Source organism: Paraburkholderia kirstenboschensis (assembly GCF_032806925.1).
In the GTDB taxonomy this organism is placed as follows: Bacteria; Pseudomonadota; Gammaproteobacteria; order Burkholderiales; family Burkholderiaceae; genus Paraburkholderia; species Paraburkholderia kirstenboschensis.
In genome coordinates this window covers 1,210,369-1,268,039 of sequence record NZ_CP136511.1, presented here as the reverse complement: position 1 = coordinate 1,268,039, position 57,671 = coordinate 1,210,369, and the positions used below count along the sequence as shown (strand labels likewise).

The 57,671-nt window shown below is 58.9% G+C and carries 45 protein-coding genes and 13 pseudogenes (1 of these 58 running past the window's edge); 30 read left to right on the top strand and 28 right to left on the bottom strand.

From position 1 onward, the window contains the following. Positions 1-527: pseudogene (locus RW095_RS06265) on the top strand (IS110 family transposase); its annotated part reaches 307 nt to the left of the window's first position; the annotation flags it as partial. A 33-nt stretch (positions 528-560) separates the two neighbouring features. Here RW095_RS06265 and RW095_RS06260 read toward each other — a convergent pair. The 3 genes and pseudogenes from RW095_RS06260 to RW095_RS06250 form a co-directional block, all read right to left on the bottom strand. After that, a pseudogene (locus RW095_RS06260) lies at positions 561-887 on the bottom strand (integrase core domain-containing protein); the annotation flags it as partial. A 79-nt stretch (positions 888-966) separates the two neighbouring features. Further along, on the bottom strand, positions 967-3,711 hold the full coding sequence (locus RW095_RS06255) for a PAS domain-containing protein (protein ID WP_317015175.1): 2,745 nt from the start codon (positions 3,709-3,711) through the stop codon (positions 967-969). Positions 3,712-4,329: 618 nt separating this feature from the next. Next, entirely contained in the window at positions 4,330-4,962 is a 633-nt protein-coding gene (locus tag RW095_RS06250) for a hypothetical protein (RefSeq protein ID WP_317015174.1), read from the bottom strand. Between the two features lie 195 nt (positions 4,963-5,157). On the opposite strand from RW095_RS06250, the gene RW095_RS06245 reads away from it, so the two are divergent. Further along, the gene (locus RW095_RS06245) at positions 5,158-5,706 is read left to right on the top strand and encodes a response regulator transcription factor (RefSeq protein WP_317015172.1); all 549 of its coding nucleotides are present in this window, start codon (positions 5,158-5,160) and stop codon (positions 5,704-5,706) included. Then, the gene (locus RW095_RS06240) at positions 5,646-5,777 is read left to right on the top strand and encodes a hypothetical protein (RefSeq protein WP_317015171.1); all 132 of its coding nucleotides are present in this window, start codon (positions 5,646-5,648) and stop codon (positions 5,775-5,777) included. Before RW095_RS06245 ends, RW095_RS06240 begins: the two co-directional genes overlap by 61 nt. Positions 5,778-5,894: 117 nt before the next feature. Here the strand turns inward: RW095_RS06240 and RW095_RS06235 are convergent, their stop codons facing one another. Then, positions 5,895-6,260, bottom strand: coding sequence for a response regulator transcription factor (locus RW095_RS06235; RefSeq protein WP_317015169.1), 366 nt, complete (start codon positions 6,258-6,260; stop codon positions 5,895-5,897). Positions 6,261-6,813: 553 nt separating this feature from the next. On the opposite strand from RW095_RS06235, the pseudogene RW095_RS06230 reads away from it, so the two are divergent. The 8 genes and pseudogenes from RW095_RS06230 to RW095_RS06190 all read left to right on the top strand — a co-directional run. Next, positions 6,814-7,097 (top strand): annotated as a pseudogene (locus RW095_RS06230) (IS3 family transposase); the annotation flags it as partial. A 67-nt stretch (positions 7,098-7,164) separates the two neighbouring features. Further along, complete coding sequence (locus RW095_RS06225) at positions 7,165-7,986, top strand: AfsR/SARP family transcriptional regulator (protein WP_394365003.1); 822 nt, start codon at positions 7,165-7,167, stop codon at positions 7,984-7,986. Between the two features lie 1,074 nt (positions 7,987-9,060). Next, complete coding sequence (locus RW095_RS06220) at positions 9,061-10,938, top strand: sensor histidine kinase (RefSeq protein WP_317015168.1); 1,878 nt, start codon at positions 9,061-9,063, stop codon at positions 10,936-10,938. Further along, entirely contained in the window at positions 10,922-11,047 is a 126-nt protein-coding gene (locus RW095_RS06215) for a hypothetical protein (RefSeq protein WP_317015166.1), read from the top strand. Before RW095_RS06220 ends, RW095_RS06215 begins: the two co-directional genes overlap by 17 nt. Continuing rightward, positions 11,044-11,969 (top strand): annotated as a pseudogene (locus RW095_RS41330) (transporter substrate-binding protein). Before RW095_RS06215 ends, RW095_RS41330 begins: the two are co-directional and overlap by 4 nt. Further along, a complete protein-coding gene (locus tag RW095_RS06200) occupies positions 11,852-12,265 on the top strand; it encodes a transporter substrate-binding protein (protein ID WP_317016770.1) in 414 nt (137 codons plus the stop codon). Before RW095_RS41330 ends, RW095_RS06200 begins: the two are co-directional and overlap by 118 nt. Continuing rightward, positions 12,262-12,801 (top strand): annotated as a pseudogene (locus tag RW095_RS06195) (ABC transporter permease subunit); the annotation flags it as partial. The gene RW095_RS06200 and the pseudogene RW095_RS06195, both read left to right, overlap by 4 nt. Then, positions 12,802-13,551: pseudogene (locus tag RW095_RS06190) on the top strand (ISL3 family transposase); the annotation flags it as partial. Between the two features lie 48 nt (positions 13,552-13,599). On the opposite strand, the pseudogene RW095_RS06185 reads toward RW095_RS06190, so the two are convergent. Beyond that, positions 13,600-13,824: pseudogene (locus RW095_RS06185) on the bottom strand (DDE-type integrase/transposase/recombinase); the annotation flags it as partial. Positions 13,825-13,985: 161 nt separating this feature from the next. Further along, a complete protein-coding gene (locus RW095_RS06180) occupies positions 13,986-14,801 on the bottom strand; it encodes an IclR family transcriptional regulator (RefSeq protein WP_317015162.1) in 816 nt (271 codons plus the stop codon). 228 nt (positions 14,802-15,029) lie between these two features. Here RW095_RS06180 and RW095_RS06175 point away from each other — a divergent pair, with 228 nt between their 5' ends. The 9 genes and pseudogenes from RW095_RS06175 to RW095_RS06135 all read left to right on the top strand — a co-directional run bounded on the left by RW095_RS06175 (position 15,030) and on the right by RW095_RS06135 (position 23,929). Then, positions 15,030-16,094 carry an ABC transporter ATP-binding protein gene (locus tag RW095_RS06175; protein ID WP_317015160.1) on the top strand — a complete coding sequence of 355 codons (1,065 nt, stop codon included), beginning with the start codon at positions 15,030-15,032 and terminating at the stop codon, positions 16,092-16,094. 98 nt (positions 16,095-16,192) lie between these two features. Further along, positions 16,193-17,512 (top strand): ABC transporter substrate-binding protein, encoded by a 1,320-nt coding sequence (locus tag RW095_RS06170; protein WP_317015158.1) that lies wholly within the window; start codon positions 16,193-16,195, stop codon positions 17,510-17,512. 138 nt (positions 17,513-17,650) lie between these two features. Further along, positions 17,651-18,529, top strand: a complete 879-nt coding sequence (locus RW095_RS06165; protein WP_317015157.1) for a carbohydrate ABC transporter permease — start codon at positions 17,651-17,653, stop codon at positions 18,527-18,529. A gap of 55 nt (positions 18,530-18,584) precedes the next feature. After that, on the top strand, positions 18,585-19,415 hold the full coding sequence (locus RW095_RS06160) for a carbohydrate ABC transporter permease (protein ID WP_317015155.1): 831 nt from the start codon (positions 18,585-18,587) through the stop codon (positions 19,413-19,415). A gap of 7 nt (positions 19,416-19,422) precedes the next feature. Beyond that, positions 19,423-20,559 carry a mandelate racemase/muconate lactonizing enzyme family protein gene (locus RW095_RS06155; RefSeq protein WP_317015153.1) on the top strand — a complete coding sequence of 379 codons (1,137 nt, stop codon included), beginning with the start codon at positions 19,423-19,425 and terminating at the stop codon, positions 20,557-20,559. After that, positions 20,559-21,683, top strand: coding sequence for an aldo/keto reductase (locus tag RW095_RS06150; RefSeq protein WP_394365080.1), 1,125 nt, complete (start codon positions 20,559-20,561; stop codon positions 21,681-21,683). Before RW095_RS06155 ends, RW095_RS06150 begins: the two co-directional genes overlap by 1 nt. Continuing rightward, positions 21,680-22,508, top strand: a pseudogene (locus RW095_RS06145) (amidohydrolase family protein). Before RW095_RS06150 ends, RW095_RS06145 begins: the two are co-directional and overlap by 4 nt. A gap of 114 nt (positions 22,509-22,622) precedes the next feature. After that, positions 22,623-23,364, top strand: a pseudogene (locus tag RW095_RS06140) (SDR family oxidoreductase). A 223-nt stretch (positions 23,365-23,587) separates the two neighbouring features. After that, positions 23,588-23,929, top strand: coding sequence for an L-rhamnose mutarotase (locus tag RW095_RS06135; protein ID WP_317015151.1), 342 nt, complete (start codon positions 23,588-23,590; stop codon positions 23,927-23,929). 20 nt (positions 23,930-23,949) lie between these two features. Here the strand turns inward: RW095_RS06135 and RW095_RS06130 are convergent. After that, positions 23,950-24,087, bottom strand: a pseudogene (locus RW095_RS06130) (acylphosphatase); the annotation flags it as partial. Positions 24,088-25,284: 1,197 nt separating this feature from the next. On the opposite strand from RW095_RS06130, the gene RW095_RS06125 reads away from it, so the two are divergent. Continuing rightward, on the top strand, positions 25,285-26,337 hold the full coding sequence (locus tag RW095_RS06125; RefSeq protein ID WP_317015150.1) for an alpha/beta fold hydrolase: 1,053 nt from the start codon (positions 25,285-25,287) through the stop codon (positions 26,335-26,337). A gap of 373 nt (positions 26,338-26,710) precedes the next feature. Further along, positions 26,711-27,184 (top strand): FAD-dependent oxidoreductase, encoded by a 474-nt coding sequence (locus tag RW095_RS41325; RefSeq protein WP_394365002.1) that lies wholly within the window; start codon positions 26,711-26,713, stop codon positions 27,182-27,184. An 866-nt stretch (positions 27,185-28,050) separates the two neighbouring features. Here RW095_RS41325 and RW095_RS06120 read toward each other — a convergent pair. The 6 genes from RW095_RS06120 to RW095_RS06095 all read right to left on the bottom strand — a co-directional run bounded on the left by RW095_RS06120 (position 28,051) and on the right by RW095_RS06095 (position 32,220). After that, positions 28,051-28,209 carry a DUF2513 domain-containing protein gene (locus RW095_RS06120; RefSeq protein ID WP_317015148.1) on the bottom strand — a complete coding sequence of 53 codons (159 nt, stop codon included), beginning with the start codon at positions 28,207-28,209 and terminating at the stop codon, positions 28,051-28,053. Continuing rightward, positions 28,184-28,438 carry a DUF2513 domain-containing protein gene (locus RW095_RS06115; protein ID WP_317015147.1) on the bottom strand — a complete coding sequence of 85 codons (255 nt, stop codon included), beginning with the start codon at positions 28,436-28,438 and terminating at the stop codon, positions 28,184-28,186. Before RW095_RS06115 ends, RW095_RS06120 begins: the two co-directional genes overlap by 26 nt. Further along, the gene (locus tag RW095_RS06110) at positions 28,435-28,587 is read right to left on the bottom strand and encodes a hypothetical protein (protein WP_317015145.1); all 153 of its coding nucleotides are present in this window, start codon (positions 28,585-28,587) and stop codon (positions 28,435-28,437) included. The genes RW095_RS06115 and RW095_RS06110 overlap by 4 nt, the downstream gene beginning before the upstream one ends. Before the next feature lie 16 nt (positions 28,588-28,603). Further along, positions 28,604-29,878 (bottom strand): efflux RND transporter periplasmic adaptor subunit, encoded by a 1,275-nt coding sequence (locus tag RW095_RS06105; RefSeq protein ID WP_317015144.1) that lies wholly within the window; start codon positions 29,876-29,878, stop codon positions 28,604-28,606. A 279-nt stretch (positions 29,879-30,157) separates the two neighbouring features. Further along, positions 30,158-31,552 carry a heavy metal sensor histidine kinase gene (locus tag RW095_RS06100; protein ID WP_317015142.1) on the bottom strand — a complete coding sequence of 465 codons (1,395 nt, stop codon included), beginning with the start codon at positions 31,550-31,552 and terminating at the stop codon, positions 30,158-30,160. Then, the gene (locus RW095_RS06095; protein ID WP_317015140.1) at positions 31,549-32,220 is read right to left on the bottom strand and encodes a heavy metal response regulator transcription factor; all 672 of its coding nucleotides are present in this window, start codon (positions 32,218-32,220) and stop codon (positions 31,549-31,551) included. The genes RW095_RS06100 and RW095_RS06095 overlap by 4 nt, the downstream gene beginning before the upstream one ends. 494 nt (positions 32,221-32,714) lie before the next feature. On the opposite strand from RW095_RS06095, the gene RW095_RS06090 reads away from it, so the two are divergent. After that, on the top strand, positions 32,715-33,026 hold the full coding sequence (locus RW095_RS06090) for a DUF4148 domain-containing protein (protein WP_317015139.1): 312 nt from the start codon (positions 32,715-32,717) through the stop codon (positions 33,024-33,026). A 1,105-nt stretch (positions 33,027-34,131) separates the two neighbouring features. Further along, complete coding sequence (locus RW095_RS41320; RefSeq protein ID WP_394365001.1) at positions 34,132-34,749, top strand: ANTAR domain-containing response regulator; 618 nt, start codon at positions 34,132-34,134, stop codon at positions 34,747-34,749. A gap of 81 nt (positions 34,750-34,830) precedes the next feature. On the opposite strand, the gene RW095_RS06080 is transcribed toward RW095_RS41320, so the two are convergent. The 10 genes and pseudogenes from RW095_RS06080 to RW095_RS06040 form a co-directional block, all read right to left on the bottom strand. After that, positions 34,831-35,592 (bottom strand): SDR family oxidoreductase, encoded by a 762-nt coding sequence (locus RW095_RS06080; protein ID WP_317015136.1) that lies wholly within the window; start codon positions 35,590-35,592, stop codon positions 34,831-34,833. A 171-nt stretch (positions 35,593-35,763) separates the two neighbouring features. Further along, positions 35,764-36,651 carry a 2-hydroxy-3-oxopropionate reductase gene (gene glxR, locus RW095_RS06075; RefSeq protein ID WP_317015134.1) on the bottom strand — a complete coding sequence of 296 codons (888 nt, stop codon included), beginning with the start codon at positions 36,649-36,651 and terminating at the stop codon, positions 35,764-35,766. A gap of 52 nt (positions 36,652-36,703) precedes the next feature. Further along, positions 36,704-37,690, bottom strand: coding sequence for a 2-hydroxyacid dehydrogenase (locus tag RW095_RS06070; RefSeq protein ID WP_317015133.1), 987 nt, complete (start codon positions 37,688-37,690; stop codon positions 36,704-36,706). Positions 37,691-37,748: 58 nt separating this feature from the next. Next, positions 37,749-38,180 (bottom strand): GlcG/HbpS family heme-binding protein, encoded by a 432-nt coding sequence (locus RW095_RS06065; protein ID WP_317015131.1) that lies wholly within the window; start codon positions 38,178-38,180, stop codon positions 37,749-37,751. Between the two features lie 146 nt (positions 38,181-38,326). Then, complete coding sequence (locus RW095_RS41315; RefSeq protein WP_394365079.1) at positions 38,327-38,590, bottom strand: FmdB family zinc ribbon protein; 264 nt, start codon at positions 38,588-38,590, stop codon at positions 38,327-38,329. Between the two features lie 188 nt (positions 38,591-38,778). Beyond that, positions 38,779-39,711, bottom strand: coding sequence for an acetamidase/formamidase family protein (locus RW095_RS06060; protein WP_317015130.1), 933 nt, complete (start codon positions 39,709-39,711; stop codon positions 38,779-38,781). Between the two features lie 70 nt (positions 39,712-39,781). Next, the gene (locus tag RW095_RS06055; RefSeq protein WP_317015128.1) at positions 39,782-40,612 is read right to left on the bottom strand and encodes an ABC transporter permease; all 831 of its coding nucleotides are present in this window, start codon (positions 40,610-40,612) and stop codon (positions 39,782-39,784) included. Between the two features lie 12 nt (positions 40,613-40,624). Then, positions 40,625-41,458, bottom strand: a complete 834-nt coding sequence (locus RW095_RS06050) for an ABC transporter ATP-binding protein (RefSeq protein WP_317015127.1) — start codon at positions 41,456-41,458, stop codon at positions 40,625-40,627. Next, positions 41,455-42,612: an ABC transporter substrate-binding protein gene (locus RW095_RS06045; protein WP_317015125.1), complete on the bottom strand. Its 1,158-nt coding sequence runs from the start codon at positions 42,610-42,612 to the stop codon at positions 41,455-41,457. The genes RW095_RS06050 and RW095_RS06045 overlap by 4 nt, the downstream gene beginning before the upstream one ends. A 278-nt stretch (positions 42,613-42,890) precedes the next feature. Then, positions 42,891-43,167, bottom strand: a pseudogene (locus tag RW095_RS06040) (integrase core domain-containing protein); the annotation flags it as partial. Between the two features lie 526 nt (positions 43,168-43,693). On the opposite strand from RW095_RS06040, the gene RW095_RS06035 reads away from it, so the two are divergent. Continuing rightward, positions 43,694-44,572 (top strand): class I SAM-dependent methyltransferase, encoded by an 879-nt coding sequence (locus tag RW095_RS06035; RefSeq protein ID WP_317015124.1) that lies wholly within the window; start codon positions 43,694-43,696, stop codon positions 44,570-44,572. A gap of 710 nt (positions 44,573-45,282) precedes the next feature. Here the strand turns inward: RW095_RS06035 and RW095_RS06030 are convergent. Together RW095_RS06030 and RW095_RS06025 are read right to left on the bottom strand one after the other, a co-directional pair. After that, on the bottom strand, positions 45,283-45,981 hold the full coding sequence (locus RW095_RS06030) for a response regulator (RefSeq protein ID WP_317015122.1): 699 nt from the start codon (positions 45,979-45,981) through the stop codon (positions 45,283-45,285). Positions 45,982-45,985: 4 nt separating this feature from the next. Then, positions 45,986-47,608: an ATP-binding protein gene (locus RW095_RS06025; protein ID WP_317015121.1), complete on the bottom strand. Its 1,623-nt coding sequence runs from the start codon at positions 47,606-47,608 to the stop codon at positions 45,986-45,988. 247 nt (positions 47,609-47,855) lie between these two features. On the opposite strand from RW095_RS06025, the gene RW095_RS06020 reads away from it, so the two are divergent. Beyond that, entirely contained in the window at positions 47,856-48,224 is a 369-nt protein-coding gene (locus RW095_RS06020) for a DUF2866 domain-containing protein (protein ID WP_317015119.1), read from the top strand. A gap of 20 nt (positions 48,225-48,244) precedes the next feature. On the opposite strand, the gene RW095_RS06015 is transcribed toward RW095_RS06020, so the two are convergent. Then, positions 48,245-49,036, bottom strand: a complete 792-nt coding sequence (locus tag RW095_RS06015) for a response regulator transcription factor (RefSeq protein WP_317015117.1) — start codon at positions 49,034-49,036, stop codon at positions 48,245-48,247. Further along, positions 49,011-49,319: a hypothetical protein gene (locus RW095_RS06010; protein ID WP_317015116.1), complete on the bottom strand. Its 309-nt coding sequence runs from the start codon at positions 49,317-49,319 to the stop codon at positions 49,011-49,013. The genes RW095_RS06015 and RW095_RS06010 overlap by 26 nt, the downstream gene beginning before the upstream one ends. A gap of 344 nt (positions 49,320-49,663) precedes the next feature. Between RW095_RS06010 and RW095_RS06005 the strand changes: the two genes are divergently transcribed. From RW095_RS06005 to RW095_RS05990, 4 genes and pseudogenes are all read left to right on the top strand, one after another. After that, positions 49,664-50,050 carry a hypothetical protein gene (locus tag RW095_RS06005; protein ID WP_317015114.1) on the top strand — a complete coding sequence of 129 codons (387 nt, stop codon included), beginning with the start codon at positions 49,664-49,666 and terminating at the stop codon, positions 50,048-50,050. A 706-nt stretch (positions 50,051-50,756) separates the two neighbouring features. Beyond that, positions 50,757-52,997, top strand: a pseudogene (gene bamA, locus RW095_RS06000) (outer membrane protein assembly factor BamA); the annotation flags it as partial. 164 nt (positions 52,998-53,161) lie between these two features. Next, positions 53,162-55,414, top strand: a complete 2,253-nt coding sequence (locus RW095_RS05995; protein ID WP_317015111.1) for an LPS-assembly protein LptD — start codon at positions 53,162-53,164, stop codon at positions 55,412-55,414. Between the two features lie 541 nt (positions 55,415-55,955). After that, positions 55,956-57,098, top strand: a complete 1,143-nt coding sequence (locus tag RW095_RS05990; RefSeq protein WP_317015109.1) for a porin — start codon at positions 55,956-55,958, stop codon at positions 57,096-57,098. A 147-nt stretch (positions 57,099-57,245) separates the two neighbouring features. On the opposite strand, the pseudogene RW095_RS41695 reads toward RW095_RS05990, so the two are convergent. Next, positions 57,246-57,573, bottom strand: a pseudogene (locus tag RW095_RS41695) (DDE-type integrase/transposase/recombinase); the annotation flags it as partial. Positions 57,574-57,671: the final 98 nt, after the last annotated feature.

The following is a 57,671-nucleotide window of genomic DNA, read 5'->3' as shown; positions in this document are numbered from 1 at the left end:
CAAAGCTGGCCGAGCGTCTACCGGCGATGTTGATCGACTCGTTACGCGAACTTTGGAATGAGCTTGATCGACTGGACAAACAGATCGCTGACATTGAGCGACGTTTGCAAATGTGGATGAAGGAGGACAAGGCTTGCAAGGCAATCGCCGCGATCCCCGGCGTTGGCCTGCTGACGGCGACGGCGACTGTTGCCACGATGGGTGATGCGAAGGCATTCAGGTCGGGACGGGAGTTTGCCGCGCGGCTCGGTCTCGTACCAAAGCAGATCGGCACCGGTGGGAAGCTCCAGCTACTCGGTATCAGCCGGGGCGGCGATACGTATGTGCGAACATTGCTCATCCACGGTGCGCGCAGCGTACTCTTCCTTGGCAAGCGCGCCGGATCTTGGGCCGAGCAGTTGCAGAAGCGGCGCCCATCCAATGTGGTGACCGTTGCGCTTGCCAACAAGATGGCCCGAACAATCTGGGCAATTCTCGCGCATGGCACGCCGTACAACCAGGCGCACTTTGTTGCACAACCGGCTTGATGACTAAAACCAGGTAGAAGATTGGTGTAGTGGTCAAGTTATTCCGGACAGGCGGATAGGTTCTTTCACTGTCGGTTTCGCCTCGTAGGCAGCGGGCGACAGATAGCCCAAAGTCGAATGCAAACGTACGGCGTTGTAGAAACCGACGATGTACTGATTGATGTCACGCCGTGCCTCATCATGGTATGCGTACCGGCGCTGCCACACGCGTTCCATCTTCAGGTTCAGGAAGAACCGCTCCATCACTGAATTGTCCCAGCAATTTCCCTTGCGGCTCATGCTGCAAACCACGTGATGCTGCTTCAGCAATGCCTGGTACTCGTCACTCGCATACTGAAAGCTGGAGGTGTGGGTGTGTATGTGTGGAAGGTGCAAAAAGCTGGAGGGAGCCGTTGTCAACGAGACGAGTCGGGCGACCTGCGAGGTCGCCTGATGTTGTCTAAGCTGGGTGGGCTACAGTTTGTGGGTCACCAGCAAGGGCAAAAATTGGCAGCGTTAGAGAAAACGTCGCACCCTGGTCGAGGTTGTTCCTGGCGGTCACCGTACCGTCATGTGCTTCGATAATTGAGCGTGAAACTGCCAGACCTATACCCATGCCTTTTGCCTTTGAGGTGACAAACGGCTCGAAAAGAGTATCGAGCTCAGCGATACCCTCTCCGTTGTCAGAAATTTCGACTGCCACGAATAGTTCATCGAGGACAGCGCCAGTGATGCCGACTTTTGGTGTGCGGCCGGTATTTTCTGTTGCTTCGATCGCGTTCGACATCAGGTTGATAAGGACCTGCTGAATCTGTATCCGGTCGACGTTCACGTCTGGAAGATTGTCGGGAAATTTCAGCGTTATGGCGGCGTCCCGCATACTGGGGTCTTCTTTCAACAATCTCACCGCGTACCGGACCATGTCAGGAATACTGCATTGAGATTTCTTGAAGGACTCTCGTTTGAACAGGGTACGGATGCTGTGCATCGTTTCGTCGGCAGCACGGCCATCCCGGAGTATGGCCTCCACGGAAGAGCGCGCCTCGTCGAGATTTGGCGGGTTGGCCGCAAGCCAGCGACGACAGGCGTGAGCATTCGCGATAACAGACGTAAGTGGTTGATTGAGCTCGTGCGCTATCGAGGCCGATATTTCAGCGACCGTTGCAATCCGGGTCGCCCGGGCGAGTTGGGTTTGTACTTCTCGCAAGGTATCTTCAGTACGTTTTTGTTCGTCGATGTCGATGTTCAGGCCGTACCATTGAACGATGTTGCCATCCGCATCGCGCATTGCTTCGGCGCGCACCTGATACCAGCGGTATTGCCCGTCCTTGCTGCGCATACGGCGGACGCCGGTGTAGGGTTCACCAGTCCGAACGGAGTGTTTCCATCTTTGAAAGATCCCTTCCCAGTCATCTGGGTGGATAGTCTTCCTGTATCCGAGGTCACGGGTTTCCGATATGTCCACACCGGCGTATTCTGCGAGTCTCCGGTTGAGGTAGGTCGGTTGCCCGCCAGCATCGGTGCACCAAATCATTCCTGGGATTGTTTCGGTAATCTCCCGCAACTGGTGCTCGCGCTGCTGGAGCGCGACTTCCGTTTCTTTCAGGTCGTCAATGTCCGTGCACACGCCATACCAATGAAGGATTTCACCCGTCTCATCGCGGAAGGGTTCACCGCGGACCAGATACCAATGTAGTTTCCCATCAGCTCCCGTAATCTGATAAGTGTCCTGGTAAGATGAGCCCTCAAGGACGCATTGCTGCCAATGTCTCTGGACACGCTCCCGCTCGTCAGGCGGAACGAGACTGAATAAGGGCTCTTCCCCAATTTCCTCCCAGGTCTTTCCGATGAACGAAAGCATGCGGCGATTCCACCGGTCGGTGTCCCCGCCTGGGGTGGCGCGCCAAATCATGGCAGGCATTGCGTCTATGAGCCTGCGAAGATGTAACTCCTTGCGTCTTAATCGTTCTTCTACAATTTTGCGCTCGTGGATATCGGTAAGCAGGCCGTACCAGTTAGTAATATCGCCTCGGGCATTACGCATCGCATTGGCCCGGCACTGGAACCATCGATAAGACCCGTCAGCAGCGCGAAGACGATGTACCGTATCGTACGTCGCCCCGCTTTTCATCGATCGGTCCCATGTTTCAGTAACTGTCGCGTAGTCGTCCGGATGAACAAGGTCAAACCAGCCGTTGCTGGTCAGTTCATGCAGGCTTCTGCTGGTGTAGGCTTCAGCTCGTTTGTTCACATACTCTATTGAACCGGCGGCGTCAGTGCTCCATAGGAAGCCTGGCACTGCGTCGGTGAGCCAGTTGAGCTGCGCTTCACGCTCGCGGATGACCTCTTTCGTTTTGTAAAGGTCGTCGATATCGAGGCTCATGACATACCATTTGTACACGCTTCCGTCCTCGTTGAAATAAGGAACGGAACGGGAATGATGCCAGCGATACTCGCCATCCGCATGTTTCCAGCGGTAAGTGTCCTCGTAAGCTGTCTTCAGTTCGACCGACCGGAGATAGCCTTGTCTGATTCGCTCCTTGTCGTCGGGGTGGATGAAATGCAGAAATCCGAGTTTTTGTAGCTCCTTCAGCGTAGTACCGGTTTCCTCGAGGATGTGGCGGTTAACGAAGTCGAAATCCGCTGTCGTTCTTGTGGCGAAGCGGCCCGGAAGGCGGTCGAGCAGTTCCCGAGCTTCCTTCTCGCTTTTCTTCAAGGCTTCCTGAGCCTTTACTGTGTCGTCGACCTCGATACCGACCAGGTACCAGTTGACCACGACCCCTTCGTCGTAAAACGGTTCAGCGACGAGGTGTTGCCATCTGTACACACCATCGTATTGCTGCATCCGGACGACGACATCGACGGGGCGACTTGCTTCAATACATTGCGCCCATTCGGTACGGACAGCTTCTACCTCGGTGGGGTGGATGTAGTTCATCCACAGGTCACCGACAACCTCTTGGCTTGGACGGCCCAATGCGGCAAGTACGACCTTGTTGACGTAAACGAGTTTGCCGGCGGGGTCCCCAACGCACACGCAAGCTGGCACGCGGTCAACCATTCGCCTGTAGTTCTGCCCTTCGTTCCGAAGACGCAACTCCGCAATCTTGCGGTCGTTCACGTATTCCAGTTGACCGTCAATGGTTCGCGACCAGAGCTGACCGGCCAGGTTCTCAATAGGCAAGTCAAACGGGGCATCTTTCATTCGGGGGGTAGACGCCGGCTTCCTTGAGCGACGGGAGACCAGCTCCACACATAGCCACGCTGCAGGAATCGTAATAATGGACCGGGCGATTGAGCTTGATGCGAGTACAGGACGGGGTAGGCCGACCAAGACCCAGACGATTCCTGTAGAGACGAAAGCGGCAGAAAGGCGGCCAATGTTTCGCCCCAACAAATGGGTGAAGAGAATTACAAGGACCAGACCCAAGCAGCCTGTATAGGCCTCGAGCGACGCTACCGTACCAGAGGCAATCGAAACGCCGATGGCCAGCGCGGCAACCCGAGAACAGCGTGAGATTCGCACGGTAAGCAAGTCAGCCTCGAGTTCGACATTGACTGGCCGCGAGACGTTCTGGTTCTCTACGACCCTTCACTTTCGTACGCGTGTGCGAGTCCCTTCGGTCAGGCCAAAGCCAACAAACTACGATGGCGTGAAGCACTCGCGCAATTACATATTTATGTAGCCCGTCATGTAAAGCGCATATCAAGTCTGTGTGCAAGCGGACGGTCTGAGCAACTTAACCCAAAGTGAGACGCGGAATGGAGCGGCCGAGGACGTGCACCCCACGGCTCAAAGAGGCCAAGGACCGAACGGTCTTTTCTAATTGCAGGTGCGGCTGATGGCAGTGCTGTTGGCAATGGTGCTGCGAGCAATGCGAAGGTTGCCGGCAAAGGTGCGGGTGTGGCGAAGAACACTGTGACAAAGCAGGCTGGCCGCGAAGAAGAAGGTGCCGGCGGAGAAAGTGGTTGTTGTCGCGGCACCGGAATCTGCCGGTGCTCTGGCGACGACCTGAGGGAGCATAGGGCAGTAGATGAGACACATACCCAATACCCAGCCGCAGGACGTGGCTGTCCTGCTGAACTTTGTTTGCGGCCCGCCGAGGTCGTCATTCTTCGATTGGGCCCGCTGAGTCTCGCTGGGAGCGCCCACGCCGATTGCGACCGTGCAACGGCTGATAGAGCCAGAAGATAGAAGGGGGTGAGCGGAACTCAACATCGCTCCCGCAATTCCAAGCGAGGCGAAAGCCGCGGCGAGACGCACGAAGCCGCGGCCGAAAAAGTGCGTGAACAGAACGACCAGCACGAGGCTGAGGCAGTCCGTCACCGCTTCAAGTAATCCTGCCACCCCTGACGCGCCGGCTATGGCGAGACCGAGACCGACAATCCGAAATGGGCGCGGTATCAACACCGTAAGCATGTCAACCTTGGAGTTCGTGGGCGTATTGGAAAGCAAACTTACATCTTTGCATTCGGCCGTACCATTGCATGATCATGCTATGCACAACACGGCTGCTCGCGTCTCGGGGCGACGATTCTTGCGACTATAATGTATTGTCGGCATGACCACGTGAGGGTTACATTCAGCGAGATTATTGCGGATCAGCTGTACCGACGTTAGGAGAGTTTTTCACCTGACCACAGAGGGGTTATGGGATCTGCAAGCGCACTGGTGTATGTGGTCGACGACGACGGACGGGTGCGAGAAGTACTCTCTGCGCTGCTGCGCGCAAATGGAAGAAACGTCCAGACATTCGGCTCGGGTCGAGAGTTTCTGGACACACCGCGTAGAAACGTCGTTGCATGTCCGATCCTGGGTTTGAGAATGCCAGACACGAATGGCCTGGAAGTCCAGAAGCTTGTTAACGTCGACTCTCGAATTCCAGTCATTTTCGTTACTGGAAGGGGAGATGTGTCGTCCGCGGTCCTGGCTGTGAAGGGCGGGGCTGTTGATTTTCTTACGAAGCATGTTGATGAAGATGCGTTGACATACGCGGTCGATGCGGCTCTCACCAGAGTACGCTTTGTTCACAAGGAGGCGGAGGATGCAGCAGCACTCCAGGCCCTCTATCGATCGCTGACGCCTCGTGAGCAGGAGGTTTTTTGCCGTTACTCGCAAGTGGCTTGCTCAACGAGCAGGTGGCGGGAATCATTAGCATTACCGAATACATTGTGCAGGTGCATCGCAGTCATATCATGAGAAAAATCCAGGCGGGTTCATTTGCCAGTTTGGTGAAACAGGCGAGCAAACTGCGACTTGAGACATCGTAGATGGCCACGTTCGGTGCCCGACGCAAACGCTAATATTTCAGTTGCTGGCGTGAGCAATGCGTCTGCCATTGTTTTGTTTAACTCACGGCATACTCTAAATACCAACTACCAACAAGTTCAAGCGATGCTATCCAGCAGGTCCAGCAGCGCTTCCCCGTCGACAGGCTTGCTGAAGAATCCTAATGCGCCTCTCTGCAGATAGTAGTCTTCCGTATGCACGCCCGGATTGCCTGTGATAATGATGACGGGCGCTGCTGCGCTAGAGTGGGCTACTCTCTCGAGCACTTGCATGCCGTCGATGGGTCGCATTCCCAGGTCGGTAACAATGCATACCAGACCCGAGTAGCCATCGGACAGAAAATCCAGTGCAGATTCGTAGACCCGTGTTCCGTACCCGCCAGAGGCCAGCAGGTTCGCCAGAGACGTCAGCACGCGTCGGTCATCATCAATCACGGCAACGGTTCGAACCGGAGGCGTGGGCATTATTTACTCCGGGTCATTGAGTCCGACATAGAATTAGCGGCAGGCATCGAACGTGGTCATCTACGATGTTTCGAGCTGCATTCTGCTCGCCTGTCTGAGCAGAGTGCGCGCGGTTGTACCGACAGAAGAATTATATCCGTCGGGATTGTTAGACGAAAGCGCAGGCAGCAGTGTTTCGTCTCACATGAATATGTAATGGCACCATCATAGGTGAAGTTGTAAATTTAGCTTCTAGCTTCGGAGAATAAGTGGTCTGGCGCTGACCGCGCCTCATCTCGCAGGCTGCCATTCGTGCACCTAGAAGGCGCTGGGGCAGCCGCGTTGCAACCCGACAGTCACCACTTTTCCGCAACCACCGTCGTCTGTGTCAATCAAAATTGATTTATATCGGATAGCTAACTATTGGTATTGTCTGATACCGTTTCGACAGCGATAATGAGCCCATCGTAGGCGTTCGATTATCGCCAGCCAGCATGGCTTCACGCGGCCCTCCAGCGTTTTCGTGGAGTACATGTCGCTCCTCAAGGCATTGTATGCCGACCGCTGACGAGCCCCGGATCGGGAGGAACTGGAGCGCCAGGTCGAGTCGCTTCAACGGGATATCCGGCAGTTGCAGCTTCAACATGACATTTTGAAGAAGGCCAATGAACTGCTAAAAAAGGCCTGGGCGTCGACCTGCGACTCCTGAGCAATCGGGAAAAGATGTCGCTGGTTGATGCCCTGAAGCAAACCTACGCACTCCCAGATCTATTGTCTGAGCTTGACCTTGCCCGCAGTTCCTATTTTTATCACCGGGCAAGATTACAAGTATTCGACAAGTACGCTGCTGCGCGGGGTGCTTAATTGAGATCAAAGATATCTGTGATGGCTTGTGCGGCGTTTGATGCGACAGGAAAGCCTGAGCGTGACGACGAAGCGACGCCGCTATGGCTCCTATCAAGCACAGGCCGCGCTGGTTAGGCAGGACGTCTTGTATCTTCGCCAAGCTCTGTGGCAAATTCAGAGCGCCTTGCCTCCGCATGTCGATGCCAACGGTCTGCGAACCGTGGAGGCGGACGCCGAATGGATCCAGTTGAACGCCTGCGCCGAACTGGATGTGGACGTGACGCAATTCGAGGACATCACGCGCAGTTGTTGCGGCATATGCGGCCAGCAACTCGACAACGCCGCGCGACAGCGTCTGGAAGAGGCTGTGGGCCTTTATCGCGGCGATCTGCTGCAGGGCTGGTTTCAGGACTGGTGTCTGTTCGAACGAGAGCGATTTCAGAGCGACTTACTCGATGCGCTCGAAAAGCTCGTCTGTTGCTATGAAGCACGCCACGACACCGAGCGGGGCTTGGCATACGCCAAACGGATGCTTGCGGTCGATCCCGCTGGCGAACAGGTACACCGGCACATCATGCGACTGCGCTTGCTCGCTGGCAATCGCACCCAGGCGTTGCGGGAATTTCAGCGTTGCGAGCGCGTTCTGATGCAGGAACTGGGCGTGAAGCCATCGCAGCAGACTCTCGCGCTGTATGAGTCGATCCGGGACGGCCGCATCGACAACCCTTGGCCCGACCCGCATCCGATCATCTTCACCGGCGGGTCATCCGGAACATCGCATGACCTGCTGCCGACGCTCGCGGAGTTGCTCGAACGGGCGCAGCACTTGTTCACGAGCATCGAGGCGCGCTTGCGGCATGACAACGCAGCTGCAGAAGCGGCCCGCGGCAAGGCTGAGTGATGTGAAAGGACGCCGCGAAAACAACGCTGCCTCCTCCGGAGCCCCACGCTTTCACTTCCAGCGGAAGTCTATGACTCGAGCGCGTCAAAGAGGCATTCCTCCGAAGCATTGTTGTAGCGGTCTGCCTTGCGCGACATGCCTTGTCCCCGCCCCCTCTTTGCAGGCAGCCGTCGACAGTGGGTCATTCGCTCGGTACTCCTGCACGCACCCTTCGCACCGGGTCACATCTCGGCGATCTGCTCCGTTAGCCAAAGCGCGGCGCGTCGAACCGCTCCCCCGAACTCGAACCCCGAATCGGTCGAGACACCTGGACGGACGCACGCGAGACGCTGACGCGACGAAGCGCCGATATAACGCCCTCATGAGTCGTAAAGCAAAGCAAAGTTGTCACCGGCCAGAGGCCGCGCACATGAGCTCGAATCCTCCGAGTTGACAACATTGCTTCGCTTCTTAACGAAGTAATGTCGTCAACTCGCATTAGCGCGAACTAAACTTGTCAATTCGCGTTGGTCCTCGACTACAAATCCTCGAGTGGAGTGGCGAGCATAGTTGGCGGTTTGCGAAGTTTGGCGCGCCTAGCATTTGTTCATGCGAGGAGATGGGGCGCGAGTCGCCCCAACCATCAAGAACGGTGAGATAAGATCAATGATTGGTACTGCTATCAATGTTCGTTCACGACACATTCGTTGGAATCCCGTGTGGGATTCGAACCGTAAAAGCAGCGACGTGTGGCGCTTCTGCGTGGCGCAAATCACAACGAAGCGCGCGGTCGGCAAAGCCATCAACCCCATTGTCCGACATTTCCGAAATCACATGGCAGGAAGAAATCGTCTTGGCGGTGACGAGTGCGGCGTGTAGCTCTCCGACCAGGTCGAGCCGTGCCGGCGCCATGGTGAGCCGAAGCTTTTCCTCCGTTCGTCTCAACGAAGCATTCGTCTAAGAGATGCGAAAACTGCTGTTTAGGGGATTATTTATCCGACGGCGATACTCGCCTTTGATCATGATGCTGCGCGCTGGTCCTGGGAACTCGAGCGTATTCGCGCGAAGGGTTATACCGACAACGTCGTCGACCTCATGGTCGGCAAGTTGAGCCGCCTGCCCGCGGAAGCTCAAACGGCATTGCGGCAGCTGGCCTGTCTCGGCAACATTGCCGACTTCACGGCAATTTCGATCGTTCTTGGAACTTCGGAGGAGCAGGTTCACGCGGCTCTGTGGCCGACCGTCCGTCAGGAATTGATTGAGCGCTTGGCTGGCGCTTGCAATTTTGTCCATGACCGTATTCAGGAAGCCGCCTATTCGCTGATCCCGGAGAAACTGCGCGGCGAGGCGCACCTTCGAATAGGGAGACTGCTCGCGGCACACGTCCCTGCCGAAAAGCGCGAGGAAGCGGTCTTCGACCTCGTCAATCAGCTCAACTGCGGCGCGGCCTTGATCACCTCACGACAGGAGCGCGAGCAGCTGGCCGAGCTCAACCTGATCGCGGGAAAGCGCGCCAAGGCGTCGACGGCGTATGTCTCGGCGCTGACCTGTCTCAATGCTGGTGCGGCGCTGTTGGCAGAGGATTACTGCGAGCGCCGGCATGAACTTGCCTTCTCATTGGAGATAAATCGGCCGGAATGCGAGTTCTTAACCGGCGAGCTGGCGGCCGCAGAGGAGCGACTGGCTGCGCTTTCAAGGCGCGCCGCAAAGACGGTGGAACGTGCCACAGTCGCGTGCCTGCGCGTGGACCTACACACAGCCCTCGATCAGAGCAGCCGCGCCATTGCTGTCGCTCTCGACCATCTCCGGCATCTAGGTATCGACTGGGCGCCGCACCCGACAAATGCGGAAGCGCGACGCGAATACGAGCGGGTCTGGGCGCAGCTCGGCAGCCGGACGATCGAGTCTCTGATCGATCTGCCTTTAATGAGCGACCCGGTATCCCTCGCGACGCTGGATGTTCTGACCAGGATCCAGTCACCTGCAGTCTATACGGATGCGAACCTGCTTGCCATCGATCGCACTAAACAACGGTCGGTGCCAGAGCTCAAACTTACCGGGACGCTACAGCCCTACGAGAAGGAGTTCTTCAGGAAGGATGGCAGTCGCGTATCGGTGCTTATCGGCGCGGCGATGTTCGAAGAAGGCGCGAGCCAAGGTGTCGCTTTCGTGCTCGATTTGACCGAGCGCAAGCGGGCGGAAGTCGAAGCACACGAGAGCGAGCGGCGCTACCACGAAGTGCAGATGGAGCTCGCGCACTCGAACCGGGCTGCGACGATGGGGCAACTCACAGCCTCGATCGCCCATGAAGTGCAGCAGCCGATCGCCGCGACAGCAACCGCTGCTTCGGCCGCCTTACGCTGGCTGGACGCCAGCCCGCCGAACCTTGCGGAGGTCAGGTGTGCGCTGGGTCACATCGTCAATGAGGCGATGCGTGCCGGTGGCATCGTTGGCGGGATTCGCGATCTGATCAAAAAAGCGCCCCCACGTCAGGACACCGTGGACATCAACGAAGCGCTCCGAGAGGTGGTCGAACTGACGGGGGGGCGAAGCGGCGAAGAACGGCGTCTCAGTGCTGACCGTATTCGGGGAGGTTTTCCACTCGTCCTGGGAGATCGCGTGCAGTTGCAACAGGTAATGCTGAACCTCATCGTCAATGCAGTGGAAGCAATGACCGCAACAAGCCATGGACAGCGCGAGTTGCTGATCCACACGGCCGCGGATTCGTCGAATGGCGTGTCTTGCGCCGTGCAGGATTCCGGCCCGGGACTGCCCGTGGAGGGGAACGAGCGGGTCTTCGATCCGTTCTACACGACCAAGGCGGGTGGCTTGGGCATGGGTTGGCGATCTGCCGCTCGATCGTCGAGGCGCACGGGGGGCGACTGTGGGTGGGCGCGAATGAACCCCACGGCGCGGTCTTTGAATTCACAGTGCCAGCTCACCCGGAGCCTATCTCATGATCGAATTGTTTGATTGCCTTGGTGCGACCGTCGAGGCGGCTTGCGGCTGGCAGTTGAAGAACGACGAGCTTCATGGCTTGCTTATGAATGTCTCGGCGACAGCCGGAGGGGTGACGGCATGAAGGTCAATCGCAGGAAGTTCTTACAGAGTGCTATCGCAGTTTCTGCAGCCGGCACACTTTCGTCGAGAGCATCGGCGGAAGACACGATCAAGGTTGCGGGCATTCATGATCTTTCCGGCGGGCTCGATATATACGGCAAACCGATGGTCGATGCACTGACGCTTGCGGTCGAGGAAGCCAATGCTGCAGGTGGGCTATTGGGACGTCAAATCAAGCTGATCAAGTACGACGCGCAGTCGAACATGCAGCTCTACGCACAATACGCCCAACAGGCCGCGTTGAGGGACAAGGTTGCCGTCGTGCATGGCGGCATCACGTCCGCCTCGCGGGAGATCATTCGCCCGGTTCTCGACCGGTTCAAGACGCTCTATTTCTACAACACAATGTATGAGGGGGCGTCTGTGATCGCAATCAATTCGATACCGGTGTGACACCGGCCCAAACCGCCGAGAAACTTGTGCCCTACGCGATGGAGAAATGGGGCAAGAAGGTCTACATCATCGCGGCTGACTACAATTACGGCCAGATAACCTCGCAATGGCTGAAGAAGTACGTCCTCCAAAACGGCGGCGTTGTGGCATCGTTCGATTTCTTCCCACTCGATGTGACAAACTTTGGGCCAACAATTTCCAAGATCCAGGCGGCAAAACCCGACATCCTCTGGTCGGTCCTGGTCGGCGGTGCGCATATCCCGTTCTACCGTCAATGGGCCGCGGCCGGTATGCGCGCACGAATTCCGATGGCTGCGAGTAACTTCGGGGTCGGCAATGAGCACATTGTGCTTTCTCCGATGAATGCGACGGCATTCTGGTTTGCTACAATTATTTTCAGGATCTCAAGACGCCCGTCAACGAAGCCTTCCTGGCCCGCTTCCACAAACGCTTCGGCGCCGATTATCCTAACATCACAGAGCTTGCGATGAGCACCTACCAAGGCTTTCGCTTATGGGCGGATGGTGTAAAAAAGGCTGGCAGTATCGACCGTATGAAGGTCATTCCGGCGCTCGAGACGGGAATTAGCATCAACGCTCCCTCAGGCAAGGTGAGCATCGATCCGCCGACTCATCATTGCGTGCTCGACGTTCATATCGCCGAGGTCCGCGACAAGAATTTCAAGGTGTTCGTAGACTTCGTCCAGCAGAAGCCGGCGGATACCGCTGCAGTCTGCAATCTGATCAAGCATCCGAATGACAACCAGCAATATGTGATTAAGGCGTGAGGGCGAAAGGCTCGTCTTCCGGACTTGGGAATGGGAATGTTAACGTGGATCTCGTTGCGCTCCTCGCGATCCGGGTCCTTTATGCAATCGCTGCTCTAGCGCTGATGAGCGTTGGGCTGGCGATCATTTTCGGCATGATGCGGGTCATCAATCTCGCCCACGGCGAGTTCCTGATGCTCGGGGGCTATGCGGCCATCGTCGCAACCAGCCATGGAATCAGCATTTGGCTCTCGATGCTGGTTGTGGCTCCGATCGTGGTCGGCTGCATCGGGGTCATCGTCGAGCGGACTATCATTCGCTTTCTTTATGGCCGCATGATCGACACCATGCTCGCGACTTGGGGTCTCAGCCTTTTCCTCGTTGGACTCACGACCGCAATCTTCGGGAATACCGTGGTCGGCATCTCGGCCCCGCTCGGCAGTTTCCAGATCGGCGCCTATCGTGCTAGCGCCTATACGCTGTTCGTGATCGCGGTGGCGGCGGTCGTGCTGGGCGCAATCTTCGCGGTCATGCGCTGGATGCGCCTTGGCCTGATTGCGCGGGGCACGATGCGGCACAACTATCTGACGCTCGTGGCCGACGCCAGACAACGCAAGGTCGTGTTCGTTACCGAAGGCCGCGACGCCACCACCATCGGGCAGTTCGCCGCCCATCTGCAAGCGCACAACGCCACGCCCGGGCAAATCACCTCGGTCAGCATCGACATGTCGCCTGCCATCATCAAGGGCGTCAGCGAGCACCTGCCCAACGCCCGCATCACCTTCGACAAATTCCACGTTGTCGCTCAGGCGTCGTTTGCTCTGGACAAGACGCGACGGCTCGAACAGAAGACCGACCCAGACCGCAAGGGCCTGCGCTGGGCACTGCTCAAGGACTGCGACCGGCTGAGCGTGGCGCAGCGTGCCGATCTGGACGCGCTCGTTGCCAACGTCACGACCAAGCGCACCGCCCGGGCCTGGCTCTATCGCGAGCAATTGCGCGACATCCTCGATCGCAAGCAGATCAACGTCGTCTCCGAGGTGCCCGAGCAGTGGTGTACCAACGTGATGCGCTCCAAGGTCGAACCCATGAGGGAGGTTGCGCGCATGATCCGCAAGCACTTCGACGGCATCGTCGCCTGGACCCAGACGCGTCAGACCAACAGCTTCCTGGAGGCTCTCAACGGCCTGTTTCAGGCCGCCAAGCGACGCGCGCGCGGTTACGCCAACCTCATTACCATGCGTACCGTGCTGTTCCTGATCGCCGGCAAGCTCGACTTCACTTCGATCAACCCGCATGCGGCATAACCCACTCAAATCTCAATAGAGCCAGAAGTTTTTCATAGGAAGGATAACTTATCGAATGGACAGTACCGCATTCCATACGGTGGGCGCAGTGGTCTCCTTGAGGCCGAGCTCCGTGAGATCAAACTGGCCCTTGCGAATGCGATGCGTCAATTCGATACCTGAAATTGCGGTCGCGGCGCTCCTGAACCGCTTGAATCCAGGCATCAGGTTGGTTCTGGATTTGATGTGGCGATGGTCCTGTTCGATCACGTTGTTCAGATATTTTGAGGACCGGACCTTCGTGTCTTCAGGCAGCAGACCATCGGCCTTCATCTCACCCTATTTGCAACAGAGCCATTATCAGAACCATCCTGGGCGCGCTGACACCATTCGCCCCATCCGGTGACGTGAATTTCTCTGTTGGTCCACTACCTTCTGACCGGCTCTCTTGAGTCTCATCGAGGCTCGGGTTGGTGCGCGGGCTGCGAAGCTGCATCCCAATAGACATTGAAGCCCATCAATGAAGTGAGGGTTTCTGCGGCGCGCTTCATCATGTCACCGACGTCGGCCATCGACGGCACAGGGGCATCGTCGATTCGCTCGATATATGGGGTAGTCAGCGCCGCAATGGCATGACCGTCCAAGCCGAACACAGGGTAGGCCAGATTCTTCACCCCCTTGACCTGCCGACTGGACATGCGCGCGTTGCCGTGCCTGCGAATCTGCGCGAGGTCCTTCGCAAGCCGTTGTGGGTCCACGGCCCGTTCGCCGTCCACAGGAACATGCAGCTCGAGCATCTCGACGCGTTGCGGTTCTTCCTGGAAGGCGAGCAGTACCTGCCCCGACGCGGTATCGGTGAGTCCTATCAACGTGCCGACCTTCAACGCAAAGCCCCAACGTTCCGGACTTTCGACGCCCGCGACGATCAGCACGCGTCCCTTCTGATACACGCACAGGTGAAACGACTGCCCGGCCTCCTTGGCGAGTTGCGACATCAGCGGCAGTGCGGTCGACACTAGCGAGCGCACTGGCTGATGCCGGTGCGCCAACTGGAAGAGCAGCAGCGACAGAACATACCGGTCGCCGATCGTGTGCAGGTAACCGCGTGTTTCCAGCGTCACAACCATCCGGAATATTTCGGCGGTGGTGCGGCCGAGCTCTTTTGCGAGTTCCGCAAGAGACAACCCATCCGCGTGGTCCGCCAGCAGCTCGATGATGTCCAGACCTTTTTCCAGTGCCGGTGCCGAATAGCGCGTTGCGTTGGCGTTCAAGTTTCCTCCTGAAATCGCAGATAAATGGCGCACATGATCACCAGACGGATTGTAGGGCGACTGAATGCCGTGTGGGAGCCCAACAATCCGTTTGATGGACGGGGAAAACACCTACGAAGTTTTCATCAATAAAACGGTATTTCATATATACAATTTCCCTGATCGTACGGCGAGAGTGGTCAGTTGCGCTCAACGGCCGGTTACGCATTAACCCGGGAAGGAGGGCGGATGGCAGCCGTAGCATTCGAGCAGGTCAGAAAGTCGTTTGGCGAGCAGGAGGTGTTGAAGCAGATCGACCTGCAGGTTCCGGATGGGGAGTTTCTCGTACTGGTCGGGCCGAGCGGATGCGGGAAATCCACGCTGCTGCGTGCGCTGGCGGGCCTCGAAAGCGTCAGCCATGGGCGCATCGTGATAGACGGCGAAATCGTCAATGCGCGGCCGCCGCGCGATCGCGATATCGCGATGGTTTTCCAGAACTACGCGCTGTATCCGCACATGACGGTGCTCGAAAACCTGACGTTCGCGCTCAAGCTGCGCAATCGCGATCAGCAGGAGATTGCCTCTCGGGCGCAAAAGGCGGCGACGATGCTGGGTCTGCAGGATCTGCTAGATCGTCATCCCCGCCATTTGTCGGGCGGTCAGCGGCAGCGGGTGGCGATGGGCCGCGCGATCGTACGCGACCCGAAGGTGTTCCTATTCGATGAGCCGCTCTCGAATCTCGATGCGAGGCTCCGCGTGCAGATGCGCGCGGAGATTAAGGCTCTGCATCAGCGTTTGCGCGCCACGACCGTCTATGTGACTCACGACCAGATCGAGGCGATGACGATGGCAGACCGCATCGTCGTGCTCAACGGTGGCGTGATCGAACAGATCGGCACACCGCTTGCGCTATATGACGATCCTGACAATCTCTTCGTAGCGGGCTTCATCGGCTCGCCTGCGATGAACTTCTTCAAGGGGATTTACGAGCCGCATGGGGACGGCGCATGCGTGCGCATTGGCGAGCTCGCGTTCCCTGCGCCGCCCGTCAACGCCGCGCAGGGACAGGAGGTGACGTACGGGATCCGTCCCGAGCATCTCAGCCTTGCTGGCGCAGACGGCATGCCGTTCGCGCTCGAAGTGGTTGAGCCTACCGGTGCGGCGACCGAACTGTTCGGTACGGTCGCCGGCCAGGCCTGCTGCGTCATGCTGAACGGCCGGACCGACGTGCTTGCCGGCACTAGCATCTCGCTGCTAGCGGACCCCGCCAGAGCATTCGTGTTTGACCGCACCAGCGGGCGACGGCTGCGCTAAACAGGATTGCGAGCCAAACCGTCGCGGGGCTCGCATTACACAGTTGCCGCCGGCGAGCCGCGCGGTCCACGGCGGAACCCATACAAGAGGAGGCAAGGATGCGTTATAAAACCATGTTCAGGCTCGCAGCTTCGGTATTTGCGCTCGCGGGTGTTGTCGCGTCGGGTCTCGCACATGCCGACGGCGAATACAAGGGCTACACGCTGCGGGTCAAGCTGATCGGCGGCGTCCAGTACGAGGCGCTCTATGCGCGCATTCCGCTGTGGGAAAAACAGACGGGTGCGAAAGTCGAGATCGTGTCGCGCAAGAGCCATTTCGAGCTCGATCGCGAACTGAAGCAGGACATTGCATCCGGCCATATCGACTATTGCATATCGTCCAACCATACGAATTTTTCCGCACAGTACCCGATTTTCCGTGATCTGAAGGGCGTGTTCCCTGCCAGTTATTTGGCGGCATTCTCGCCGAGCTTGCTCAAGCAGTCCGAGATCAATGGACATCTGGTGCAGATTCCGCGCTCGGTCGATATTGAGGCGCTCTACTACAACAAGGCGGCTTACGACGATCCGATCAACCAGAGTGCCTATCAGAAGCAATTCGGCGAGCCGCTCGCGCCGCCGAGGAACTATGCTGAATTCACGCAGCAGGCGAAGTTCTTCACCAAAGCGCCGAACTTTTACGGCACGCAGTTTCCCGGCAAGGACGAAGCGATCACTGGCACGTTCTACTCGTTGTTGATCGCCAATGGTGGCCAGTTGCTGGATGGAAAAAGCCGTCCGGCGTTCAACTCGCCGACCGGTGTCAAGACGCTGAACTGGTTCGTGGATTTATACAAGGCGGGGGCCGTACCCAAGGGGGTGCCGAGCTATGTCTGGGACGATCTCGGCAACAACTTCGCTGCAGGCAAAGTGGCGCTGGATCTCGACTGGCCAGGCTTCGCTTCATTCTACAACGATCCCAAGACTTCCAGAATGGCCGGTAAGGTCGGCGTGGTGCCGGCGCCGCTCGGCACTGCCAACAAGCGGCCAGGCTGGTCAGGCTCGCATAGCTTTTCGATCACGAAGACCTGTGACCGCCCGGAAGTCGCGGCGAGCTTCATCCAGTTCCTGACCAGCTTCGATTCGCAGATGGTGGAGGCGCGGCTCGGGACGATCCCGTCGCGGGTCGATGCGCAGCAAGCGGTCGTGAAAGAGTTCGAGGCAAAACAAGATAGGTATATGGCGCATGCGATCTCGGTGTTCAGCACGGCGGCTCAGCAGGACGCCTTTACGCCTCCGCGGATCCAGCAATGGGACGAGATATCCAATGCGCTGTGGCCGGAATTGCAGAAGGCGCTGATCGGCGACAAATCCGCCCAGCAGGCGCTTGACGATGCGGCGAAGAAAGTTTCCGACATCATGCAGGACGCATCCAACTAGTGACATCCATGGCGCGGCCCGCGCGCCGCGCCATGCAGTCGATCCGCTTTTCCCCGCTTCAATATGCGCTCCAATATGCGATTCAATATCCGCTATTCGCCTGCCGTACAATCCCCCGGGCCGGCCCTGCATGAGAGCATGGCAGTGCCGCTAAGGCTGCTGCTGCCGGCGTTTGTTTCGGTGGCGATCGTCGTTGTGCTGCCGCTGCTTTTTTCGCTCTACACAAGTTTTACCGCGTACCGGCTCATCGAGCCTGACACGATCTGGAATGTCGTCGGTCTGCGAAACTACTTGCGCGCGTTTGCGGGCGAGGATTTCTGGGCCGCGTTCGGTCGTACTGTGCTGTTCCTGACGATTGCGTTGAATCTGGAACTGTTGCTCGGCCTCGGGATAGCGCTGCTGCTCAACCAGATTGTGAAAGGCCAACGCGCGCTGCGCACCATCATGATGTTCCCGATGATGTTTTCTCCGGTGCTGGTCGGCTTTCAGTTCAAGTTCATGCTTAACGACAGCACGGGCGTCGTCAACCATGTACTGCAAACGGTATTCGGACTGAAGACCACGATTCCGTTTCTGGTCGATGCGCGATCGGCGCTCGCTTCGTTGATCGCGGCGGAGGTGTGGAATTCGACGCCGGTGTTCGCGGTGATTCTGCTCGCTGGCCTGATGGCTCTGCCGAAGGATCCGATCGAAGCGTCCAAAGTCGACGGCTGCACCAGGTGGCAAACCTTCCGCTACGTGACGCTGCCGTACTTGATGCCGTTCATCTATATCGCGATGACGATCCGTTCGCTGGACGTGGGCCGGGCTTATGACATCGTGCGCATCATGACCAACGGCGGTCCCGGCGGACGTACCGAATTGCTCTGGACGATGGTAGGCCGCATCGCCTACGACGATTCACGCATGGGTTACGCAAATGCCATCGGCTACGTGTCTGTGCTCGTATCGGTGCTGTTCACGCTGTACTTTTTCCGCAAGCTCAACGCAGCGCGCAAACACATGGGGCCGGCCTGACATCATGAGTACTACTTTTAATCACGCTTCTACATTCGATTCGCTGCAAGCTCCGATGAAACGGAGCGCTCTGTGGCTCGCAGTCTTCCTCGTGATGGCGGTCATCTGCTTGCCAGGCCTTTGGGTCATGCTCAATGCCTTCCGCTCGAATGTCGCGATTCTGTCGAACCAGCCACTGCTTGATGCCGGCAGTTATACGCTCGACAACTTTCGCAATGTGTTTGGCTTTGGAGGGATGGCGTCGCTGCCGATTCGCCAGTACTTCGTTAACTCGATGGTGATTTCTCTGGCGAGCACGGTCGCTGCGATCGTGGTCGGGGTGGCCGGCGGCTATGCGTTTGCGCGTTTCGAGTTCCGACACAAGAAGCTAATGTTTGTTGTCCTGATGCTCACGCGAGCGATTCCGGGCATCGCGCTCTCGCTACCGATCTTCATGCTGTGGGCGTGGGCGGGTTTGCTCGACACGCATATCGGGGTGATTCTCGTCTACCTCGCGATGAACGTGCCGTTCACGGTCTGGCTGATCGACGGGTTTTTTCGCGAAGTGCCGGCAGAACTCGCCGAGGCCGCACAGATCGACGGCTGCAGCCGCTGGCAGGCGTTCTGGCATATCGAACTGCCGCTCGCCCGCTCGGGTGTGGCGTCGGCTGCGATCTTCGCGTTTCTGACTAGCTGGAACGAGTTCGCGCTGGCGTCGCAACTGTGCCGCAGCCCCGATACCAAAACGCTGCCCGTCGGCTTGATGGACTTTACCGCGCAGTTCACGGTGGACTGGGCCGGCATGTGCGCCATGGCCGTAATCATCATCATTCCGGCCATCATCCTCACATTTATCGTTCAGAAACACCTGATTGCAGGTCTCACGCTTGGCGGCGTCAAAGGATAGAACAACCATGACCCTCATCGAAACCGTAGAAATCCGGCAGGTCGACCTTCAGCCGAAGGTGCGGCGCACGGATGCGATCCAGTCGTTTGTCATCCAGGAAACGGTGCTGGTCACGATCCGTTGTAGTGACGGCAGCGCCGGTACAGGCTACACATACACGATTGGCACGGGCGGCTCGTCGATCGTCGCGTTGCTGCACGACCATCTGGCGCCGCAACTTATCGGCCGCAATCCCGCGGAATATGAAGCGATCTGGCGGCATCTGTTCTATCACACGCACGCGACCGCAGTCGGTGCGATCACGAGTCTCGCGCTCGCCGCAATCGATACCGCGCTGTGGGATCGCAATACGCGCGTGGCCGGACTGCCGTTGTGGGTTGCGGCAGGCGGTGCGAAGCCGCGCGTGCGGACTTACACGACGGAGGGCGGCTGGTTGCACCTGTCGGAGAGCGAACTTGTCGAGCAGACCCTGCAGGCACAGGAATTCGGATTCTGCGGCGCAAAACTGAAAGTGGGGCGCCCGCATCTTTCCGAAGATGTGCGGCGACTTGCGGCCGTGCGGGAAGCGGTGGGGGACAGCTTCGAGTTGATGGTCGACGCGAATCAGGGGTTCACGCTCTCGGAGGCGCTGCGGAGAGCGCACGCGTTCGAGCCGCTGTACCTCGCATGGCTGGAGGAACCGCTGCCCGCCGAAAACATCGCCGGCCATCGGCAACTGAGCGCGGCCACAGCGGTGCCGGTCGCGGTCGGCGAATCGATGTATCACCCCGCGCAGTTCGCCGAATATATGAAGGCAGATGCCTGCTCGATCGTGCAGGCAGACGTGGCGCGCGTCGGCGGCATCACACCGTGGCTAAAGATTGCTCATTTTGCCGAGGCGATGAACATCGCGATCTGCCCGCATTTCCTGATGGAACTGCATGTGAGCCTGTGCGCCGCGGTGACGAACTCGGCGTGGGTCGAATACATTCCGCAGATCGACACTCTCACGGGCTCGCGTGTGAAGATTGAGCAGGGGTACGCGGTCGCGCCGAATGAGCCTGGTCTTGGCATCGATTGGGACTGGGATGTGATTGGCGCGAGCCAGCACGTGCACAAGTCGATCGGTACGCCCGCCGCACGTGTCGCTGCGCGAGGCGGATGATGGACCGCGCGCAGCCTGGGAGAGACGCGGTGACGGGCATGCGCGAGCGTCCCACACCATTGCGGTTCAGCGCGCTCGGTTTCGGATCGGCGGGCATCGCTGGCATGTATCGCGACGTGACCCACGCACAGGCACTCGCCGCGGTCGACGCAGCCTGGGATGCCGGTGTGCGGTACTTCGATACGGCGCCGTTCTACGGCTATACGAAGGGCGAACACAGGCTGGGCGCCGCGCTCTCGAGTCGCAACCGCGGCGAATTCGTGCTATCGACAAAAGCAGGGCGGATACTGACACCCGCCGATGCGGGCGGCGCAGCCGTCTCGCCGGGCGGCTGGGCGAATCCGTTTCCGTTCAAGGCGCGTTTCGACTACACGCGCGACGCCATACTGCGCTCGTTCGAAGACAGTCTGCAACGCCTCGGGATGTCAAGTATCGACGTGCTGCTGGTGCACGACATCGGCAGCTATACGCACGGCAACGAACCGGAGACAGCGGCGCATTACTGGCGACAACTTTCTGGCAGCGGATTCAAGGCGCTGGACGAATTGCGATCGGCGGGCGTCGTTCGCGCAGTGGGGCTAGGCGTGAATGAGAGTGCCGCGATCGTCGATGCGTTGCGCGAATTCGATCTCGACTGCGCGCTGCTCGCGGGACGGTACACGCTGCTCGAGCAGACTGTCCTTGACGACCTGTTACCGATCTGCGACGCACGCGGCGTCGGCGTGCTGATCGGAGGCGCTTTCAATTCGGGCATTCTTGCGCGCGGACGTGGAGTTCCCGCACACAGTCCGGATGGCTCGCGCCCCGCGTTCAACTACGCGAGCGCGCCGCCGGAAATTGTGGCTCGCGTCGAGCGTTTTGTCGCAGTGTGCGATACGTTCGGCGTACCGCTGAGCGCTGCCGCGTTACAGTTTCCGTATGCACATCCGGCGGTGAAAAGCATCGTGACGGGCGCGCGTTCACCGGACGAAATGATCGATAACGCACGCGGTTTCGCTCTCCCGATTCCACACGCGTTCTGGCGTGAGCTGAAAGAACTCGGCTTGATCGATCAACGGGCGCCGGTGCCGAGCGAGCGCGCGGCAGCGACGCATGTCCGCGAGCTCGCTCGGGAGCGTTCATGAAGATCGATGCGCATCAGCATTTCTGGCAGCGCAGCCGCGGCGACTACGGATGGCTCATCCCCGAGCTGGGCCCGTTGTGGCGTGACTTCCTGCCGGCAGATCTGGCACCCCTGGCGTCTGCTGCGTGCATCGAACGCACGATCGTCGTGCAGGCCGCGCCGACTCTGGCTGAGACCCGTTACCTGCTGGCGCTCGCGGCGCGTGAGCCGTCGATTGGGGGCGTCGTCGGCTGGGTGCCGATGCTCGTGCCCGAAGCACCTGGAATAATCGCCGAGCTTGCACGCGATCCGAAGTTCAAGGGTGTGCGCCCGATGCTGCAAGACCTGCCGATGACAACTGGATCGCCAATCCTGCACTAGCGTCCGCCGTAGAAGCGCTGCTCGCGCATGACCTCGCCTTCGACGCGCTGATTTTCGCGCGCCACGTCGATGCGTTCGAGACATTTGCGGCGTGCTTTCCGCAGTTGCGCATCGTCGTCGATCATGGCGCGAAGCCGCCGGTCCGCGATGGCCATGCTGGCTGGCGAACGTGGGCCGACGGAATCACGCGCCTCGCGCGCCTGCCGAATACTCATTGCAAACTTTCGGGTCTCGAAAGCGAAGCCGCACCCGGCTGGACTGAAGAGACCCTACGACCGTATGTCGATCATTTGCTGAATGCCTTCGGTCGGGCGCGCCTGATGTGGGCAGTGACCGGCCTGTGCTCAACATGAACGCCGATTACCTGTTATGGCATTCGGTGGCGAACACTTTGCTTGCGTCACTGTCCGACGCGGCGCGCGACGCGGTTTTCGGTGCGAACGCCGGAGCATTCTATCGCTTGTGAAGTTTGTTAAACCACTGTGAAGGGCCGCTGGAATGCCCCCAAGGGCGAGCTGCTGGGCCGCGTATCAGGTTGCCCGGTATGGGCCAACCGCAATTTCAACTGGAGTCTTAACAGATGACACAGAGACTGGCAGGGAAGAAGGTATTGATTACTGCAGCAGCCCAAGGCATCGGGCTCGCGACCGCCGAACGCTTCGCTGCCGAGGGCGCTCACGTAGTCGCAACTGATATTCGCATTGAATCGCTGGCAGGCAAGCCATTCGAAGTACGCAAGCTCGACGTTCGTGATACCGCGGCAGTCAATATTCTGGCGCAAGAGCTTGGCGCGCTCGACGCTCTGTTTAACTGTGCGGGCTTTGTGCACGCTGGTTCCATCCTGGAAACGACTGAAGCGGATTGGGATCTGGTGTTTGACCTTAACGAAGCCGATGTATCGCACCATTCGCACGTTCCTGCCTGCGATGCTGGAGAAAGGCTGCGGTTCAGTCATTAACATGTCATCGGCGGCGTCGAGCGTGAAAGGCGTGCCAAACCGCTTTGTCTATGGCGCATCGAAAGCCGCCGTGATTGGCCTGACGAAGGCGGTCGCCGCCGATTTTGTAACGCGCGGGATCCGTTGCAATGCGATCTGCCCAGGCACGGTCGATTCACCGTCGCTGCAGCAGCGCATCGTTGAACAGGCAAAGCAGCAGGGGAAGAGTGTCGAGCAGGTGCATGCGGCGTTCGTCGCGCGTCAGCCAATGGGACGTGTGGGTAAGCCCGAGGAGATCGCAGCGCTCGCTTTGTACCTCGCATCCGATGAGTCGTCGTTTACGACCGGCCAGATCCACTTGATCGATGGCGGCTGGTCAAATTAACTGCACCATTCGGTGCCGTCTCAGCAACGAGGAAAAGACAAGATGAAACTCCTCCGTTACTGACCGAAGGGACAGGAAAGAGAGCGTCAATTGCTAGGTTCGTTCTTGGGACCACCGCCGTGCTGCAGGTCTTTTTTCCAGTCAAAAAGGAAAAAGCAGGTTTGAATCACAGCATTGCGCTGCACGGAAAGTGCAGCAAATTACACGACCGTCGGAGAATGCGATGAGACGCTGCCTGATGTTGGACCTCAAGGATTCCCCTGATCTTATCGCCGACTACGAGGCCATGCACCGCCAGATTTGGCCGGAGGTGGCGAAACATCTCCGCAGTCAGGGCATCACCTGTATGGAAATCTTCCGGCTGGGGACCCGGCTATGTATGCTGATGGAGACGGATGACACAATCTTCAGCGCTCAGCGCATTGCGGATGCTGAGGCAAACGATCCGGTGCTGATGGAATGGCAGCGCCTGATGTGGAATTTCCAGGTCCCGACGCCGTGGACCCCACCCGGCGAGAAATGGGTCGAAGCGGCGCTCATCTTCGATTTGTCGCGGCAACAGTGAAATATGGTTCGGAGGAGCCGGTTTTGTCGCGAAAAGTTCCAGCCGGTGACGCCCATCTCTTTTGCGCGCCGCACGCACGCTTCGCGGTAGCCAATCCCCTGCACCTGGCCGCGCACGCGTACCAGTCGGGTTTCGAGCACATTGTCATCGAACGCCATGCGCGGTCCTCCGGGTCAGGCTCCCAGAATCGCATCAACTCGGGTCCACTGCAAAGTCGAGTCTGTGTCAACACGAGCCATACTGATATCCGCCCCTATGCAAGATGCGCGAACACTGTCTGGATCCGGCGCGTCGACCGGAACGTCCCCGGGTGAGGTGAGCCTTTGCGGGAACACCTGAAGCGAATGCGGCGCATTGGGTGGCAGACGCGCCGCGTGCCGCACCGGCCCGCACAGCATGAACATCACCGGTTGCTGACTGTCGCAGTCCGACCCAGCACGTAGCGCGCATTGACGGCCGACCTTCATCTGCCGCCATTGCTGCGCGCCGATGCTCGTCATCGACATCCTGACGCGCACCGTACCGATTCGCGCACCACTAAAGGCAGCCCGACAATGAGCGCGTTGCTTCGATCTCCACTCAAAACCGTCGGCTTTGTGTCAGCATGGCCGACGAGCGGACGGTCGCGCCTTCGGCCCCATCCAAGGTCCTACAGCCGTCGTCGGAACACTGATCGCACGTGCGATGTTCTCCGTTGTCGCATCCGTGCCTCTCCAGAGGTCGGCATCGCCCGTCGTCCACCCGCAACACAGACCGGTCAGATTGATCGATCGCCATAGCGAAGACGCTGGCCGCAGCAGACCACTCCGCGGTTTCCTTCCTCGAGGTTTATTCAACGCCTGCCCGCACGCGATGTCCTTGGCTCCCGAGCTCGTGGCCGAGGGCGGGCGTCGCACAGACCTAAACGCTCTTTCCTGCCGTTCCCACATCGATTGCCGCCAACTGCGGGTCTCCATGAGTGAACGCGTGCCGCCATCGTCGGACCGCCGGTAAGTTTTGAACCGAATGCCACCGCATGATCGCGGCGTCGGTCTTTCTGTCCATAGACAAGTCGATGGATCTGAACCGTTGATGGAGCGGGCCTCAGATTGAACATATGGCACGTATCGGTTGTATAAGGCGCGCCGCGCCTGGCGATGCACCGAAGTGACCGGTATCACGGCTGGCACTTCAGGTGGGCTGGTGCAATTGCACCTCGCGGCATGATCGTTGCGCGGTAGAAGCCGGAAGATCCATTGTTTGTTTGGCCGCGAGAATCGGCGCAGACGAAATTATCGAACATTCACGCCGCGGCAGGGCGGCCGATCTTCTCCTGAAGTGGATCGTCTTCCGCCCGTCGGCATTCCGGAGAAATCATGCGCCGCTCGTTCAACAAAGTTGCCGTACCCACCAAAACCATCGGAGCACTTGCAGCTGCAGCGACCGCCGCCGCTATCAGCGCGCTATGGGTCGAGCATCGCGCCCGCAAAGCCGAACGCGACAACCCGCCCGTCGGCCGCTTTGTCGAAGTGGATGGCGTACCGCTCCACTACGTCGACAAGGGCACCGGGCCCGCTGTCGTGCTCCTGCATGGAAATGCCGTACTGTTGCAGGATTTCATCGCCAGCGGGTTGATCGACCGGTTGGCTGAGCGGTACCGCGTGATCGCGTTCGACCGCCCCGGCTACGGGTACAGCGGTCGGCCACGCGACCGACTGTGGACTGCAACGGCTCAGGCAGCACTGATTCGACAGGCGCTCGTGCAAATCGGCGTCGACCAACCCGTGGTTCTCGGACATTCCTGGGGCACGCTGGTCGCATTGGGTATGGCGGCCGACGGCGCCGCGGACTTACGGGGCCTGGTGCTGGTTTCCGGGTACTACTATCCGACTGCACGCGCCGATGTAGCGCTCGTCGCGCCGGCAGCGCTTCCCATCGTGGGTGATGTCCTGCGTTACACGGTTTCGCCATTGACCGGGCGGCTGTTGTTAAAGCGGACCGTCGAAGCGATGTTCTCCCCGTTGCCCACGCCAGCCGACTTCTTTAACTTTGTCTCCCGGGAAGTGATCCTCCGTCCCGTGCAGATCAAAGCGGAGGCCGAGGATGCCGCGTTCATGATTCCCGCCGCAGCACGGTTCAGTGCCCTTTATCCGGACCTCAAGATGCCAGTCAGCATCTTTGCGGGGGTGGATGACAAGGTCATTGATCCCCAAGCGAATTCTGTGCGATTGCATCGTGAAATCGCGCATAGCACGCTCGTCATCGCGCGTGGGGCGGGCCACATGGTGCATTACGCGGTCCCCGCTGAAATCGTCGAGGCGATCGACCTGATGAGCGCGGGACAGTCCGTGGGAACGGGCGATAGCAACGCCGCCATTGACGAGACGTCGGCGGCTGAGAGGTTGCCGGTCGCGCCGGCGGAAGCATAACCGGGAGTCGCGCGCGCCCACGCTTTCTTGTCCTGTGTGAACAGGGAGTCGTCTGCTGTGAGCAGCTTATGGAGCTTCGTTTGCGAATGACCAGTTCAATTGACTGTTAATCGTCGGCGGCGCGGGGCCCGCCGGCCTGACCGCCGCCTTATATCTTGCTCGCCCGCATCGAAGAAGGAGCGGTGCGCTTCGTGCATGCTAGCCGTGTGTTGCTGGCCGCAGGCATTCGGGATGGACTGCCATCGGTACCCAACGCGGCGGAACTGACGCGTCGGGGTCTCTTTCGATTCTGCCCATTTGTGACGGTTACGAGACCGATGGTCAGCGCATCGCAGTGGGGCCAGCGAAATGTGCGCTATCGCATGCTGTCTTCATGCGAACGTGCTCGCGCGACGTTTCCGTGGTGGCGTCCGACTTCGATGCGTTATCGGGCGCTGAAGTGGATTCGGCTGTCGCCAGTGGTATCGGTTTGATCGAGCTATCGCGACTTGACGAATCCGAAGGTGCCCATCGAGGGGTTCAGATCATCAGTCTCGATGGAGCCGCTGTTTATCCCGTCATGGGCTGCAATGCTCGGACCGACGTGTTGGGACTGAAAGTGGAGCGGGACGACGACGGAATGGTGCGAACCGACAAACATCAGCGGACTAGCATCCGGCATCTTTACGCGGCTGGCGACATCGTCAATACCCTCAATCAGATCAGTGTTGCCTCGGGCGAAGCGGCTCAGAACCCCAGTGATGCGGCTACGGCGGCTGTTTGCTATCGTAGAGCGAATCGGGTAAGGACGCGCAGGCTACCGCTGGTCGCACAGCGGGTTCACTGTCACGCAAATCCTCCAGCATGATCGAACAATGATGTAATGATCATGCACTGCGCTCGGCGCCGCCGAGCCTCGTGCTTCGTCTCGCACAGCAATGTTGTCACTGGCCCATGCCTGCCAGGACAAGGCCGGAACCTCCGAGGTGACACTATTGCTTCGTTCGGCTGCAAAGTAATGTCGTCACCTCGCACCAGTCCGAAGTAAACTTGTCAGTTGGCGTTCGGACTCGACTGCTACCTCCTCGAGCGGATGGCGAGCGTTGTCGGCGGTTTGCGAAGCTTTGAGCGTCTTACATTGCCACGTTCCTTCCTGGCAGAAGATGGGGCGCGCGTTGCCCGATCCCCAGTAACGGTCAGCTTACCTAAATCATTTGTACTACTATCAATACCGGCCTCCGACAAGATTTGTTCAAAATCGTGTTCGGGTTTCGAACGGTAAAAATATCAACGGGCGGTGCATCGATGTAGCGCAAGTGCATGTGTGCGAATCGAGACTAACAGTGCCTGATGCCCAAATCGACGCAGCACCTGCATCTCAACGCAAGCCTCGTTGGGATAACTTATGGTTGTGCGCAATCCGGCTCGCTTTACGCGTCTCGCTCCCCGCTAGCTTTCGCAACGAAGCCTGCGATGCGCAAGGACCATCGTTTCCATCGCTCGACATTTCAACAAGCGTATGGCAAGGCAGAATTTGCCCTTGGGAGCGAGAATCGCGACTGCAGCTCGCGGACTTGGGCGAACAGTGCCAGTGCTTTGGTGAGGCGGAAGCTTCCTCTGTTCGTCACCCCGAAGCAGTCGTGTGAAATACGCGCAAATGGGTTTTGACAACATTGCTTCGCTTTTGGTGACGACTTTACTTTGTTCTACGGCAAGGGCTGTATTAGCCACCGATCACCCCTTGATCTTGCCCTCGAGATAGCTTTTCGCGGGAGACACGAGCAGATCCACCGGGAAACCACCGGCCGCCGATGCGGCCTGCCGGATCCGGTTCCACACATCCGGGCTGCGCATGGCATCGAGAAAGTCATGGCCCGCCCAGGTCAGGCGCAAAAAGCCCAACCCCGGGGCCGAATCCGGGACCCAACATGCCGAAGTCCAGCCCTCCCGCATGGATGAAACGGGCCTGCTCCAGCAGCGACAGGTGATAGTCGATCTGTTCCGCCGTGTAGCCTTCGACGCTCACCTTGGTGGCGTCAACCACCACCATTCCAGCGGTCGGCACTGGCAGCGTCTCCAGCTTCAGCATCAGCTCGCGGATCAGGTCCATGTCGCGCTTCATCCCTGCTCCCGGCCACCTTCAATGATGTGCTCGCGGTACTTTTCCTTGAGGGCTTTTACGACCGGGAGCCCGGCGACAATCAGTACGGCAACGAAAATCAAAACAGCGGCGCAATTTTTCAGTGCCGCCTCGACAAGTTTGGTAATCATGGCGTGCGCTCGCGGATCAGCCTTCGTCGGGAATGGTGCTCTTCATGAGCGCGGCCTTCAGCCAGTAGCTGCCGTCGGCGACGATGGAGGTGCCGGCCGACAGGCCACTGACAACCTGTGTCATGCCGTCGGCGGCATAGCCGGTGCGAACGGCGCGCCACGCGAAACGGCCGTTGCCGGTAGGGATGAATACGGCTGGCTGTCCATTCACATCCTGGAGCGCCGCGTCGGGTACAAGCGTCGCGTCCCGACCGAGCGGCGCCTGGATATCGACCGTGCCGAACATATTGGCGCGGAGTGCGCCGTCGCCATTGGGCAGCTCGCAGCGGACCGCGACTGTGCCGGTGTTGGTGTCGACCTGGTCGGCAACATCGATGACGCGGCCGGTGAACTGTCGATCGCTATACGCATCAATGTGAACGAGCACCGTCTGACCGGGGCGTACTTCTGCGGCATCGCGTTCAGGGACGTTGGCTTGCACCCACATCGTCGAAAGATCGGCCAGCGTCACAATCGGCGACGACATGTCGACGATGTTGCCGGCGGCGGTGCCCACGCTGCTGATCACACCGTCGAACGGCGCGACTAGCGCCCCCAGCGAATCGCCCGGAGTCTGCCGGCCTAGCGTGTCCGTTCCATTGCTTCGGCTCGCCGGGGCACCGATCGGCATCAGGCGTTGCTGCATGCCTTGCCACTTTTGCAGGTCTGCGTGCCGCGACTTCAGCATGGCCTGTGCATTGACCGCAGCGGCACGGCGGCGGTCGAGCTCGCTCTGCGCGATGCCGCCTCCGGTGACGAGCTCGGTGCCGCGCTGCAGTGCTGCATTGGCCGCATCGGCTGCAGCATTCGCGTCCGCCACCGCGGCGGACGCACTTGCGACCTGACTACGCACGTCGCTCAAGTCGAACTCGTCCAGTGTGGCGAGCCGTTGCCCCGCGCGTACATGGTCGCCCGCGGCAACATCGACAGCGACGATCCTTGCCTTTGAAGGAGAGCCTAGCTGCGCGAGCCGCTTCGCGTTGAACGCGACAACACCGGTAGCGGCAATCGTATGCACTCCGGGCCGAAGCTCCGCTTTCGCGAACTGCAATTTGACGTTCGCGAGCGCCTCGGGCGACAGGTCCACGGTATTGGGCAGAGGCGCAGCCTGATCGACTGCCGTGGCTGGCGGCGCTGACCCGCTAGCCGCGGGGGAAGTCCGCGAGTGGAGGGAAAACAAGGCACCGCAAAGAACGAGGATGCCCGCTGCACCGACAGACAACTGCAGACGGTTGCGATAGCGGATGTTCACGAAAGCTCTCGATGGTTGAACAAACGTTGGGACGCCGAGGGATCGCGACCGCTTCCCTCAGTGCGGGAGAGCGTATTTTCGTGTTGAGCGTCTGATTGCGAGGTGGCGGGGAGATGTCATTTCGGACATCTTGGGGAGGCAAGCACAGATTGCGCCGTTGGTTTGCGGACGGAAGGCGGACGCGGCGCGAGCCAGGGCGCGCCGTCTTGAGCGGATCAGCTAACGGAACTCTGCGAGAAAAGAATGCCGCGCGATTGCGCGGCACGGCGACTCAGGGTGTCACTCGGTAACGCAAGGAAAGTAAAGCGTGAAGGTCGTCAAGCCGGTGCGGCTCACGACGTCGACCCGGCCACGATGCAACTCCATGATCGATCGCACGATGGCGAGGCCCAGTCCCATGTTTTTCGCCGACCCTTGCCGCGCGGAATTGACTCGATAAAAGCGGTCGAAGATCTTGTCGATATGCTCGGGCGGGATGGTCTGGCCGGTGTTCGTGACTTCCACGGCGACATACTCGTCAGACCGGTAGGCGCGCAGCGCGATCTTCGATTCGGCGTCAGCATGCGCAAGCGCGTTCGATACCAGGTTGCTGAGGGCGCGTCGAAGCATCGACGGATCGGCGCGAACCTGGATCGCGCCGTCGATGGCGAATTGGACGCCCTTGTTCTCGGCCACTCCTTCAAAGTACGAGGTGAGCCTTGCGAACTCTTCATGGCAATCGAGTACGCCCAGCCGAAGCAGTTCCTTTGAATGGTCCGCTCGCGCGAGGAACAGCATGGTCTCGATCATCCGTTGAAGGCGCTGGCATTCTTCGATGTTCGAGTCGATCAGTGTTTCGTACTCCTCGGTGGATCGCTCACGCGAAAGAGTGATTTCCGATGCGCTGATCATGTTGGCAAGCGGAGTGCGCATATCGTGCGCCAGATCGGACGAGAACTGCGAGAGTTGCGCAAATGCACGTTGAAGCCTGTCGAGCATCCGGTTCACCGGACCCGCGATGTCATGGAGTTCGACGGGTCCGCAGCCGATATCGAGGCGCTCACCAAGATTGTGGGCTTCAATGCGCGAGATTCGTTGGCCGATGGTTTTGACCGGCCTCAATCCCCGCTTTGCGATGGCGTAGCCGAGCAGACCCATCAGCGCGGAACCACCGAGGAGCACGAGCCATACATCGCCTTGATAATCGCGAAGGACGGAGTAGCGTTCCTTCGCTTCATGGGCGAGCAGCACGCGAATCGGTTCACCTGAAGGCAACGTTTCGTCGCCGAATACGCAGCGAGAAGGCCCGATGGACGGGGGAGAGCATGAATAAGTCTGTTGTTCTGCCGGATTGCCAGACCCAATCGAACGCAAGGGCTGGTCCCCACGGCTCAGGTCGGCCAATATCCTTCCTTGACCATCCAGTATGGCGAATGAGATTGCGGGATGCGCGAGCAAGGCCTCGCGAAACACGCCGCTATTTTTGCCGATCGCCTCTGCCGAGCCGTATCCGCGGGCTGCGGCGAGAAACCCGCCGAGCTGGACTGAAATCTCGCTGTCGTCGCGGTCCATGAGTTGGCTCGACAGCGAATGATAGAGAAGGGCGCCGGCCAGCGAGAGCACCAGTACGGCGACGACGGTAAAAGCGACACTCAGACGCCTGAGCAGCGAGTACGCTCCGTCGGCGGCAGTCATGGCCGTTCTTCCATCACATAGCCCATGCCACGGACCGTATGGAGCAGTTTCTTCTCGAATGGGTTGTCGATCTTTGCGCGCAGACGTCTGACAGCCACTTCAACGACGTTCGTATCGCTGTCGAAGTTCATGTCCCAGACGTGTGACGTGACGACTGCGCGCGTGATCACTTCACCCTGCCTCTCGGCGAGGAGTTTCACGAGCGTGAATTCCTGCGCGGTCAGGTCGATGCGGACGTCACCGCGGCGCACACGGCGCCTGAGGAGGTCGATTTCCATATCGCCGACACGCAGCACAGGGTCGACCGATTGCGTGGGTCTGCGCAGCACCGCGCGAATCCGCGCGAGAAATTCGGAATAGACGAACGGCTTGGCCAGGTAGTCGTCCGCCCCCGATTCAAGTCCGGCGACTTTGTCTTCGACCGCATCGCGCGCCGTCAGGAGGAGCACGGGTGTGCGTTTTTTCGCTCGCAAGCGCTTGAGCACCTCGAACCCGTCGATGCCCGGGAGCATGACGTCGAGTACGATGAGGTCGTAGTCTTCATGGAGCGCAAGGAACAAACCGTCGTTGCCATCGTTAGAGACATCGACGGTGAAGCTTGCCTCCATCAGCCCTTTGCGAAGGTACGAGGCCATCTTCGGTTCGTCTTCGACGATCAGGATACGCATGATGAAAACCCTTTCGCACAGCAAGTCGTGCATTCAATGCGGATAGTACATGACGCTAATTGCATCTGCGCAGCGTATCGCGTTGAGGCAAAGTCAATTGGGTTATGGGAAACGCTTCAGCAAGGCTCTTCGAAACAGCGGACAGGTAATTGTAAAAAGACTTCCTTGCGTCAAGATGGACCGGAAATGACAAAAAAGTCATAAATCGGGACACTTATCCGGTCATGGATCGAGCGCAGTGGACGATGACAATGCGTGATCTACTGGCTGTCGTGTTCGGCGAACGTCCGCGTCTCATGGATGCAAGGAACAATTGGCGGCTGACTCCCGGCGTCCAAATCCAGACAGGACATCGATTCAACGTGAGCGCCAGCACGCGTCCACTTTCGCTATGCAAAATAGCCGTTGCTCACTCCCGTTGCGGCGAGGCGGGAGATCAATGGTTTCGACCACTGCTAAAAGCCGACCAAACCCACATTCTGAGGTAATCCACGATGAAGTCGTATTTATATGCTGCCCTGGTTACGGGGCTGCTCGCACTCCCGACCGCCTCCTTCGCTCAGAACGCGAGTGTGTCAGTGACGCGTGCGGACGTGCAGTCGGACCTGATCAAGTTGGAACAGGCCGGCTACCGGCCGAGCAAACTGAATTATCCCGCCAATATCCAGACGGCAGAGGCCCACCTCAACGCGCATGACGTGATGCCATCGAGCAACCCCGACGTGGGTGGCGTGTTGAGTGGCTCTTCGCAGGAGGGTGCGCCCATGACGATCGCGGATGCCCACTCGATCTATTCCCATCACTGATACTGATCGCCAGTGCACACGGTGACCATCAGGTTGCTGATGCCGGTCTTTTTTCTGGCCTACGTCAAACGGTTTGATCAGGTTATGCGGAAGCCACGAGCCGGCAGGAGAACCAGGCTCAGTTCGGCCATGTGATTGCCGAACTGAAAGCGCCGGAGAACGTAAGTACCTTTCGTGCACATCTGATAGTCGCGTCAGCAGCGGCGATTTCGATCCAGTTGGTTGCGTTGACAGCCATTTTTGTAGCTGGCGCACCGGTGCACTTCTTTGGGACAGGCATTTTCCGTCTGACAGCGGCTGTGTTGATACAAAGCATAGTCGCAGTGACGAGGTACGTTGCGCGGAGCGCCTTCGTGGCTGCCATCGATCGAAACGACGTTACATTTCTCGGTGCTCAACGCCGGCGACCTTCGGTTTTGACGAATGACTCGTATTAATGCCGGCCGTATCTCGGACCCAATCAGAATTGGCGTCCTGTATTCCCTCGCGGTGCTTATACGTCCGTATAACCGGGGTACTCTAGTGCGGCATTGGCATATCCAACCGTAGAGTAGATTCGCCCTCGGGCTCGGCCTAATCTTCTCTCATCGCTACACCCTCGCCGTTACATCAGCGGAAGCTCGCGGTTCGGCCCCCGACATGGCGCTTCCGGATGCCCGCCCGACCGATTTCCTCGTTGGCGCCTTCAAGGAATCATCGTGTCACATGTTCTTCATAGCCGGATCCATATCGAAAGCAACTCATACGACGGGTACGCGATCGTGCGGTGGCATGGCAGGACCGTTTATCGCCGTACGGTCGGCTTCTCCTCAGTACGTATGCAATGGCCGCGCAGTCAGAGCCTGTTTGACCGCTACCTTTGTTCGACGACTTTTTCACTCTCTCCTGAAGAGGGGCGCGATCTTGAACGCTGAACACAATGCGAATTTGCACATGCTTCCTCCGGGCCCCGACGATGCATTCAACCCAGTCGAGGTAGGGCCCGCAGACGAGGCTGCGAGTCTTGCTTCACTGGCTCTGCGACGCGTACTGCTGAATACCGATCCCAGTGTCATATTGTGCAGCGCGCCGGAGCGGCCCGCAGACACGGGTCGCGCGTGCTTACATGCAAGGGCGGAACGATGAAGTGGACCGCGGATACCTTAGCGATCCTGCGCGATTTGCGCTGACTGAACGTTGTTGTGATTCATCCACAGGATCGGATGGCGACGAGCTTGTCGCGCAACTCCAATGCATTGGGTGCGACGTGGAGGTCTGCTGGCCGACACTCGACAGCTTGCCCTTCGGAACCGGGCTAGTGCTGATGGCGCTGCGCCCCGAAACCCGCTCGGTCAATTTCCCGTGGCTTGGAACCATCATGTCGCCGCCTGTGATTCCGGTGGTGACCTACGAAAATCCGATCACCGTCGCAGCGGTGCTGCGCCTGAACGCGCTGGCGGTGATACCGTCGCCGGTCCGCTCATTCGGATTGTTGACCTCGATTGCGGTGGCGTTGACGCAATGTCAGGCATTGCGAACGCGCGATCGATACATTGAACGGCTCGAGAAAAAGCAAGCGAGCGTTCGGGTGATCCAGCAGGCCACGCAGCTCGTGATGGAAAGGCGCGGCGTATCGGAAGAACACGCGTATCAGTTGCTACGCTCAAAGGCGATGCTCAAGCGCGAGCAGATCGAGGTGGTAGCAAGCGAGATCGTCAAGGCGCACGAAACGCTGACTCTTTAGCCCACAAGAATCGTCTCCCATGCGCAAGCTGCACACCGCAGACACATGCCGCGCCACGCGCCCGCGGCCGTTGTCTCGTTGCTACCCACGCCCGACAAACGGCATCTTGCTAGCCATAACGGTCATGAACTGCACGTTCGCATCGAGTGGCAAATCGGCCATATAAAGGACCGCGCCAGCGACGTGCTCGACATCCATCAGCGGTTCGACGGCAATTTCGCCGTTGGCCTGTGGCACTCCCTTTGCCATGCGTGCCGCGAGATCGGTGAGAGCGTTGCCGATGTCGATCTGTCCGCAGGCGATATCGTACTTGCGTCCGTCGAGTGATGTCGATTTGGTCAGGCCGGTGATCGCGTGCTTGGTGGCCGTATAGGCGATACTGTTGGGACGTGGTGCATGCGCGGAGATCGAGCCGTTGTTGATGATACGTCCGCCGCGCGGCAGTTGCGTTTTCATCAGCGCGACGGCAGCGCGCGTGCAGAGGAAGGCACCCGTCAGATTCGTGTTCACGACGGCGTGCCAATCATCCAGACTGAGTTCGTCGATATCGACGGCCGGTGCACCGCGGCCGGCATTGTTGAAGAGAAGATCGAGGCGGTTGTAGCGTTGTCGTATCGCGTCGAAGAGGGCGGCGACGCTAGCGGCGTCGGTGACGTCGGTGGGAACGGCAAGTGCCTCGTGTCCGAGTTGCTGCGCCTCGTCGGCTAGCGCCTCGAGGGGTGCCTTGTTTCGTCCAGCGAGCACCACACGGTAGCCGTGCTGAAACAGCCTGCGAGCGGTGGCGCGTCCGATACCACTGCCTGCTCCAGTGATCAACGCGATCTTGCCGACTTCTGAACTCATGAGACAAACCTCCATGTATCAATACGATGCACATACGATCAACACGCGCAATACAGTAGTCGCGAGTTCTATCGCAATGGTAAAAGCGGGTTGGGAAAGCCGATTTCATCTGGAAACGCCGGGCAGCGTATGGCCGGCCCAGTCGCGTCCATTCATAACGACAGGTAGCGATTAGTTGCTGGCGATTTCGTGGCTGGACAGCAATTCGATTGCCCTGCACAGAGCCGAGTGGTCGAGCTTGCTCATCCCGTTCGCGGCGCAGGCGTTCATCAGTTCCTGCGCGGACGCAGTATGAGGCAAGGAAACGCCAAGCGCCTTGGCGCCCTGCAAGGCGAGGTTGAGGTCCTTCTGGTGCAGTTCGATGCGGAAACCCGGATCAAATGTCCGCTTGATCATCCGCTCGCCGTGCACTTCGAGAATCCGCGACGCCGCGAAGCCGCCCATCAGTGCCTGACGAACTTTGACCGGATCCGCGCCGGCCTTCGAGGCAAACAGCAACGCTTCTGACACCGCCTGAATATTCAGGGCGACGATGATCTGATTCGCCACCTTGGTGGTCTGGCCATCGCCGTTGCCGCCGACGAGTGTGATGTTCTTGCCCATCAGTTCAAACAACGGCTTGACCTTGTCGAACACCGCCTGCGACCCACCGACCATGATCGTCAGCGACGCGGCCTTCGCACCCACTTCGCCACCCGATACCGGGGCATCGAGATACTGGCATCCGAGTTCGTTGATCTTTCTGGCGAACTCCTTCGTCGCAATCGGCGAAATCGAACTCATGTCGACCACAATCTGGTTCGCACGGAGTCCGCTTGCGACACCGTTTTCCCCAAAGAGCACTGACTCCACGTGTGGGGTATCGGGCACCATCAGGATAACAATGTCGGCTTGCTGTGCCACCGCGTTGCCGGACTCGCAGAGCGTCGCGCCATTCTCGATCAAGCCCGACGGCGCGGGGTTTCGATCATGCACAAAGAGTTGATGGCCGCCTTGCTGCAGATTGGCGGCCATTGGCGCACCCATGACACCCAGACCGATGAATCCAACTTTTGCCATAACTTCCTCTTCAATGAGTTCTTCTTAAATCGTTCACAGTGGCGACAAGCTATTACGCCGCGGAGCGCAATACTTCGGGGTTGAGACAGGTCTGCGGCTTCTCGCCTTTCAGAACGCTGATGACGTTTTCCGTCGCGATCTTACCCATCGCAAGGCGCGTCTCGATCGTCGCGGAAGCGATGTGCGGTACGACAAGCACGTTATCCAGGCTGCTCAATCCTGGCTCGAGTTCGGGTTCGCGCTCGAACACGTCGAGGCCGGCCCCCCAAATTACCTGGTCGCGCAGCGCGGCAACCAGTGCCTTTTCATCGACCAGCGGACCGCGGGCTGCATTGATCAGGATGGCTGTGCGCTTCATCTTCGCAAGCTCAGCCGCGCCGATGTAATGCTGCGTTTCCGGCAGGAGCGGCAGGTGCAACGACAGATAATCGGACTCGCACAGGAGCGTTTCCTTGTCGACGAATGTTGCGCCGACCTGACGTTCGATTTCGGGATTGCGCTGTGCGTCGGCGTAGATCACCTTCATGTCGAAGGCGGCCGCCTTGCGCGCAAATTTCGATCCGATCCGACCCATGCCTGCGACACCCAGAGTTTTGTTGTCGACGTCCTGGCCGATAAATGCCATCGGCGCCCATCCTTGCCACTTATCCGCACGCACGAAGCGTTCGGACTCAGAGATGCGCCGTGCTGTCGCAAGCAATAGCGCCCATGCATGGGTTGCCGTGGCATCGTCAAGCACACCCGGCGTATTGGTCATGATCATGCCGCGTTGGGTCGCCGCCTGCAGGTCGAAGTTGTTGAAGCCAACCGCGTAGTTCGCGAAGATCTTGCATTGCGGGCCGGCCGCATCGAGCACTTCGCCGTCAATTGTGTCGGTCAGTAGGGTGATCACGGCGTCCCGACCCTGCACTGCTTTCAGCAGTTCATCGCGCGTGAGTGCCCGATCATGCGGATTGACCTCGACGTCGTGAAACTGCCGCAGATCGTCAATTGTCTCTTGCGAGATCATGCGTGTCACATAAACGTTAAACCGTTTCATTGATTGCTCTCTTGTTGAGGCACGATACAACACTGCAAAAAGATTACCCGCGCACACCTCATGGCGCGTGGCCCTGCAAGCTGCATGGAGTCCCGAAACGGGCAAGTTCGTCGGCGACGGCCTGATCTTCGGCCGGCGTGAGGCCACTGATACCGATCGCCCCTATCACGGTGCCCTGCGCGTCGCTTAGCACCGCACCGCCGGGCAACGCAGTCAACAATGGATCGCAGAAATAGCTGATGGGAATTTCCTCGCGGCGCAGCCGCGCATGGAATGCGTCCGTTGTCACACCCAGACGGGTAGACGTGTAAGCCTTCTGGTGCGCTAACTGGATGCTGCGCACGGGAGCATCGTCCATCCGGAAAAATCCAACGAGGAAGCCGTGGCTATCACACACGGAAATGCACACCGGCTTGCCAAACTGCTGGCGCACTTTATCGACGGCGCGAACGAGCAGTGCCTGCGCCAACTGGAGGTTCAAATGGCTCAATAGGTTCGCCTAGTCTTTGTGGGTTGAGGATCCGGTCGGAGATAAATGGTTAAAGTCCATCGCGTCACTCCGCTGCCCGCCGCTCCGGACGGTGGTCAGCGTCGTGTTTTGGGCCGGGCGCTCGAAGGCACGCGCGGCGACTCCATTCAGCTTACCGGCGATTCGGTGCTTGACTGTGCGCGCGACCCGCAGCCGCACCCCGAGCCATGCTGATGCGTGTGCACCGCACGTTCGTTGACTCGGCGTTCGGCACTCCCGGACGACGACATCAATGCCAGCGCAGGCATGGCCAGCATGCGCTGTGCGTTAGCGCTACATGTTGGGCAAGCACAGGTCGCGTCGCGTTCAGCGACAGGACGCATGACGGAGAACGTGCCACAGGTTTCACAACGATAGGGATAAATCGGCATCGCCTTTCTTTCCTCTTTCTTCGAAATCAATAAATGATTTGCGCGATTACCGACAGCGTCGTCGGCCACGGAATGTTCACCGTGCCCGCGCCGACCGGTTCCAGCATCGTGACCGGGCAGTCCGGTCTCGATGCCTTGTGACGGTCCCGGTCAGCCTCGCACAGAATCCGCGGCCCGATGCCGTTCCCTCAACGCTTGGGCAAGTACTTTTTGTCGACCTTGCAGATATACGTGTATTTCGGATTCACCATCTGGGTACAGCGCGCTTCCGCGATCTGGCCGAGCAGCATGTAGGCTTCGGCACCGGGAATGCCGTAGCCCTCTTCCAGCCAATAGACCATTTCCTCGAACGCGATACGCAGCGCGTCGTCGAGCGGCCGAGCGCAGCCGACGGTACAGATGTGCGTCGGCGTCTCGATGCGCGGCCAGGTCATGCGGCTCGGCGCGCGGACGAGATCGACCTTGAGCTTCAGGTGGCCGCGAATCTCGATTGCCCCCATGCCGTTACACTCGGCGTCGCCCTGCAATGCATGCACGTCGCCGAAATACAGGTACGCGCCTTCATGGAACACCGGAAACATGATGCGATTGCCGTTCGTGACTTCCTGGATGTCCAGGTTGCCACCGTGGGTACCGTTGTCGACGGTGAGCGTGCCGCCCGCCACCGGCGCCACGCCGATCACGCCGATCATCGGCTTGGCTTCCAGCTTGAGCGAGTCGCTCCAGTGAACGATGCCATTTTCGACAACGACGTTGCGATTCTGGATGCCGAATTCCTTCTTACGGACCCAATCCGGAAAAATCCCGATGCCCGGCCACAGCGCGGTATAACCGAGGCCGTGCACCCCAACTTCGAGGACGTCGATCACGACCATGTCGCCAGGCTTCGCGCCGCGCAGGCGCACAGGCCCGGTTGCCGGATTGACGAACGGGAGCTTCACTTTCGACTCGTCCAGCTTTTCGTCGAGCTGCGTAATCAGGTGGCCGCCGATGTTCAATTCGGTTTCGACCTCGAAGGTCTCGCCCGGCGAGACTTCGGCAATGAAACCATCGGTAGCCGTCAGTGCGTACTTCAGGTCATCCTTACGGATGATCTGGTGAGGTGTGGATAGTGTGCTCATAGGATGCTGCCTACTCCTTCAGGGGTTGCTAAATGCCACCGGCCGGCAACGTCGCGGCGGATGGCTTAAATCAATCGAACTTGTGCCAGGGCATGAGGAAGCGCTCTAGCCGACCGACGAGAAACGACAGGAAGAGCGCGAGCGCGATGGTCACCACCACGCCGGCGAATACTTTGGGAATGATGTAGAGGCTACCGGCCTTGAAGATCGCATGGCCGAGCCCATCGTCTGACGACATGAATTCGCCCACAATGGCACCAATCAATGCAAAGCCGACGGTGAGCTTGAAGCCCGCGAAGATGTCGCGCAGCGAGGCGGGGATCACCAGCTTGCGGAAAGTCTGCCGCTTGGTCGCGCCGAGCGTGCGCATCTGATTGATCTGATCGTCATCGACGCTGGTCGCCCCCTTGTACGCGGTGACCAGCGCCACCACCACGACGGATAACGTCGACATGGCGAGTTTCGACCCGAGCCCGGTACCGAACCAGATGATCACGATGGGCGCGAGTGCGACGATCGGAATCGAGCCCAGCGCAACGATGAACGGCTGCATGACCTTCGAGACGAAGCGTGAATACCATAGCGACAAGCCGAGCACGGTGCCGATGACATTGCCGAACAGAAATCCGAGCAGCGTTTCCATGCCAGTCACGCCGGCGTCGTGTACGAGACTGCCGTCCTGCTGCATCTTTACCAGGTAACCCCAGATCTGGCTGGGCGAACCGAACAGGAAGGCCAGCGCCTGACTCGACGTCGCAACTTGCCACAGGGCGAGCAGTGCGGCCAGTAGCGCGAGTTGGCAGGCAGCCACGACGAGCTTGCCGCGGCAGCGGCGAATTAGCCTGCGCCATTTGAGGGACGCCGGGGCATACGGTGGCGACGGAGAGCGGGTTTCTTGCACGCGGGTTCCTTTTCAACGTTCGCCCATACGCACGTCGAGCTGAGACCAGATCTCGCGTACGTGGGCGGTGAAGCCCGCAGCGTCGCGGGCGGCCATCATGTCGTTGCGGTCGCAATCCAGGTGGACCTCGTGGATCGCCTTGATGCGGGACGGACGGTGGGTGAGGACGATCACACGGTCCGACAACGAGACCGCCTCCTCGACGTCGTGTGTGATCAGCAGAACCGAGCGACCCTGACCCCGGACCAGCCGGGCCATGTCGCTTTCCAGCACCAGTTTCGTCTGGAAATCGAGCGCGGCGAACGGCTCGTCGAGCAGCATCACTTCGGGGTCGGTCACCAGCGTGCGCGCAAGTGCAACGCGCGCACGCATGCCGCCCGATAAAGCCGAGGGGTAGTAGTTGTAGTAAGGAGCAAGTCCGACCTTACCGAGCATCGCATGCGCCTTTTTCTCGCGATGCGCGCGCGACATCCCGGTCAGTTCGAGGCCAAGTGTGACGTTGGCCAACACATTGCGCCACGGCATCAGCATGTCCTTCTGCAACATGTAGCCGATGCCCTTGGGGACGTCGTCCAGCGCCTGACCGTGCCACAGCACCGCGCCGCGCGTCGGCTGCGTAAGACCGCTCATCAGGTTCAGCAGCGTGGTCTTGCCGCAACCGGACGGGCCCACCAGGCTGACAATTTCCCCAGCGCGCAGGCTGAAGGAAATGTCACCGATGACCTGATTCAACTCGCCTTCATCTTCGCCATACGATTTGCCGACCCCGCGCGCAACCAGCGGGGCGTGCGGGTGGGCGGTCGCCCCCGCCTGCGCCGCAGGCACTCCTGCGCCCGCTACATTCATTTGGACACCGCCACCGTTACGCCCGCGCCCGCCGCAGCGGTCTTGGCGGCCTTGTTAGAAAAGGTGTTGTCGATCACGTCGCTATAGGCCAGCGTCCCTTGTACGTTGCCTAGGTACTTCTGCATTGATATCAGCTTGTCCCACTGCTGCCGGTCGACCGGCAGCGTTTGCGCCGGGATCTTGTACTGCAACTCCATGTCGATTGCCTTATTCACCACGTCGGGCGGCAGGTCCGGGAACTCCGCACGGGCAACCTCTTTCGCATAGTCGGGCTTGGCATACGTAAGACGCGCGGCTTCTTCCAGTGCGTCCACGAGCGACTGCACGACCTCGGGATGCGCCATGGCATATTCGGGCAGCACCATGATCCCCGTATTGCAGAACGGACCCATATAGCTCGAGAAGTCAAATACCACTTTCGCCCCTTGCGCCATCGCAGCCGCCACCATGGGCTGCTGCGCAAACGCGATGTCGGCGCGACCCGCGAGCATGGCGCCGATTTCCGTGCCTGGGGTTACTTCGACGATCTTCGCGTCCGTGCCGACTTTCAGGCCATTGTCCTGCAGCAGTTTCTTCGTGACGCTGTACTCAGTATTCGGATCAGGCGACGTGACTAAGGTCAACCCCTTGAAAGCTTTGGGATCGGTGATGCGCGCCACAGTCTTTGATACGCCAAAGTAATGTGCACGCTGCACCAGCGTCCCGACGACCATGCCCGGTCCGCCGCGCTCGCGAGACATCTCCACCATGGTCGGATCGCCGACGGCAAACTGCGCGGTCTTGCCGAGCACCGCGGCGAAAGCCTGCGTGTCCCCACCGGCTGCGGTCAGGTGTATGGTCAGTCCGTGCTTCTCGAACAGCTTCGCGTGCTGTGCAACGTAGAGGTCGATGTAACCGAGGTTATGTACCGCCTCGGAAAACTCGATGGGTTGCAGCGACGCCGCGGCAGCGGAGTGAACGAACCCGAAAGCGCTGAGCGTGGCGAGCAGCACCCGCCCAAGCCGGGGCACAACACTGGTAGCAGAGTCCGAACCGACTGCTGAAAATGTATGTCTTTTCATTGCTTCCAACTCCGACAATAATGGGATCGCAAAACGAAAAAGGTCCGGCATCAGACGCGCTGATGTCGGACCTTTTTGGCCGGTGTCATCCAAGACGCCTTTGTCTCGGACAACGGGAGTGCTGTTTGATGCTCGTCGCGTACGGCGAAGCCAGCGTGGCTTATTAAGCAACGGCTATGCCAGTTTGCGCCACACAATGCGTGCCGGTTCTTCGATCCTTGCGGACCCACAAATGGAAGAGGGATCACTCACATTTCACGCAGAGCAAAAGGAGCAATGTGAACGATCTGCGGATGCACCGGCTGCGCACCATTTCGCGTTCCAGCACGCCATTGGTGCAATGTTGCACAGGCAAATAGCATTCGATATCTTTAGGAAAGCTCAGCCGGCGTGGGCGTCTTGCCGTAACACCATCGACCCTGATGGTCGCGCTCGTGGTTGTACTGGTCAAGCCACGCGCTAAGGTCGGTCTGCAGCGCGTCGACCGATGCGTAGATCTTCTTGCGAACCGCCGCTCGATAGAACTCGTTGAGCATGGTCTTGTGCAGGCGCCCGACGATGCCGTTGGTTTGCGGTAACTTCGTCTTTGTGCATGTGGCCCATGTTCTTGACGGCCAGGTACAGTTCGCATTCGTGGTATTCGGTCGACTGTACGCGCCTAGCTCCCTCGCCGTAAGCCGCCGGTCGAAATCATTCGCCCTGCGCCAGCGACAGCTTTTCGGCCGGCCAGTGGTTGCCGCTCGCCCATCCTACGAAGCCGACACCCGAATGGCTGGTTCGCTAAGAGATCTGCGGGATAATCTACCAGTATAGTTCGGCCGGAGCCGGCCATTTGCCCATCGGGGTTGACTTGTCCACTATGGGCAATGAGTTGCCATTTCAGGGGCGGGAGAGTGAGTTCGTTAATGCAGAAAGCTGCCGTCGCGATGCTTGTTGCCGTCATCGTCAGCGATCCGACGAATTGCTGACGTAATGAACGGCCTGTCCAGACGTCGGCTCTGGCCGAAGTCCGGCGTGGGTGCCCGTTAGCCCGATTGCCCGGGGAACGCTTGGATATGGGCCGCGCATCGACCTTCCTTCGATTGGCGCGCCAGCACGGGTGGCCAACTTGGCGTCGGGCAGATTTCTCAAGAAGCGCGTATCGTGTTCCCTATCTCGAATCGACATTCATTCCATGAAAACTCGACCAGACCGGGCGCACACCATTACGCTTGTCGCCGCTTGCTTGGCGCTCGCACTGACCGGATGCGCTTCTTCTTCGGGGGAGCCTCAGAATTCATCGCGTGATTCGCAACCGCAGAAGGCCCGCGTTACGTCACTCGATAACGCCATCGCCGGACCGCAACGCAGTGATAAAGCGCGCGCGCGCGATGTCTATCGCCATCCGAGCGAAACGCTGCAGTTTTTCGACCTCGATCCCACGCAAACGGTGCTGGAGATCGCGCCGGGCGGCGGATGGTACACCGACATTCTTGCGCCCTACCTGCACGACGCGGGTCAACTCTACGAGGCTCAATATCTCAGCACGTCCGCCGATCTCGCTGCGGAGGACAATCAAACCGATGCCGCCTACCGGCACAAGCTTGCGGGCGCGCCAACGATTTATGGAAAGGTCGTAGTGGGTACGTTGCACGCAGGACAATTCATGGGCTTCGACGCCCATGACCGGTTCGACCGCGTCTTGACGTTCCGGAATATCCACAACTGGATCAAGGACGGACAAATCGATGCCAACTTGCAGGCGTTCTACGGCGCGCTGAAGCATGGCGGTGAACTTGGCGTCGAGGAGCATCGCGCGCGGCCGGGGACGAGCGTGCAACAAATGATCGATTCCGGCTACGTGACCGAGACGTTCGTCATTGAGCACGCGCAAGCTGCCGGCTTCAGGCTCGTTGCGAGCAGCGAGATCAATGCGAACCCGAGAGATACCACGGACCATCCGCACGGCGTGTGGTCGCTGCCGCCAACTTACGAAGGCGGCGATGTCGATCGGTCACGCTATGCTGCAATAGGAGAATCGGACCGCATGACGCTCAAGTTCGTTAAACCTTAGGTCCCCCGCGTCCCGGCGGTGATCCGGGGCGCTAGCGAGCTATGACTGTCCGTGACCGTCAGGCAGTGCCGTTGTTCGCCGGGCGGCATCAACCGCATGGGGCAAAGCAGGCTCACCCCGCGATCCGCCCGTTTGCCGGGCTATCGCTTATTCGCTCCAGCGCCGCATCGATTGCCTGAAGCGCCGAGCCAGTCCGGCGGCAAGCACATCCCGCCTCAGGCGCAGAAGCCCAGTTCGCGTGGCGGCGACATCGGCACCATTCGCTGCGAGGGTAATCAGGCGCGCGCGTCGAACGAGAAGACAGGCCCATGGCAAAGGTTCTGGCTGCATGAATGCTTCGAGAGCATTTGCATGATGGAGCACGTCATCCCACTCAGCGCCTTCGATGGCGACGTCCATCGCGTGAATGTGACGCAAAGAACATGGAATTGCCATCGCGCGGCATTTCCATAATCGCCTGGCGGGTAGCTTCTGCCTCGGCGGTAAGGAGCGCGATGTCTAGCCGCGCTGGCGGACCATGTCTGTTCGCATACGAAACACCAGTGCGCAATCCCCCTTTGGGTCGGATTTTCGCTCGTCATCGCGCACCGGCCGCGACCATCGTTACGTCGGGCCGGGAGTTAACAACTTTACTTCACCAACGGTGACGACTTTGCTTCGCTCTACGAACGTGGAACTGGAGTTGCGATGAGCGCTGGTTGGGCCTCCCTTCAGATTTCCAGCCGGTATCCGACGCCGTACACCGAGACGATTGGCTCGCTCTCAGGTCGCACGGTCTGCAGTTTGCGGCGCAGGTTCTTGATATGGCTGTCGACCGTGCGGTCGGTGACCACGCGGTGGTCTTCGTACAGATTGTTCAGCAGGTAGTAGCGGGGAAAGATGCGTCCGGGCGATCTCATAAGCAACACCAGCAGACGCAATTCGAGCGGCGTGAGCTTGAGTTCCTTGCCGTCGAGCAGTGCATGATGAAACTGCTCGTCGACATCGAGCCCGTGCGGTACTTGCTGCGCGCCGGTCCGGGAAGCAACCGCGGGCGCCGCGCGCCGCAGGATCGCCTTCACGCGGGCCACCACTTCGCGGGGGCTGAACGGCTTGCAGACATAATCGTCGGCGCCGATTTCGAGCCCCAGCAGCCGGTCGATTTCGTCGATGCGCGCGGTCAGGATGATTACGGGCAGCGCCGAAAATTGCCGTAGCTCGCGGCAGATATCCATGCCGTTGCGCCCCGGCAGCATGAGGTCGAGCAGCATCAGCGACGGTGGCGTCGCGCGAATGAACGGCATCACGGCCTGTCCGTCGGCGATGATCGTAGTCGTGAAGCCGTCCAGATGCAGATAGTCTTCGAGTACGGCGGCGAGCTTAGGTTCGTCCTCAACGATCAGGATGTTTGAACTGTGCGCTTCGGTCATCACATCAGCATCCTTCCGGCGGAAAGCGCGCGGTGATCCAGACGCCGCCGAGCGGCGAAGGCTTGGCGGCGATCGTACCGCCATGGGCCGTCGCGATAGCGCGGCACAGTGACAGGCCGAGACCCGCGCCGCCGCTCTGACGGCTGCGCGATTCGTCCACGCGGTAAAAGCGATCGAACAGATGCGCGAGCGCGGCCTCCGGCACGCCGGGCAGCGAGTCCTGCACTTCGAGTTGCCAGCCCTGGCCGCTCTCTGAAAGCGATACGCGCACATGGCCGCCGGGGTCGGTATAACGCAGCGAGTTTTGCAGCAGGTTCTTCAGCAACTGGACGAAGCGCCCGGAATCGACCGCGAACGTCTCGTCGGCGATGGCCTGCATACAGCTGAATTCGACCGCGATCTGTTTTGCCTTGAACGATTCGCGCATGGCATCGAGCGATGCGCGGGCAAGCTCCGCAACGTGCGTGGGCGTCTTGTAATAGCTGAGCGCGCCAACGTCGCTCAGGGAAAGCTCGTACAGGTCCTGAATGAGCTTGTTGAGCATATTGACTTCGGTTTGCAGGGACTTGAGCGAGTCGCGATCGAATTCATGCACGCCGTCTTCAATCGCTTCGAGCTCGCCGCGCAGCACGGCAAGCGGCGTGCGCAGCTCGTGCGAAATGTCCGCGATCAGGTTGCGTCGCGAGCGTTCGGCTTGTTGCAGCGAATCCGCCAATAAGTTGAAGTCCGACGCGAGCCGGCCCAGTTCATCGCGCCGGCCGGCCGGAACCCGCGCGCTGTAGTCGCCGCCGGCAAGGCTATGGGTCGCGTTCATCAGGCGCTTGACCGGCGCAAGAACGATGCGGGCGAGCATTAGCGCGACGATCGCCGCGAGCACGACGGCAACGCCCGCGATCTGCCACGTGGCGCGCATTTGCTGCGCCTGGAAGGCAATGTCTGCGGCATCCGAAAGGGTGTCCGGTCCGTTGATGGCGAGCCAGCCGACTATCTTGCCGTTATAGACGACGGGCTTCATGGCGCTGTCCGGCGCGGGCTCGCGTGCGCTGCTCGCCACCAGTTCGTGATTGGAGTCGAACAGCGCGACCGGCGGACCGCCGGGCGGAAGACTGCCGCTCATGCCGTCGTACGGCCGCGGAAGCGGCGATCTCGCATAGGCGCTGTCACTATCGCTCGCGCGAGGGCGGTCGCGCTCCCTCATGATGGCGGAGTCCGCCGGCGGCGCTGGCGGCAACCGCATGCCCCAGTGCGGACCTTCCGATGGGCCAGTCAGCGGCCCGAGCAGTTGCTGCACGCTGCCGCTGCCGGGAAACGTCTGCCAGCTCGGCCTCTTGCCGATTTGCGCGGCGTCGATTTCCTCGCGTAAAGCTTCATGGATCGCCGCGTCCAGCAGCGCGCGCCATGCATCCGGATGATCATGCAGGAAATTCCAGTTGCCGTGCGTGGCATATTCATTCGTCACTTTTGCCATCACGGCCTTCATGCGCCCTGCATCGCGCTCGCGAACATAGTGCAAAAAGCCGTTCTCGAAGCTCACGCGTACCGCGTAGCCCATCGTCAGTGAAATGACGAGGCAGGCGATCAAGACTGCAAGAAACATTTTCCCGGTGATGCCGAAGCGCATCTTCATCGGGCCGTGCCGTGCGCGCGACAACGACGTGTATAGCCGACCGACAGGTTGGGTGTGAAGAGGGGCGCTTTGCATGGGTGAATTCTAGATGATTGGCGTGTGGCATTACATGTGCCGGGAAATCTCCACAACTTCTCCATTCTTTCTTCGTCGTGGCTGCGCGATTGATATGTACGATCGTGTGGCCCTGATATGAACTCCGCAAAAAGGCGGCAAACGGCACTTCATTCACTAGTGGGGACCTTCCATGCAAGTCTCGTCAAACGTGAGCGGCGCCGCTTCACGCGATTTCCAGTCCGGCCGGAAGACGGCCGCCGACACGGCAATTGGCAGAAAGCCCGCGAAAGGCGTCAACGCGCCGGCGGATGCCGGCAAGAACGTGATGAAGGTGCGTGGCTGCCGCATTTCGGCGCCGATCGCGGCGTTGTGGGGCGAGTGGTGCCGGATTGTCGAGTGGATCAACGCGAACGACGAGTACTCGTGCATGGCCGTGCGGGGCGACGCGACCGAAGCCGAGATCCGGCAGCGGGTGCGCACGCATCGCAACGGCCAGCGTCACACGTTGACGGACGATCCGGATTTGCCTCAGCAACGGGTGCGTCTACGGCGTGCGTGAGCGCAGCCGCGTTTTCGATTTCATGCGAGGCCAGCTGTTTGCAGGAGATGGAGTGCAGACGCGGCACAACCCCGGCTGTCGCGGTCGCGGACGATTACCGGCCGTTCTTCGTTCTGCTTCGGCGACGGCACGAACATGAAGCCGCGTCCGCGCAATGTCTGGATAAACTTCGGGCTCGACGGGTTGTCCTCGATCACAGTACGCAGGCGGCAGACCGCAACGTCGAGGCTGTTGTTCTGGCTCTCGGATCTCCCCAGCTGACTATTGACCATCGGGCGCGTCAGCAGGCGCATCGGGTTGCGCGCGAAAAGCTTGAGCAACGCGAACTCGCTGGAGCGCAGCGCGATTTCAGCGCCGTTCCTGATCAGACGCCGTGTCGCGAAGTCTATTTCGTAGTCGCCGAACGATATTTTCTCGCGCATCTCGGGGGCGTCGCACAGCGTTCGGTTGGCGCGTTGCACGGCACGCCTGATCCGGGCGGTCAGTTCATGAAGGTCGACCGGGTCGACGATGTAATCGTCTGCGCCCAGTTCGAACAGAACGATTTTATCGACCACTTCGTCTGATTTGCTCAGCACAAAAACCGGCATCTCGTAGCCGGCTTGTCGCAAGCGCCGCAGCGCGTCGCGTTCGCCCTGCATCGGTGCTTCGGCGCGTATGAGAATCGCCGACGGGCATTCGAGCTCCAGGCGGTTCATCAATTGCGCCGCGCTATACAGCACCGACATCGCGATCTGGCTCATTTGAAGCTGAGCGCGCAATTGATCCCGGACCGTCTGGTCCGGCTCAACGACAAGAAGACTGATAGTCATGAACCTGTTTCCCCTCAACTGAAATCGACGGACGCGCTGTTTGCGGCGCTTGCATCGAGAGTGCCCGGACGTCGCGCGCGCCGCGGAGCCGATGCCTCGATGATGAGTCGATGATAGGGAGGAAGGGCGCAGCAATGATGGTGAAATTAAGGAAATTGTGTGGAGGCGTGTGAAGGATGGCTAAAGTTTCCCATGCAGTGAGCGCGAAGCTTTCCCATTTGAGCGCCGGTTTCGCGGCCGCCACGATACGCGCGCGCAGGGACTCGGCCAGCACCAGTGACATGAGCGAACCTGTCAGCGGGGAATGCCTGAGGGACGCGTCGAGCGCTGCGCTGAGGCCAGTTTTGCGGCGCCAACGCAGGGCGGCAACGCTCGGCACGCAGAGCAGCTATTGCACCCCATCCGCTTACAGTTGCAGGGGCGTCGCGGGTGTCATATCGCCGCTCATTTCTGCTTAGGCAGGGCCCATTGCGTAACGCAAAGAAACGAACTCGAATTAGATTCATTCAGCCCATGAACTAGACTGCCTGTGTGTGGCATGCCCAACGTCGCTTTTCGTTGTGACGAATTGCATCTGCATGCGTTGTGTGCCAGGTCGAATAGCCTTTGCAATATAGAGTAGATTTATTGAATAAGGGAAATACCGTGTACGAATCGATGACATTGGACCTTTTCGACTATGCTGATGTACCGGTGCTCCGTTTCACCATTGCAGATAGATCTTGTCTGCTGCAAACATCCGCAGTGGACGAGCTGATTCAGCAATTAATTGCCTTGCGTGGCCGTCTTGATCCCCCGCAGCCTCGGGAACCCGTCAAATCATCAAACTATCCTCTCGAGATGGACCCATGCTGGTATGTCGAATATTCGCCGCTACTGGGACCCGTCCTTCTCCTGCGGCACCATGGAGCGGGTTGGATGGCCTACTCGTTGCCGACGGAGAGTGTGGAAGAGCTTTGCAAGGCGTTAACAGTAAAACCGCCCGGTGTCGTCCCCGGCTCCATGATCAACTGATGGTATTCCCATTGCGACTTTCAGATACTCGCTATGGGCGTGTACTCTGCTTGTAAAGTCGAGCCGCCCAACGGCGTTGCTATCTTTCGGATCCTTTTCGTGTGAAATGACGTGCTGGACCAGCGTGCAATGATTGATCACGTGGTTTGAGGCCTTGAACTTGGTCTGATCAGGAACCGCAGGCGTGTGAGTAAAGCGGGGTAAGCAACTGGTAACTCGTAAAGTGTTCGCACCGTATATCTTGACTCTCATCTTCGGTCCAGTGGCAGGAGCACATCATGGTGAGAGTCGTCTTTCCCGGTTTCTACGCTGCATTGATTCGAGCAGCTTCATATATCTCCGTTGATAAAAGGCAGAGGGGCAACGAAGAGCGCGGTTCCGAGAATGTGTGCCTGCATGTCGCCCTGTGCGACCCAGGCGATTCGTCAGGCCTCGAATGGCATACGGATGGATTGCTGCCTCAAGGCGCGTACGCACCTCGCGCGATGACGCAACCGCCCGCCTTTACTGGCTACGCGGCGGTTCGTCAAACGGTGGGCTACGCAGCAAAACCGGTGTCCGAGCTCGGATCGTGCGAGCGAGGCGGCAGCGTTGCACAGAGCAACGTGTTTCGGGAGAGGCGCTGATGACGATGGTGAGGCGGCTCCTCAGGCTCGCGTTAAAGAGTTGGACTCCCATCATGGTGAATGCGCTGATCATGCCTCTTTCGCATGCGGCCACGCCATTCGTCGTCCGCGATATCCGTGTCGAGGGACTGCAGCACATCGAAACGAGTACGGTCTACTCCTATATACCCATCAAGCGCGGCGACAGATTCACGGATGAATCGGCTTCGGAAATCGTCCGTCGACTCTACGCAACGGGATTCTTTGCGGACGTGAACGTTTCCGCTGACGGGGACGTGGTCGTCGTGCAGGTGGCGGAGCGCCCAGCTATCGCTACGATTGATTTTGCCGGCATACATGAATTCGACAAAGACAATCTGACTAAGGCGCTCAAGAGCGTCAAGCTGTCCGCTGGCGCGTATTACGACAAGGCGTTGATCGATAAGGCCGAGCAGGAACTGAAACGTCAATACCTGACACGCGGCTACTATGCAGCCGACGTGACGACTACGATTTCGCCAATCGACCGAAACCGTGTTGGCGTATTGTTCTCGGTTGTCGAAGGGCCGAGTGCAAAAATTCGCCAGATCAACTTCGTCGGCAATCACGTGTTTGACGATCGCACGTTGAACGATGAGATGCAGGAGTCGGCGCCGAACTGGTTCTCGTGGTACACGAAGAACGACCTCTATACGAAGGACAAGCTGGCCGGCGACCTCGACAATATCCGCAATTTCTATCTTGACCGCGGGTACCTCGAATTCACCATCGAGTCGACACAGGTTCAGCTCACGCCCGACAGGAAGGAGATGTACCTCACTGTCTCCGTGCATGAGGGTCAACCATACACCGTTTCCAGCGTCCGGCTCGATGGCAATCTGCTGGATCGAAAAGCGGAACTGGAAAAGCTTGTCACCATCAAGGCAGGCGACCTCTTTTCCGCACAAAAACTTCAGGCGACGACGAAAGCCGTCGTGCAAAAGCTGGGGGATTATGGTTACGCGTTTGCGATGGTCAATGCCGTCCCGCAAATCGATCAGGAGCATCACCGGGTCGACATGACACTGATGGTCGATCCGAGCCGTCGCGTCTATATTCGCCATGTCACCATTGAAGGTAACACCCGTACACGCGACGAAGTCGTGCGGCGCGAGATGCGTCAGATGGAGGATGCCTGGTTTGACTCGTCCCGCCTTGTGCTTTCGAAAGACAGGATCAACCGGCTTGGCTATTTCACTGACGTCGAAGTGACAACCGTGCCGGTTGAAGGAACACCCGACCAGGCCGACATCGTTGTAAAAGTCACGGAAAAGCCAACGGGCAGTTTGACGCTGGGATTGGGCTACGGTTCGGGTGACGGACCGATCATTTCGGCGGGTGTGTCTCAGGACAATGTGTTTGGTTCCGGCACCAGCCTGGCGCTGAATGTCAACACGTCCTCGACCGCCCGAGCGCTGTCCGTTTCCCAGACTGACCCTTACTTTACGATCGACGGCATCAAACGCATCACCGACGCCTACTACCGGACCTCCTATCCCCTGTACTACTCATCGACCACGGACACGAGTTTTCGCGTCATTACGTTTGGTGCGGACACCAAATTCGGCATTCCTTTCTCCGAATCCGACATGGTTTATTTCGGCCTCGGGCTGGAGCAAAACCGACTCGACGTCGATTCAACCACACCGCAAAGCTACATCGACTACGTCAATCAGTTTGGTCGCGTGTCGAACAATGTGCCGGTGAGCGTCGGCTGGTCGCGCGACAACCGGGACAGCGCGCTTGTGCCAAGCCGCGGCTACTATATGCAGGCCAACGCCGAGTACGGTACGCCGATAGCCACGACGACATACTACAAGGGGGACGTTCAGGCCCAATACTATTACTCGTTTGCACGTGGGTTTGTCCTTGGCCTCAATTTTCAGGGGGGCTATGGAAACGGACTGGACGGCAAGCCGTACCCGATCTTCAAGAACTACTATGCGGGCGGGATCGGTTCAGTCAGAGGCTATGAACCGGGCTCGCTCGGCCCTCGCGACGTGACGACCGGCGATCCGATCGGCGGATCGAGGATGCTCGTCGGCAATATCGAAACGACGTTCCCGCTGCCCGGCACGGGATATGACCGTACGTTGCGCGTATTTGCGTTCGTTGACGGCGGCAATGTCTGGGGCAACGAGGGCAACAGTGTGGGCGCGAATGGCTTGCGCTACAGCTATGGGGTGGGTCTTGAGTGGATCTCGCCGATTGGCCCGCTCAAGCTCAACTATGCGCTTCCGATTGTCCGGCATGCCGGCGACCAGTATCAGAAGTTCCAGTTTCAGATCGGAACGTCCTTCTAGAAACGCGGGTGGCTGTGCGCTCCATATCCGAAAGGGCAGTCGGTTCCGTGCTCGCGCCCCTTTGCTGCGCCGTGTCGCTGGTCCATTGTGCTCCAGTCGTGCGTCGCGTACGCTCGTGGATCCTCAGAAGGTCGCTCGATGTCCTGTTCCTGCTGCCTGTATGCATGAGTCATGTGTATGCGCAATCCAGCAGCGTAGCCGCGCAGCCGGAACAGACGAACGACCCATGGAGCCTGTTGCTCGCGCCGCAGCTTGACGAGCATCCGCTCGCGCCAGACATTTCGGCTGCGACTTTCGGTCTCGGTAGCGAAGTCTCGGGTACATACGATGCGGATCTGTCACTGCAGGGAAGTGCTGAGTTGCGTCGTGCCACTTCTATCGTACAGGCTGACGCGATCCATTACGACGTAGACCAGGACGTCTTGGATGCATTCGGCCACGTGGTGCTGACTCGCGACGGAAATCAGTTTGTCGGACCCTACGCGCATCTCCGCGTCGGTGCGAACGAAGGCATGATGACGACGCCGCGATACCATTTCATTCTGAGCGACGGCAAGGGCAGCGGTTCCCTCGTTGAACTGCACGACGATCAGCAAGAAACGCTTTACGACGGCACGTATACGACGTGCCAGTGTGTCGACGATCCAACGTGGTATGTGCGTGCGTCGCGGCTCGATCTCGACAATGCGCAAAACAACGGCGTTGCGCATAACGGCGTTGTGTTTTTCCTCGGCGTTCCGATCTTCGCGTCGCCGTGGTTGTGGTTTCCCCTCGACGGAACACGTCGAAGCGGCATTCTGCCCCCTACGTTCTCGGTTAGCTCGACGAACGGCTACGATGTCGCGGTGCCCGTCTACTTCAATCTCGCGCCGAACTATGATCTGACACTCACACCACGGCTGATGTCGAAACGCGGCGTGATGTTGACGACCGAATATCGTTATCTGACGCCGTTGTATTCGGGGTTGCTGTCATTTGCCTATCTTCCGCACGATGCATTGACGAACACCGATCGTTACTCGATTTCCTTTCAGCATCAGCAGACACTGGGTGCAGGTTTCTCTGCCTACATGAACTACCATCGCGTTTCAGATGCGAATGTGACGACGGACCTCGCGAACTCGAGCTCGGTGGTGGTCGGCGGCCAAAGCCTGTTCCAGCAGGAAGCGGGCGTTGCTTTCGACAACGGACCTTGGTCCGTGCTAACGCGCGTGCAGTACTGGCAGTCGTTCTCCGATACGACTCCGCCGTATAACCGCGAGCCCGAAGTGAACGTCAAGTACGCGCGCTACGATGTCGAGGGCTTCGACTTCGGCGCGACATGGAACGCAACGCGCTTTACGATCCCAGTTGCAAATTCGACGCAAGGCGGACGGCTTCTGTTCGACCCCTATGTGAGCTATGAGTTCGGGCGGCCCGGCTGGTATGCGATACCCAAACTGCAGTGGCATGTTGCTTCGTACGACCTGAGCTCGATCGGCGCGGATGCGCCGTCGGGCCAACCGAAGACGTTCAGCTTCAACGTGCCAACGCTATCGTTCGATTCCGGTATGACGTTCGAGCGCCATGTGAATCTCTTCGGTGTCGGTCTGATCCAGACGCTGGAACCTCGGCTCTATTACGTTTACACACCGTACCGAAACCAGAATTACGCGCCGATCTTCGACACCGCGCCACTCGACTTCGGCCTCGCTGAGGTTTTCACAAGCAATCGCTTTGTCGGCGGCGACCGCGTATCGGATATGAACCGCATCACGGCGGGACTCACCACGCGCTTCGTCGATGCCGCGAACGGCAATGAACTGGCGCGCTTTGTACTCGCGCAGGAATACTACTTCCGGAACACGCAGGTGACGATGACGGGCGATTCGCCGCCGACGGTTGGCCCGTCGAATCTTGTCGCTGGCGACTCGCTGAACATCGGCGCCGTGTCGGTTCAGCAAGGGATCGAATACAACCAGTCCAGCGAGGAGTTCACGCAAGCGACGATAGGCCTTGGGTGGAAGCGCGCCGATGGGAAGATCCTCAACGCGGCGTACCTGTACGCGAGAGCCAATGCGACACTCGACAACGAGACGGAGAATCAGGTTCTGCTCTCGGGCCAGTGGCCATTGACGCGGCGCCTATCTGGTGTCGGCCAGATCGACTACGACATTGTCAGTCATCGGGTGCTCGCAGGGTTGATTGGTCTGCAATACCACGCTGACTGCTGGGGCGCTAGCCTTGCCTTTCAGAAATACACAAACATCAGTTCGACAACGACACCCACTACAGGCACGCGCGTCCTGCTGCAATTGCAACTCAACGGTTTGAGCCACATTGATAATGGATTGCAGCAACAGTTCCGTGCAAGTATTCCGGGCTATTCGGTCGCGCCGGCCGCATTGCCCGATTCGCGCTTCTCCAACTATCCATAATCTGCCAAGCGACCGTTCGAGCGACTTTCAAGGTCGCGCCAAACTCCATTCCGGACGAGATCGGCTTGTGCCTGCGGCGGGGAAATCGTTCGCGGATCACATACGAGGCGCCTGATTCATTGCACACATCGTCGTTAGAGTTGCGGTGCATCCATTGATTGCTCTCGGATCAACGGCTGATCTTGCATGGCTATCAGTAGCTGACAGTCCTTCCTGGACCTTATCTCGAGTTTCGGCGCGTGACGATCTAATTGACGGCTGCGCGAGGTTTCTCGCATCGCTGCATGACGTCAGCGCGTATCGCAAGCACTTCCGGCTGGCATGAACGAACAGTCAGCGGGGGAAGCCATTGTTACAAGCATCGGCTCGCGAAATAGCCGGTAAACGCAGGCGTTGTCAACGCACTACAGTGAGCGTTCTCCGTTCGGTTCTAATCACTGATCAACGGGTGCAGTGCCATCAGCCCGTTGCCATGCCGCGTATCGGCTGCGTCGGAATGACATTTTCCATGCGCGGTACATTTCCTTTGAAGGAGATTTTGATGAAAAGAACTCTTATGGTGCTCGGAGCATCGAGCGCATTTGCTCTCGCAACCACTGCTCACGCGCAAAGCAGCGTGACGCTCTACGGCCTTATCGATGCAGGCTTGACGTACACGAATAACCAGAGCGGTAGCAGCAATTTTCAGGAGACGAGCGGAGCGGTGAATGGTAGTCGGTTCGGTCTGCGCGGAAGCGAAGACCTGGGCGGAGGTCTTAAAGCTATCTTCGTGCTTGAAAACGGATTCAATATCGCAAATGGAAAACTAGGTCAGAATGGCCTCGAATTTGGACGACAGGCGTTCGTTGGTCTGTCAAGCGAACAATATGGCGCTGTCACGCTGGGCCGTCAGTACGATTCAGTGGTCGACTACCTTGCACCGCTTTCGCTTACGGGTACGGGATATGGGGGAACACAAGCTGCTCATCCATTTGATAACGACAACCTCGACAATTCTTTCCGCATCAATAATTCGATCAAGTACGCAAGCGTGAACTATGGCGGCCTCAAATTCGGCGGCCTGTATGGTTTCTCGAATAGCGCGGGCAACTTCGCGACAAACCGGGCGTACAGCATGGGTGCTTCGTACAACTATGGTCCATTCAATTTTGCTGCTGGCTATTTACAGCTGAACAACAGCGGGACGGACCTGAATTCGGGCGGAGCGGTGACTAACGATGTGACCTTTACATCGGGTGTGCAGCGCACGTGGGGAGCGGGAGCGAACTACACGTTTGCCAACGCAACGGTGGGTCTGGTGTTCACACAATCGATCATTGGTAATCTGACCGGAATCGGAGCCTCAGCGTCCGGCACATCGAATGGACTTTCCTTTGTCAATAATAGTGCGCGCTTTAGCAACTATGAACTGAATGGACGCTACAACTTGACTCCGGCGGTCTCGGTTTCCGCGGCTTATACCTTTACCGACAGTCGCATCGACGGCGTAGCGCCGAAGTGGAACCAGCTTACGCTGCAGACGGACTATGCGCTGTCCAAACGCACTGACGTTTATCTTCAAGGTGTGTACCAGCATGTCAGCGACACTGGCGACAGTGGCATCCATGCGGTGATCAATGGGCTATCGATGTCGAGCTCGAATGAGCAGGTGGCCGTCACCGCGGGCATACGCGTGCGATTCTGATCGAGTTCATTTGCTACCTGCAAGTCGATGCGCACGCGAGGGTGCGGGCGCGTCAATCAGCAGCTAGCGTCGTTAAGTGCACTGTCTGATTTCGGCTCTTGTGCAAATATTCGGTCGGAACGATCTTGGATCTATAAACAGGATATCTTATTGAATGGAGACGACGATATTCCAGACAGCGGGGCCAGCTGTATCTTTGAGTCGCAATCTCGCAAGGCTAAATTGTTTTTTGTGAATGCGATGCATCAACTCGACCCTTGAAGTGGTGTTCGCAGCGTTCCGGAAACGTTTGAAGCCGAGCATGACGTTCGTTCTGGACTTGACGTTACGATGGTCCTGTTCGATCAGGTTATTCAAATACTTCGAGGATTGAATCGCAGTATCCTCGGGCCAACAGGCCGTCGACCTTCATTTCGCGCGCCGTGCGGTGCGAGGCTCCCTAACCATCGAGCGTGATGGTCTTCGGCGGACGGCCCGGATTATATGCATGTGTTCGGCGATCATGCTCATTCACTTGCCGCATGGTTTGATCATCTGACCGTCTCGCCTGCATTGAAGTAGGACGATGCTGAT

Coding starts and splice junctions, on each gene's coding strand:
- RW095_RS06255 (WP_317015175.1), bottom strand. CDS start 3,711: ATGAAAGATGCCCCGTTTGACTTGCCTATTGAGAACCTGGCCGGTCAG.
- RW095_RS06245 (WP_317015172.1), top strand. CDS start 5,158: ATGGGATCTGCAAGCGCACTGGTGTATGTGGTCGACGACGACGGACGG.
- RW095_RS06235 (WP_317015169.1), bottom strand. CDS start 6,260: ATGCCCACGCCTCCGGTTCGAACCGTTGCCGTGATTGATGATGACCGA.
- RW095_RS06220 (WP_317015168.1), top strand. CDS start 9,061: ATGGTCGGCAAGTTGAGCCGCCTGCCCGCGGAAGCTCAAACGGCATTG.
- RW095_RS06215 (WP_317015166.1), top strand. CDS start 10,922: ATGATCGAATTGTTTGATTGCCTTGGTGCGACCGTCGAGGCGGCTTGC.
- RW095_RS06175 (WP_317015160.1), top strand. CDS start 15,030: ATGGCAGCCGTAGCATTCGAGCAGGTCAGAAAGTCGTTTGGCGAGCAG.
- RW095_RS06170 (WP_317015158.1), top strand. CDS start 16,193: ATGCGTTATAAAACCATGTTCAGGCTCGCAGCTTCGGTATTTGCGCTC.
- RW095_RS06165 (WP_317015157.1), top strand. CDS start 17,651: ATGGCAGTGCCGCTAAGGCTGCTGCTGCCGGCGTTTGTTTCGGTGGCG.
- RW095_RS06160 (WP_317015155.1), top strand. CDS start 18,585: ATGAAACGGAGCGCTCTGTGGCTCGCAGTCTTCCTCGTGATGGCGGTC.
- RW095_RS06155 (WP_317015153.1), top strand. CDS start 19,423: ATGACCCTCATCGAAACCGTAGAAATCCGGCAGGTCGACCTTCAGCCG.
- RW095_RS06150 (WP_394365080.1), top strand. CDS start 20,559: ATGGACCGCGCGCAGCCTGGGAGAGACGCGGTGACGGGCATGCGCGAG.
- RW095_RS06135 (WP_317015151.1), top strand. CDS start 23,588: ATGAGACGCTGCCTGATGTTGGACCTCAAGGATTCCCCTGATCTTATC.
- RW095_RS06125 (WP_317015150.1), top strand. CDS start 25,285: ATGCGCCGCTCGTTCAACAAAGTTGCCGTACCCACCAAAACCATCGGA.
- RW095_RS41325 (WP_394365002.1), top strand. CDS start 26,711: ATGCGAACGTGCTCGCGCGACGTTTCCGTGGTGGCGTCCGACTTCGAT.
- RW095_RS06115 (WP_317015147.1), bottom strand. CDS start 28,438: ATGAAGCGCGACATGGACCTGATCCGCGAGCTGATGCTGAAGCTGGAG.
- RW095_RS06110 (WP_317015145.1), bottom strand. CDS start 28,587: ATGATTACCAAACTTGTCGAGGCGGCACTGAAAAATTGCGCCGCTGTT.
- RW095_RS06100 (WP_317015142.1), bottom strand. CDS start 31,552: ATGACTGCCGCCGACGGAGCGTACTCGCTGCTCAGGCGTCTGAGTGTC.
- RW095_RS06095 (WP_317015140.1), bottom strand. CDS start 32,220: ATGCGTATCCTGATCGTCGAAGACGAACCGAAGATGGCCTCGTACCTT.
- RW095_RS06090 (WP_317015139.1), top strand. CDS start 32,715: ATGAAGTCGTATTTATATGCTGCCCTGGTTACGGGGCTGCTCGCACTC.
- RW095_RS41320 (WP_394365001.1), top strand. CDS start 34,132: ATGCAAGGGCGGAACGATGAAGTGGACCGCGGATACCTTAGCGATCCT.
- RW095_RS06080 (WP_317015136.1), bottom strand. CDS start 35,592: ATGAGTTCAGAAGTCGGCAAGATCGCGTTGATCACTGGAGCAGGCAGT.
- glxR (WP_317015134.1), bottom strand. CDS start 36,651: ATGGCAAAAGTTGGATTCATCGGTCTGGGTGTCATGGGTGCGCCAATG.
- RW095_RS06070 (WP_317015133.1), bottom strand. CDS start 37,690: ATGAAACGGTTTAACGTTTATGTGACACGCATGATCTCGCAAGAGACA.
- RW095_RS41315 (WP_394365079.1), bottom strand. CDS start 38,590: ATGCCGATTTATCCCTATCGTTGTGAAACCTGTGGCACGTTCTCCGTC.
- RW095_RS06060 (WP_317015130.1), bottom strand. CDS start 39,711: ATGAGCACACTATCCACACCTCACCAGATCATCCGTAAGGATGACCTG.
- RW095_RS06050 (WP_317015127.1), bottom strand. CDS start 41,458: ATGAATGTAGCGGGCGCAGGAGTGCCTGCGGCGCAGGCGGGGGCGACC.
- RW095_RS06035 (WP_317015124.1), top strand. CDS start 43,694: ATGAAAACTCGACCAGACCGGGCGCACACCATTACGCTTGTCGCCGCT.
- RW095_RS06030 (WP_317015122.1), bottom strand. CDS start 45,981: ATGACCGAAGCGCACAGTTCAAACATCCTGATCGTTGAGGACGAACCT.
- RW095_RS06025 (WP_317015121.1), bottom strand. CDS start 47,608: ATGAAGATGCGCTTCGGCATCACCGGGAAAATGTTTCTTGCAGTCTTG.
- RW095_RS06020 (WP_317015119.1), top strand. CDS start 47,856: ATGCAAGTCTCGTCAAACGTGAGCGGCGCCGCTTCACGCGATTTCCAG.
- RW095_RS06015 (WP_317015117.1), bottom strand. CDS start 49,036: ATGACTATCAGTCTTCTTGTCGTTGAGCCGGACCAGACGGTCCGGGAT.
- RW095_RS06010 (WP_317015116.1), bottom strand. CDS start 49,319: ATGTCACTGGTGCTGGCCGAGTCCCTGCGCGCGCGTATCGTGGCGGCC.
- RW095_RS05995 (WP_317015111.1), top strand. CDS start 53,162: ATGAGTCATGTGTATGCGCAATCCAGCAGCGTAGCCGCGCAGCCGGAA.
- RW095_RS05990 (WP_317015109.1), top strand. CDS start 55,956: ATGAAAAGAACTCTTATGGTGCTCGGAGCATCGAGCGCATTTGCTCTC.